A 56,873-nucleotide genomic window follows, 5' to 3' on the forward strand; every position below is an offset into this window, starting at 1 on the left:
GCTGGCGCGCATCCTGCCCGAGCCGTGCCTGATCGACGGCGAGATCGTGATCGCCGCGGGCGAGCCGGGTTCGCAGCGCCTGTCGTGGGACACGCTGTCGCAGCGCATCCATCCGGCCGCGTCGCGCATCGCCAAGCTGTCGGCCGAGACCCCGGCCATGCTGATCGCGTTCGACCTGCTGGCCGTGGGAGACGAGTCGCTCGTCGACCGTCCGTTCCGCGAGCGTCGCGCGCGACTCGAGCGGCTGCTGCAGGATGCGCCGCATCCGCTGCACCTGACGCGCACGACCGAGGACCACGAGCTGGCCGCGCAATGGCTGGAGGAGTTCGAGGGCGCGGGCCTCGACGGCGTCGTCGCCAAGCCCGCCGATCAGCCGTATGCCCCGGGCAAGCGCACGATGCTGAAGATCAAGCACGCCCGCACGGCGGATGTCGTGGCACTCGGCTACCGGGTGCACAAGAGCGGGCAGGGGGTCGGCTCGATCCTGGTCGGGCTCTACGACGATGCGGGCGAGCTGCACCAGGTGGGTGGCGTCTCTGCCTTCAGCGACAGGCGCCGGCTCGAGCTGATCGACGAGCTCGCGCCGCTCGTGACCGGCACCGGCCAGGGCGAGCGCAGCAGGTTCTCGTCGGGCAAGGACGTGTCGTACGTCACGCTGCGTCCGGAGCGCGTGCTCGAGGTGCGCTACGACCAGCTCGAGGGCGATCCGGCGTTCCGCGTGCGCTTCCGCCACACGGTGCAGTTCGAGCGCTGGCGGCCCGACCGGGAGGCGACATCCTGCCGCTTCGATCAGCTCGACGTCCCCGCGAAGTACGACCTCGGCGACGTGCTGGACTGAACGCCGCCTCAGTTCTCGTCTGGGATCGGGTTCTTCGGCAGCCTCTTCACGCGCGGACGCCGCTTGGGGCGCTCGGGGATCATCGAGCGCATCTCCTCGAGCTTGCCCCAGCACAGCAGCCGGTCCTCGGCTTCGAGCACGTGGCTGCCGTTCGGGTTCGGGATGACCCCTGTGCCGCGATGCAGCGTGAGCACGGTGATGTCGCGCTCGCGCAGGCCCGAGTCGGCGAGCCGCTTGCCGACGAGCTCCGCGTCGCCGTGGACGACCAGCTCCGCCACGCCGTATCCCGTCGAGACCGCGAGGCGCTCGCGCACGTCGATCTGCGGGAACGCCACCTGGTTGGCGATGTAGTCGACGATCGCGCCGGCGACATCCAGCTTGGTGGCCTCCTCGATGCCCTGCAGACCCGGCGACGAGTTGACCTCCATCACGAGCGGCCCCTCGTCGGACTCGAGCATGTCGACACCCGCCACCTTGAGTCCCATGATCTGGGCAGCCCGCACGGCGGTGCGCTCGTACTCCTCGTCGAGGTCGACCCGCTCGACCGATCCGCCGCGGTGCACGTTCGAGCGGAACTCGTCGCCCTTCGCCGACCGGCGCATCGCCGCGACGACCCGGTCGCCGACCACGAGAGCGCGGATGTCGCGCCCCTTCGACTCCTTCACGAACCGCTGGATCAGCACGTTCTGCCGCGCCGACTGCAGCGTCTCGACGATCGCCTCGGCCACCTTGATCTCGGGAGCGAGGATCACCCCGATGCCCTGCGTGCCCTCGAGCAGCTTGATCACCACGGGCGCGCCGCCGACGCGCTCGATCGCCGGGATCACGTCGGCCTGGTTGCGCACGAACGCGGTCGCGGGCATCGCGATGCCGTGCCGCGAGAGGATCTGGTTCGCGCGCAGCTTGTCGCGCGAGTTCGCGATGCCGTTGGCGGTGTTGGGCGTGTAGACGTCCATCTGCTCGAACTGGCGCACCACGGCCGTGCCGTAGTAGGTGATCGAGTTGCCGATGCGCGGGATGATCGCGTCGTAGTCCGAGAGCCGGCGCCCCCGGAACTGCAGATCCGGATCCTCGCCCGAGAGATCGATCGCGAATCGCAGGGTGTTCAGCACCTTGACCTCGTGGCCGCGGTCGAGCGCGGCGGCCCGGAGGCGCTGGGTGCTGTAGGCGCGCGGCGCGCGCGACAGGATGGCGATCTTCACAGTGTGATCCCGGGGTTGCTGGTTTGATGGGGGGCGTGTCCACCCATCTTCTCCCGCCCGAGGACGTGCCGAGTCACGTTCTGGTCGGCTGGCGCGAATGGGTGGGGCTTCCGGGAACCGGCATCGAGTGGCTCAAGGCGAAGGTCGACACGGGCGCGCAGACGTCGTCGCTGCACGCGTTCGGGCTGAAGGAGTTCACGCGGGACGACGAGCCGTGGGTACGCTTCGAGATCCACCCGTGGCAGCGCAGCGCCGACGACGCCGTGCAGGTCGAGCTGCCCGTGCACGACCGGCGGCGCGTGCGCAGCTCGTCGGGCCATTCCGAGAAGCGCGTCGTGGTGCTGATGGCTGTGCGCCTGCACGACCACGTCATCCGGGCCGAGGTCACTCTCACGCGTCGCGACTCGATGGGGTTCCGGATGCTCGTGGGCCGCGAGCTGCTCAGCAAGGGGTTTCTGGTCGACTCCGCGGCGTCGTACCTGGGAGGCAAGCCGCCGCGCTCGGTGCGGCGCGCCAACCGCCGCCCGAGCGAGGAGCCGTCGCACCCGCGCCGGGCCCATCGCCGCCTCGGGGAGCGCTGACCGCGGTCCCGCCGGCCGGGCGTTCAGTCGGCGACCCGGTTTCCCTGGGCGTCCCAATGCTCGGAGACCTTCTTGCTCGGCTGCACGCGCGGCGGCTCGCCGGGCATCTTGGGGAACTCCGGCGGGAACGGCATCTCGCCGAGCCCGTTCTCGAGGTCGCGCTGCCACCATTCGAGCAGGGTGTCGATGCGGCCTGGCTCATCCTGGATCCCGGCCCACGGATCGCCCTGCGCGAGGCGCTCGGGGATCGTGCGCACCGTGAACCGCTTGGGGTCGAGCCCGTCGAGCTCGTCCCAGTGCAGCGGCGTCGACACGGATGCATGCCGCAGCGCGCGGGGGCTGTAGGCCCCCGCCATCGTGCGATCGCGGTTGGCCTGGTTGAAGTCGACGAAGACGCGCTGGCCGCGCTCCTCCTTCCACCACGCCGTCGTGACCCTGTCGGGCATCCGGCGCTCGAGCTCTCGGCCCGCGGCGATCACGGCGTGACGCACGTCGAGGAACTCCCACTCGGGCACGATCGGCGCGAACACGTGCAGGCCGCGGTTGCCGCTGGTCTTGATCCACGGCTCGAGGCCGGCCTCGCGCAGCACCTCGCGCAGCGCGTGTGCGGCGGGCACCGCGTCGTCGATGTCGGTGCCCGGCTGCGGGTCGAGGTCGATGCGCAGCTCGACCGGATTGTCGGTCACGGGCACGCGCGACGCCCAGGGGTGGAACACCACGGTGTTCATCTGCACGGCCCAGACGATCGCCGCCGGCTCCGTGAGCACGAGCTGCGGATGCCGCCGCCCGCTGTTGTACGTGACGGTCTCGCTCTCCACGAATCCGGGCGCGCCCTTGGGCGGGTTCTTCGAGAAGAACATCTCGCCGCCGACCGCGTCGGGGTAGCGCTCGAGCGACACGGGCCGGTGGCCGTTGTGCGCGAGGAACGCCTCGGCGACCGCGATCGCGTACTCCGCGAGCTCGTGCTTGGTGATGCCCACGTCGGGGAACACCACGCGGTTGGGGTTGGACAGCCCGACCTCGCGTTCGCCATGCGGTCCAGGCACGTTCAGGATGATGCGCTCCGACGCCATGCCGCCACCCTACGGACGGGCGGCGACCTGCGAAACGGGCTTGCGCATCCTGCGACGACACGTGTCGTGAACGACGACACGCGTTCTGCGCGCGCGGATGACGTGTCCTCGGTGAGGACACGTGTCGCCGGCGCGGGGCCGCGCGTCAGTCGTCGGCGTCGGGGGCGCCCGGCAGGTCGCCCACACCGGGAGTCTCGGGCACGACCGTGCTCGCCGTGGCGCTGGCGGCATCGGCCTCCCCGGCGAGCGCGATCACGGGTGCGAGCTCCTCGCGCGTGAGAGTGATGAGCGGCCCGGCGGGATCGATGATGACGCCTCCGACCGCCTCGTGGTCGCGCAGCACCTGGCCGATCTTGGCGGCCGTGAGCGGCAGCGCCCGCTCGTCACGGCCGTGGGCCGCGACCTCCAGCGGATGCGAGAACACCTGCAGCAGTCGCGTGCCGTCGGCCAGGCGCGCCTCGGCGATGCCGAGCTGCGTGCTGTCGGCGGCCGTCTTGCCGAGCGCGACCCACAGCGGCGCGCCCTCGGCCAGCAGCTGGGCGATGCGGTGCGGGGTGTCGGCCTCGCGCGGCGCCGCGAGCGCCGCCTTGAGGCGCATCGCGGGATCGGCCTGGCTCAGCGCGCGCTCGAGTACCGCGCGCGGCAGCACGGCGCGGTGCGGTGCGGAGTTGTTGTCGACGATCACGCCGGCGAAGTCCTGGTCGATCAGGTGCTTCAGGATGGCGCCGACCGGCTGCCCGACGGCCGACGTGCTGGCATCGCCGTCGGCGCGCACGGCGTCGTGCAGCGCCTTGCCCGAGCTGAAGACGAGCATGTAGGTGTTGTCGCCGTCGCGCGCGATGCCGAACGACAGTCGTCCGTTGCCCTCGGCGAGCTGCTCGCGGGCGTTGCCCTGCACCCGAAGGAACACGTGTCCCTGCATCAGCTGCCGCACCACGCCGACCAGCTGCGCGCCCGTGGGCTTCTCGGGCAGCGCGGCGAGCGCGTCGCGCAGGAGCGCGTTGTCGCGCAGGCCCGGCACGGTCTCGAGCTGCTCGGGCGGGGCGGCCGGTGCGAGCGGCAGCTCGCGGGGCGCGGGCTGAGCGGGCTGAGTCGCAGCCGGGGCGCCGAGGCCGGGGGCCGGCTCGCTCGCGGGCGATGCCGTCGCGTCGGGGCCACCGCCCAGCCCCCGGAACGACGAGACCGAGATGTTGACCTGCGGCGCCGGCTCGTCGGGGTCCGCCGCCGTCGACTCCTCCGCTGTGGGCGCCGGTGACGCGTTCTCCGGGGCCGGGGCCACGGGCTCGCCGGCTGTGACCGCGGCCTCCTCCGTCGCCTCTGCGGGCGCTGCGGGGGCATCGGCCGGCGCGTCCGCGGCGGGCGTCTGTGCGGCCGCCTGCTCGGCGGAAGCCTCGGCGCCCTGCTGGTCGTCGTCCTTCTTCTTCCGCGAGAACAGTCCCATGCGCCCAGCCTACGGGCCGGGGTCAACCCCGGCCCTCCCCCGTGAGAAGGAGGGCGCGCAGCGCTACCGTTGATCGGATGAGCTCCTACCCGTCGACCATCGCGGGACCGGTCGAGCACGAGCTCGTCATCAAGAAGTCGCGCTTCCTGACCCACGCCGCGCCGGTCGGATCGGTGGCCGAGGCCGAGGCCTTCATCGCGGGCATCCGCCGGACGTACTGGGATGCCCGCCATAACTGCACCGCGATGGTCACGGGACTGCGGGGCGAGCAAGCACGCTCGAACGACGACGGCGAACCCTCCGGCACCGCGGGCATCCCGATGCTCGAGGTGCTGCGGCAGCGCCGACTGACCGACCTGGCGATCGTGGTGACCCGCTATTTCGGCGGCATCAAGCTCGGCGCGGGCGGCCTCGTGCGCGCATACTCGTCGGCCGTGTCGGAGTGCCTGGATGCCGCGCGGCCGGTCGAGCGCCGGGAGCTCACCGAGGTGCTGCTCGCGGTCGATCACGCCGATGCGGGCCGGGTCGACAACCTGCTGCGCGACTGGATCGCCGCCGGCGACGGGACCATGGGCGATCCCGACTATGCGGCGCGGGCGACGCTGCGCGCCTGGATCCCCGCCGATGCGCTGCCGGCCCTGACCGACGCCGCGGCCTCATGGTCTGCGGGATCCCTCGTCCCCGCGGCAGGCGAGACGCGCGTGGTCGACGTCCCCGCCGTCCCGTAGGCCCCGTGGGTCCGGCCGCGCCGTCGGGGAGCTCCCTCCGCGGCGGAGCGCCCGGCGGCATCGGGCCCTACGGAAGGGGCTCCTCGGACACCGTGGTGAGAGACTGCGCGCCGGTTTCCGTGTCCCGCAGGGTGATGCGCCACGCGGGGCCGTCGTCCTCCACGATCGACTCCATCGCGACGATCCGCGGGCTCGGGTAACGCTCGCCGGAGAGGCGTGCAGCGGTCAGTGCGGCGATCCGCCCCGGGGTCAGCTCCGCCTCGGTCAGCTCGACGTGCCGTTGCGCCACGACCTCGTGGGTGGCCGCATCGACCAGCGCCTCGCGCCCGCGATCCGGCTCGGTGATGGACTCGCCGAAGAGGTCGTACCCGGGATCACGACTTCGGAGCCGCCACATCCACGTGTCGTCCACGAACTCGAGACGCAGCCCCACGATCTGGCCCCCGACCGCCTCGGACTCGCCGGCGAGGCCCTCGAGCCAGTCGGATGGCCAGGCCACGGCGGTGTGGATGGCGCCGTCGGGGAAGTCCTCTCCGACGGCCTCGGGCAGCTCGGGGAATCTGGCGCCGCACGCGGTCACGGCCAGTGACCCGGCGAGCACGGCGATCCCGAGCAGAAGTCGCGTCGCTCGACGCATGGCCCACCCCCTCGTCCCGGGACAGCCTAGAAGAACCGCCGAAGGCACCTCTGCACCGTGACCGCCCATCCTGCCGGATGCGCGGTCGCCGGACGCGTGTGACGTCGCCGGATGAACGAGGCCGCGGGCGGCCGGGCGCTGCCGGTCCCGCTCAGAGCTTCTCGATCGGTGCGATCTTGATCAGCAGCTTCTTCGGGCCGGCGCTGTCGAAGCGCACGTGCGCGATGCGCTTGGCGCCTTCGCCCGTGACCGCGTCGACGCGGCCCTCGCCGAAGTCGTCGTGCCGGATGCGGTCGCCCGCCGCCAGCTCGAGGTCGCCGTTGTCGCGCACCTTGTTCGTGACCATGCCGGGGAAGCGGTCCATGGCGGTCGACTTGGGCTTGAGACCGGATCCGGGCGCGAGCGGCTTCACGCCCCAGCGCTCGGAGCCGCCGCCGGGGCGCCGCGCGTTGAGCGCGCGCGACTGCGTGCCGCCCCGCGAGTTGACGTCGCCGGGCGACTGGCGCCAGTGGATCAGATCACCCGGGATCTCCTGCAGGAACCGACTCGGCACCGCCGCCGACACCTCGCCGAACTGCGCGCGCGTCATGGCGAGCGACAGGTACAGGCGCTTGCGGGCGCGCGTGATGCCCACGTAGAAGAGCCGTCGCTCCTCCTGCGGGCCGCCGGGCTCGCCGGCCGAGATGCGGTGCGGGATGAGGTCCTCCTCGACGCCCGTGAGGAACACCGTGTCGAACTCCAGCCCCTTGGCGGTGTGCAGCGTCATGAGCGAGACCGAGCCGGACGCGTCGTCGAGGTCGTCGCTGTCGGCCACCAGGGCCACCTCGGTGAGCCAGTCGAGCACCGTGCCGTCGGGGTTGTTGCGCGCGAACTCACGCGTCACGGCGACGAGCTCGTCGAGGTTCTCGATGCGCGCCTCGTCCTGCGGGTCGCGGCTGGCGCGCAGCGCATCCATGTAGCCGCTCTTGTTGAGCAGCACCTGCAGTCCCTCGGTCAGGGCCGTGGCGGGAGGCACCTCGCCGTCGTCGGGCAGCAGGATCTGCTGCGCCTCGACGAGCACTTTGTGCAGCTGCGCGATCGCGCCCTGGATCTTCGGTCCGAAGCCGAGCTCGGTGTAGCGGCCGAGCGCGTCGCGGAACGTGATGCCCTCGCGCTCGGCGAAGGAGGAGATCCCCTCGACCGTGACGTCGCCGATGCCGCGCCGCGGCTTGTTGATGATGCGGCGCAGCGCCATCTCGTCGGCAGGGTTCGCGACCGACACGAGGTACGCGAGCGCGTCCTTGATCTCCTGCCGCTCGTAGAACTTGGTGCCGCCCATGATCTTGTACGGCACCGCCGAGCGGATGAAGATCTCCTCCAGCGCGCGCGACTGCGAGTTGGTGCGGTAGAACACCGCCATCTCGCCGTAGTCCACGCCGGTGCGGCGCAGCGCCTCGATCTCGTCGGCGACGAACTGGGCCTCGTCGTGCTGCGAGTAGCCCGTGAAGCCGACGACCTTCTCGCCGTCGCCCTGGTCGCTCCAGAGCCGCTTGTCCTTGCGGTCGAAGTTGTTGCGGATGACCGAGTTGGCGGCGGTCAGGATGTTCTGCGTCGACCGGTAGTTCTGCTCGAGCAGCACCACCTTGGCGCCAGGGAAGTCGCGCTCGAACTCGCTGATGTTGCGGATGTCGGCCCCGCGGAACGCGTAGATCGACTGATCCGAGTCGCCCACCACGGTGAGCGAGGCGCCCTCGGCCTCGTCCATCAGCGCGAGCATGCCGCCGCCGACCTCGTCGGCCGACTGCACGGGCCGCGTGAGCTCGTGGATCAGCGCGTACTGCGCGTGGTTCGTGTCCTGGTACTCGTCGACAAGGATGTGCCGGAACCGCTTGCGGTACACGTCCGCGACCTGCGGGAACGCCCGGAACAGGTACACGGTCTGGGCGATCAGGTCGTCGAAGTCGAAGGCGTTGGCCCGCTGCAGCTGCCGCTGGTAGTCGCGGAACAGCGTGGTGAACATCCGCTCGACCGGGTCGTTCATGTTCGCGTCGCGCGCATACGAGTCGGCGTCGGCGAGCTCGTTCTTGAGCTTCGAGATCTTCGACTGCACCGAGGCAGGAGTGAGCCCCAGCGCGTCGGCCTCGTGCTCCTTGACCAGGCGCTTGATCAGCGCACGCGAGTCGCCCGAGTCGTAGATCGTGAACGCCTTCGTGAACCCGAACTGATCGGCCTCGCGCCGCAGGATGCGCACGCATGCCGAATGGAACGTCGAGATCCACATGCCGCGAGCGCTGTCGCCCACGAGCTGCTCGACGCGCTCCCGCATCTCGCCCGCGGCCTTGTTGGTGAACGTGATGGCCAGGATCTGGCTGGGCCATGCCTCGCGCGAGCGGAGCAGCGACGCGATGCGGTGCGTCAGAACGCGGGTCTTGCCCGACCCGGCGCCGGCGACGATGAGCAGCGCGGGCCCACGGTATTCGACCGCCTCGCGCTGCTGCGGGTTGAGCCCGTCGAGCAGCTCGTCGGCGGAGCCCGCGTACGGCCCTCGGGGGCCCGATCCGGCGGGGACGATGATGGGAGTGGAGGCGTCGCTCATTGCGCCTCCGAGTCTAGGCCGGGGGTCTGACACGGGCCTGAGGGCGGACGTCCGTACGCGCGAAGGCGCCGTCAGCCCCGGAAGAACGCGACGCCGAGATCCGGGTGGTCGACGAACACGCCGTCCACGCCCGAGCGGCGGATGAGGTCCCACTCCGCCTCATAATCGCCGAATTCCCGCTTTCCGGCCCTGGTGCGGAACTCCGGGAGCAGGAACGCGTTCTCGGGCCGGCACGTCCACGTGTAGACCTGCAGGCCGCGCTCCTGCGCGTCGGCGACCACAGGGGCGGGACCGGTCGCGCGACCCAGGCGGTCGGGCGCCAGGATCATCCGCTTGTCGACGCTGATGCCGTCGACCGCACCGACCAGGCGGTCGAGCCCCCGCGGCTTGGCCGTGGCCGGGTACGACGGCGCGGCATCCCCCAGCGACGCCACCAGGTCGAACGGCTTGCCCTTCGCCTCGAGCAGGTAGATGTACGTCGCCGGGACGCCGCGCTCGCGCAGCCGGCGCAGCACGGTCGACTCGAACGACTCGATCACCAGGGGCAGGCCGCCCGACGCCCATCCGGTGGACCGCAGCTCGGCGTCGATCATGGGCACCAGGTCGAGGCCGATCGACGCGAAGTACGTGGCGTGCTTCACCTCCAGCACCACGCCGATCTCGCGGCCCTGGGCGAGCGACGCGGCCCGCACCAGGTCGAGCACATCCGTGAGCCGAAGCATCGGCTGGGCGTCGTCGAACGTCGCGCTGCGGGGCCGGATGCCCGGGATGCGCTCGCGCGTGGTGAGCGTCGCGAGCTCGTCCCACGTGAAGTCCTCGGTGAACCAGCCCGTGTGGGTGACCCCGTCGACCGTCTTGGTCGTGCGCCGGTCGGCGAACTCCGCGCGCTCGGCGACGTTCGTGGTGCCGGAGATCTCGTTCTCGTGCCGCACCACCAGCACTCCGTCGCGCGTGGCGACGATGTCCGGCTCGACCGCGTCGACGCCGAGCTCAAGGGCGAGGTCATACGACGAACGCGAGTGCTCGGGGCGGTATCCGGGCGCTCCGCGGTGAGCGATCACGAGGGGGCGGCGGCGAGGCATGCGACCACCCTACGTAGCCCGCCCGGGGCCCCGCCGCGTTCGCGCCGGGCGTACCACAGATGCCTGCCAATCCCAGCAGAGGCATAAGAAATCGTGGGTAGTGTGGTTCAACAGCGTCCGACACCGCTGTCCCGCAACCTTTTGGAGCTGACCATCATGGCCAAGTTCGGATTCACAGACCCCGCCTTCCAGACGTCCACGCGTCCGCCGCAGGCGCAGTCGTACGCGGCGCAGACGTACCCGGGCGGCCCGCGTGCCGGCCAGCACCCCGCCGGCGGACTCGTGCCGCCTCCCGCGGAGCACCTCGAGGGCATGTACTCCGCTCCTGCCGCGGGCGCCACCGACACCGGCCGGATGACGGTCGAGGACACCATCCACAAGACCGTGGCGTCGTTCGCGGTGCTGCTGGTCGGCGGCGCGGTCGGCTGGTTCGCCATGGCCTCCAACCCGGGCCTCGGCCTCGGCCTGATGGTCCTGGGCGTGCTCGGCGGACTGGTGCTGGGCCTCGTCAACGCGTTCAAGCGCATGCCGGGCGCCGGCCTCGTGCTGGCCTACGCGGCGCTCGAGGGCCTCTTCATCGGCGCGTTCTCGCTCTTCATGGAGATGCAGTTCCCCGGCGTGGTGATGCAGGCGACGCTCGCGACCGTCGCCGTCGTGGGAGTCACGCTCGCGCTGTTCTCGAGCGGCAAGGTGCGCACGTCGCCCCGGATGAACAAGATCTTCATGATCGCCCTGCTCGGCTACGGCGTCTTCAGCCTGCTGAACCTCGGGCTGATGTGGTTCGGTGGCAGCATCCCGTTCGGCAACGGCACGTTCGGCGACCTGGCATGGGGCATCCGGTCCATGGAGTTCATGGGCATGCCGCTCGGCGTCATCATCGGCGCACTCGCCGTGCTGATGGGCGCGTACTCGCTTGTCATGGACTTCGAGTTCGTGCAGAACGGCGCCCGCAACGGCGCCCCGCGCAAGCTCGGCTGGAAGGCCTCGTTCGGCATCGTCTCGACCGTCGTCTGGATCTACGTCGAGATCCTGCGCATCCTGGCGATCCTGCGCGGCAACGACTGATCAGCTCACCCGAAGAGGGCCGTCCCGAAGGGGCGGCCCTCTTTCGTGCGCGTGCCTCGGAGATCCCGGCTTCTGCGGACCGGATGACGAGGATCGATCCTCAGAAGGCGGGATCTCCGGCCGCGGCCTCCACGGCCCTCAGCCGAGCGGCCCGCCTTCGGCCACCACCCGGTCGATCAGCGCGCGCACCACGCGGGTGTCCTGGCGCAGGCCGTCGTGCTCGTACTCGTTCGTGACCCACAGGTGCGTGTGGGGCACCTCGCGGGCGGTCTGCTGCGCGTAGCCGAAGTCGACGTACATGTCGTCGAAGTACATCGCCGCGGCGATCGGCACCTCGTTGCGGCGCAGCTGCGCGGCGTCGTAGAGGGCCGGATGGTCCTCCCGCTCGGCCAGGGCGTGCGCCGCGTCGCGGAAGGGGCGCAGTGACGCGATCTCGTCGTACATCCACGGGAAGAACATCTCGCCCGTGAACGGCAGGGGCGACGCATCCGGCTCGAACCCGCCGAGCTCCGCGCGCACGCGCTCGGCCGCCCACGCGGTGGCCCCGGCGCCGTCGGCGTAGATCTCCTCCTGCAGCAGCGCGTACAGCGGGCCCGACCACTGCTGGGTGCGGGCGTCGACCTCGGCGAGGAAGTGGTCGCTCAGCCGCCCCGGCGCCGCGAACGCCTCGTCGAACAGCCAGTGCATGCGCTCGAACCCCGGCTGCATGCCGAAGTCGATGCCGAGGGTCTGCAGGCGGCGAGCGCTGAGCCGGTCGCCGCTGGGCAGGCGCACGTCGGAGTTCTCGACCACGTCGACGACGCGCGCGATCACGTCGGCGTCCTGCGGGTAGCGGCGGTAGAACTCGGCGGTCTTGGCGGCCACCCGGGGCAGCGTGCGCCGGTAGACGTCGGTCGCATCCGGCTCGAACGAGGTCAGCCCACCCGTGACGTACGACGCCGCCACGGCCTCGGGATGGAACGACAGGTACGTGAGGGTGAGGAACCCGCCGTAGCTCTGGCCGAGCGTCTGCCAGCGGATGCCGCCGAACACCTCGCGCCGGATGTGCTCGAGGTCGGCAATGATCTGCTCGGCCCGGAACATCCGGACGTACGTGGCGGCCTCATCGGCCGTGAGTCCGGCGATCGACGCCGCCTCGACACGCGTAGACCGCCCCGTGCCGCGCTGGTCGAGCAGCAGCAGGCGATGGGTCTTCAGCGCCTCGTCGATCCAGTCGCCGCCCGGCATCGGCCGCGGCCCCTTGCCTCCCGGGCCACCCTGCAGGAACACCAGGATGGGCGCATCCTGCCGGTCGACGTGGGCCACCTCGCGCGCGAACACCTCGATCGTGCCCGCCACCCCCGGAAGCGGCTGCCGGTCCGGCCCGCTCCAGTCGAGCGGCACCGTGACGGTGTGGTCCCGGATGATGCGATCGCGCATGCGATACGAGGTGGCGGTCATGCCTCCATCCTGCCCGGCGCATCCGGTTCGCACGCCCCCGGCGCGACCTGTCCGCGTCAGTCGGCGGGCGTGAGCTGCACGCGGCCGGCCGACACGTCGACCGTCACCTGCCGAGGCGCCGACGACGACGTGTCGAGGCGGTTGTCGAACGAGCCCGCGGCCACGTCGGAGCGCACGTCGTAGGTGGCGCGCGGCATGCCGAGCTCGACGGATCCGGCACTGACGTCGATGGCGACGGTGTCGGGCGCGTCGCCCGTGAGGTCGCCGACGATACGGCCGGCCGACGCGGTGAGCTCGGCCGCGGCGACGTCGGCGAGATCGAGCTCGATCTGTCCGGCGCTGACCTCGGCGTCGAGGCTGCGGGCAGTGCCGGTGACGTCCATGGCGCCGCTTCCCAGGTCGAGCGTGAGCTCGCCGAACACGGCATCGGCGCGCAGCTCGCCCGCCGCCAGGTGCAGGTCGGCGTCCAGCGCCGCCCCGCGCAGCCGCTCGGGCAGAGTCAGCACGACGGTCTCGCCCTCGCGCCCGAAGCCCCAGTCGCCGAACAGCTGATCGGCCTTCCGCACGACCAGCTCGCTCCCGTCGCGCTCGATGCGCCAGTCGCCATCGCGGGCGTTGTCGACCTCGAGCACCGCCTCGTCGACGTCGCCGAACTCGAGCGCGAAGCGCGACCCGGCCGCCTCGACGTCGAGAGACGTGACGCCGCGTGCATCCGCGGTCCAGCTGCCGCTCACGCGCATGGCGTCGCGCACCGTGCCGACAGCGGCGTGGGTGACGGTGCCCAGCAGGACGAGCCCCCCGGCGACGGTCGCGATGATCGCGACCGCCTTCCCGGGGCGCCGGCCGCCGGCCGCCGTCTGGTCGGGCGCCGAGGGGGTGGCGCCCGGTGCGGGCGCGGCGGGCGGGGGCGTGAGCGTGTCGTTCATCGTGCCGATCCTGTCTGCGGCGAACCGCCGTTGCGTTCGATGTGGGCGAGCACCGCGAGCACGCGGCGGTTGCCGGATTCGTCGGGCTCGAGCCCCAGCTTCTGGAAGATCGAGGTGATGTGCTTCTCGATGCTGCCCTCCGACAGGAACAGCAGCGCGGCGATGGCCTGATTCGACTTGCCCTCCGCGATCAGCGAGAGCACGGTGCGTTCGCGCTCGGTGAGGCGCGCCATCCTGTCGTCCTGCGTGCGGCGGGTGAGCAGCTGCGCCACGACCTCGGGGTCGAGCACCGTGGCGCCGCCGGCGATGCGCTGCACCGACTCGAGGAACTCGGTCACATCGGCCACCCGGTCCTTGAGCAGGTAGCCGAGTGCGCCGCCGTGGCCGGTGATGAGCTCGCTGGCGTACCGCTCCTCGACGTACTGCGACAGCACCAGCACAGGCAGCTCGGGGCGGCGGGCGCGCAGCTCGGCCGCGGCGCGGATGCCCTCGTCGGTGAAGGTCGGGGGCAGGCGTACGTCGAGGATGCACAGCTCGGGACGGTGCTGGTCGACTGCATCCGGTAGCCCCGACGTGTCGGGCAGCGCCGCGACCACCTCGTGGCCCCCGTCTTCGAGCAGGCGCACGAGCCCCTCGCGCAGGAGCACGGAGTCCTCGCAGATCAGGATGCGCACGGCACGCTCACCTCCAGCGCAGTCGGCCCGCCCTGCGGGCTGTCGAGGCGCACGGTGCCGCCGGCCCCGAGCACCCGGTTCGAGATGCCGTCCAGCCCGCCGCCCGGCAGCACGCGTGCGCCGCCGATGCCGTCGTCCTCGACGCGGGCCCAGACGGTGCCGTCGTCGCGGCGCCGCACGGTCACGCGCGTCTCGCTCGCGCGCGAGTGCTTGGCGGCGTTGGTGAGCGACTCGGCGATCGCGAAGTACACGGCGGCCTCCGCGTCGCGGCTGCAGCGACCGTCGAGGCGCACGTCGAGCCGCACGGGGATGTGCGAGCGGCCCGCGAGCGCCGACAGCGCGGCGTCGAGCCCGCGGTCGTCCAGCACCGACGCGTGGATGCCGCGCGCCAGCTGCCGCAGCTCGGTGATCGCGGCCTTGGTGGAGGTATGCGCCTCCTCGATCAGGGCACGGGCCGCCGACGGGTCGGAGTCGATCTTCTGCTGGGCCAGGCCCAGGGTCATCCCGACCGACACCAGGCGCGGCTGCACCCCGTCGTGGAGGTCGCGCTCGATGCGCGTGCGCTCGACCTCGGATGCCCGCATCGCGCCGGCGCGCTGGGCGTCCGACACCCGCGCCTGCTCGGCCAGCTGCGCTTCACGCGTCGGCACGATGATCGCCCGGGCCAGCACGCCGTGCAGCAGGGCGAGACCCAGGACCGCCGCCGCCGCGGCCACCGCGATCAGGATGCCCGCGAGCGGAGCCCATGCGGCCGGCACCTGCAGGTCGACGAGATCGAAGACGGCCAGGCGTGCGACGCCCTCGGCCGCGTACAGCGGCGCGAACGCGAGCGCGACGCCGGATGCCAGGGCCGCGGCCGACGGGATCAGCAGCAGACCGAGCATGGTGGACACCGCGGCGTTCGCCAGCGCACGCCACATGATCGGGTCGGTGAACTGGCTCCACAGCATCCGCAGGAAGCCGCCGAACCCCGAGCGGGGCGCACGGCGAGCCCGGAGGGCGGGCAGGCCGGCATCGTAGAGGCCGTCGATCCGGGCCGTTTCCAGCCATGCGACGGCGAAGAGCACATAGACCAGCGCGACGAGGAAGAGCAGTCCGAGCCCGAGCACCGGAAGCAACCCGATGCCGAGGCCGATCAGGGTCGCGACGGCGGCGACGACGCCCGGCCCGACGACGCCGAGCGCCGCGAGGTGGGCGGTGGCCCCGGCCAGGCGAGCCGGCGACGAGTGCGCGGGCAGCCGGCGGGCCGGGGCGGAGGTGGGCTGTGAGGTCATGCCTCAACGCTAGGACGCGGGGCGCCGCCCGCACCGCCGAGGGATCCCCCGCTTCGGTTCGGGATAACCCGAAGGCCGCGGCGGGGGTTCTGCTCTGAGCAGAACCGGATGCATGCGAACGGCACGCGCGCCTAGCGTGGGCGGCATGGCCGAGCTGCTCCCTCTCCGCACCCCGTCCGAGCGCGCTGCCGAGCAGACCGAGGGACCCGATCCGCTGTGGCGGCACCTGGTTGGCGATCGGCTGCGGAGGCTGCGACGCCAGCGCGGTGAGAGGCTCGTCGACGTGGCGCGGCGAGCGGGCATCTCGGTGCAGTACCTGTCGGAGATCGAGCGCGGCCGCAAGGAGCCGTCGAGCGAGATGGTCGCGGCCGTGCTGGGTGCGCTCGGGGAGAGCCTGCTCGACCTGACCGCCGGCATCGCCGACGATCTGCGCGCCGCGGGCCCGGCTGCCCCTGTCAGCGCATCAGCTCCGCACGGTGGCGTCCAGGCGCTCGCGCTCGCCGCCTGACGCGCTCTGCCGTGGGCCGATCCGCCGGCGGCAGATCCTCCCCCGCGCGCTGTCCGCGAGGCGCACGCTGGGCACATGGCTGAAGAAGGCAAGATCCCCCAGTTCACCGCCGACGCGCGGCGAGAGCTGCTGCATCGCCGCGTGCTCGTGCTCGACGGGGCGCTCGACGACGACAACGGCACTCTGCTGGCCACTCAGTTGCTGTCGCTGGCCGCCGAGGATCCGTCGTCCGACATCGCCCTGTGGATCCACTCGCCCGGTGGCTCCGTGTCGTCCATGCTCGCCATCCGCGACATCATGCGGCTCGTCCCGTGCGACGTGTCGACGCTCGCGATCGGCATGGCGGCGAGCGCGGGCCAGTTCCTGCTGACCGCGGGAACGCCGGGCAAGCGGCGCGCTCTGCCCCACGCCCGCATCCTGCTCCACCAGGGATCGGCGGGCATCGGCGGCACCGCGGTGGACGTCGCGCTGCAGGCCGATGACCTGCGCTACATGCGCGACACGGTGCTCGGCATCACGGCCCAGGACACAGGACAGCGCATCGACCGAGTGTTCGAGGACTCGCTGCACGACCACTGGTACACGGCACAGGAGGCCATCGACTACGGGTTCATCGACCGCATCGTGCGCGGCTTCGACGAGGTCATGCCACAGCATCGCAGCCGCATCGGACTGAGTGCGGAGGCGGCGGCATGAGCAGCTACACGATCCCGAACGTGATCACGCGCGATGCGCGGGGCGAGCGGATCATGGACGTCTACTCACAGCTGCTCGCGGACCGCGTGGTCTATCTCGGCACCGCGATCGATGCGGGCGTCGCGAACGCGCTCATCGCGCAGCTGCTGCACCTCGAGGCCGTGAGCGCGGATCGCGAGATCCAGCTCTACATCAACTGCGAGGGCGGCGACCCGTCGGCCATGCTGGCGATCTACGACACCATGCGCTTCATCCGGCCGGCCGTGGCGACCACCTGCGTGGGCCAGGCCGTCGGCGCCGGCGCCGTGCTGCTCGCCGCGGGCGCCTCAGGCCGTCGCGCGGCGCTGCCGCACGCACGGATCGTGCTGCATCAGCCCGGCGCGCAGAGTCGCGGAGCGGTGCCCGACCTCATCCTGCACGCCGACGAGCTCGTGCGAGTCCGCGGCGACATGGAGCAGATCCTGTCTGCCCATACGGGACGCACGGGCGAGCAGCTGCGGCACGACACCGACCGCGACCGCGTGTTCACGGGCGAGGCCGCCGTCGAGTACGGCCTGGTCGACCGCGTGCTCGTCGAGCGGGGCTGAGCCGCGTCCGCCGACGCGACGTGCTCTCACGAGAACACGCCTTCCGCACGTAGAGAGCACGTGTCCTCGCTGAGGACACGTGCTCTCACGACGACACACCCTCCGCGCGCGGCGTGGAGCCCGGTCGGCGAGCAACCGCCGCGTTCGGGTCGTCCTCAAGGCGCCTCAGATGAGGCCCACGAGCCCTTTGTCCGCCCGGACCATTCCTGCTCTCTCCCCCGCCCACATCTCCCGGCCCGGCGCTTCGACACCCACGAGCTGGAGCAGGCGCGACGCGGTGTGGGACACGATGTCGTCGATGGTCGCCGGGGCCGCATAGAAAGCAGGGACGGGGGGCGCGATGATCGCGCCCGCCTCCGTCGCCTGCGTCATCGCACGCAGGTGCCCCAGGTGGAACGGCGTCTCGCGCACACAGAGAACCAGCCGACGACGCTCTTTCAGGGTCACGTCGGCCGCTCGGCAGATCAGATTCTCGCCGATGCCGTACGCGATCTGCGACAGGGTCTTGACGCTGCACGGAACGACGATCATGCCGTCGGTCGTGAAGCTCCCCGACGCGATCGACGCCCCGATGTCCTTCCAAGCATGGACCTGCTCGGAGAGCGACTCCAGGTTGAGGTCGGGGACCTCTGACAGCGCCGTGCGCTTCGCGGACGGACTGATGATGACGTGCCGCTCGACCCCGGCCTGCCCCAGCATCTCCAAGAGCTTCGTGGCGATCGGGATGCCGCTGGCACCCGAGATCCCGACGATGATGCGCTTCATCAGATCTCCTGTCGCTCTCAGGCGGGCAGGTAGCCGACGAGGTCCTCGAGCGCGGGGATCTCCTCCTGCCCCGCCTCGGCGATCTCCTGCCAGATACTGGCTCGCAACTCCGCGAACCCGGGCTCGATCTTCGTCTCGATCTGCGACCGCGGCTTCGAGAGCGGCACATCCACGACGCGCCCGAGGCTGTGCGGTGGGCGATGCAGGATGACGATCTTGTCGGAGAGATACACCGCTTCGTCGATGTCGTGCGTCACGAAGACGACGGTGACACCGAGCTTGCTCTGCAGCGACAGCATGAGGTCCTCGAGCTCCGCTCGCGTCTGCGCGTCGACCGCTGCGAAGGGCTCATCCATGAGGAGCACTTCGGGTTGGTACGCGACGGCGCGTGCGATCGCCACACGCTGCTGCATCCCGCCCGACATCTGCCAGGGGTACCTGTGTGCGGCATGGCCGAGGCCGACCGCTTCGAGCGCCTCCATCGCGACGCGCTCTCGCTCCTCCTTGGGCATGTTCGTGTACCGAAGCGGGAAGACCACGTTCTTCAGCGCGGTCATCCACGGCAGCAGGGAACGTGCGTAGTCCTGGAACACGAAGGCCACCTTGCGCGGCGGACCCGTGACGGGTTCGCCGTCGAGACGGATCTCACCCGCCGTCGCAGGCATGAGACCCGCGATGGTCCGAAGCAGCGTCGTCTTGCCGCAGCCCGACGGACCCACCACGCACACGAAATCGCCCTGCTCGATCGTCAGATTCACATCGAGAAAGCCCACGGCGACGTCACGACCTCGATCGTCGCGATAGATCTTCGACAGATTCTCGATCTCCAGCAGAGGAGCTTCCTGCGCGTTCATTTTCCACTTCCCTGTGAATTGAGGTCGTACCAGAAGAGGATCCGCTTCTCGACGACGACGAACAGGACATTCGCCAGGAAGCCGATGAGGCCGATCAGGATGACACCGCCCCACATACCGGGGATCTTGAACGCCTTCTCCTGCTCGAGGATGAAGTAGCCGATGCCGTTGCCGCCCCCGAACATCTCGGTGACGACCATGACGACGATCGCGAGCGCGAGGCTGATTCGCATGCCCGCAAGGATCCGCGGAAGGGTGGCGGGAAGGATCACGTGCAGCAGCCGCCCGAACGCCGGCACCCCGTAGGACCGCGACATCTCCGCGGTGGTCTTGTCCACGCCGAGGACGCCGTCCACGGTGTTCAGCAGCACGGGGAAGAACGCCGCGAAGGCGATCACCGAGATCTTCATCTCGTCCCCCAGCCCGAACACGATCATCGCGATCGGGATGAGGATCGCGGGTGGGATCGCTCGGAAGAACTCGACGATCGGGCGGGTCGCGTGCGCCAGCCACGGCACCAGTCCGAGAACGAGGCCCACCAGGATCGCAAGCACGCACCCCACGAGGTACCCGGTGAACATGCGGTACAGGCTCGGCAGGAGATCGGTCGGCACGCGAGCGAAGAGCCATTCCTCACGGAACGCCTCCCAGACCCTCCCCGCAGGCGGGAAGTAGAACGACCCGCTCACGTAGCTGAGGCCGATTATGACGGCCAGGACGATGACGGGCACCAGCCACACCAGCTGCCTGATGAACACATCACGTCCGTGCGTCGAACGACGCGGCATCACCTGCGTCATCCCTGCCTCCTGTTCGACACATGCCAGCTCGTCAAGCGGCGCTCCACCGTCATGAAGGCGATGTTGAGAAGCCAGCCGATGATGCCGGTCATGATGATCAGCGCGTACATCGCGGGCATGTTGCCGGCGGTCTTCGCGAGCGCCGCCTCGGCGCCGATTCCGTCCATGCCGACGATCAGCTCCGCGACAACGGCGAGCACGAGCGCGACAGCCGAGGCGATGCGCATACCCGTCGCGATGTATGGGGTCGAATACGGGATCACCACGCGGAAGAAGAACGCGAGCTTCGGAATCTGGTAGGACCGCCCGGTGTCGAGCACGACGGGGTCGAGGCCACGGACGCCGTACATGCACTGGAACCATATGGGCCAGAACGCCGAGAAGACGACGAGGAACACCTTCGTCTCCATCTCGATGCCGAGCAGCAGCACCGCGACGGGGAGCAATGCGATGCTGGGCACCGGTCGGAGGAACTCCGCGACGCCGATGGTCGCCTGCTGGGCGATCCTGGAGCGTCCCACCAGGATGCCGGTGGGGATCGCGAGCAGCGCTGCGAGGGAGAGGCCGATGGCCCAGCCCGCGAGCGTCATGCCGATCGCGGGCAACGCGGTCCCGTTCGCGAAGAGCTTCACCCCCGCCGCCAGGATGTCGCCCAGCGACGAGAACGCGGTGGATGGGAGGGCACCCGAACGGACCAGGATCTCCCAGATGGCGAGCGCGCACGCGACGGCGAGGACCTGCCACATCAGACCACGCGCGGTCTTGACCCGCGCCGCGCGCTCAGCCTGGCGCTGAGCGGACGGACGGGCGGAGGTCGCGATCGCCCTCGTCGAGGACAGATCGCGCGCCTCCTTCCGCGTCGTGGAGTTCGTCATGGTGGAGGTCACGGCTTCCAGACCAGCGCGTCGAGGTCGGGGACCTCGTCGATCCACCCGAACTCGACCATCACGTCGGCCGCGGCCTGCACCGTCTCGAGGTCGACTTCGCCGCGGTAGCTGGTGAGGTTCAGACGGTCGGCGAGCTCAGCGGGGATCATCTCCGCCTCGACCTGGAACTCCCGGAAGCTCTCGGGGTCGTCGGCGATCGCCTTGGCCGTGCGGGACACCGCTTCCTTCATGGCGGTCACCACCTCCGGGTGCTCGGCAGCGAACTTCTCACTCGTCGAGACACCGCCGATGGCCATGCCCGGCTCGAAGTAGGAGCTGCCGATCGACACGAGGCCTGCGTCGAGGCCCTGAGTGAGGAAGGGCTCCTGCACGGTGGCGGCGTCGATCTCACCCTGCTGCAGGGTGGCGACCATGTCGGGGAAGCCGACTTCCACCATCTCGACGTCGTCCGGATCGACACCGGCGTCCGAGATGCCCTTGACCATCGACAGCTGCGAGATCGTGTTGAGCCCGTTGATCGCGAGGGTCTTGCCTTCGAGGTCGGCGAGCGATTCGATACCCGAAGCGGGGTCGACGAGCACCTGGCTGATGTCGGTCATGGGGTCTTCGCTCGCGCCCGTGCCGCCCGCCACGGCGAGAATCGGCAGGCCCTCGGCGCGAGCCTGGATGATCGAGGTCAGGGCGCTCGCGCCGAAGTCGATGTGGCCGCCCATCACGGCGGGCAGAGTCGCACCCCCGGACTGCTGCACTTCGACGGTGAGGTCGAGGCCCTCCTCCGCGAAGATGCCCTGATCGATCCCGTACAGGAAGATCGCCGAGGCGCCTCCTGCAGTGGAGCCGACCGATACTTCGACGGGGTTCTCGGCGGAGATCTCGCCGCCTGCGGCGCCTCCCGAGCACCCTGCGAGGGCGAGGGAGAGGGTGCCCGCGACGAGCACGGCCGATGTCAGCTTCATTGCCTTCATTGGTACTTCCTTGTGTGTGGCGCGACTCAGCCGCGCGGGGTGATGGGAAGGGACGCGAGCACGTCCTTGTACTTCTCAGCGATCTCGGCACGGTGCTCCGCGCTGGCCTCGGCGACATCCGGGAAGTGCTCGCCGAACGGTCGAACAGCCAGAATGATGGCGCGGGAGTTGTGCCGCTGGCCCCGGGGGATGCGTGGATCGAGCGGTCCACTCCAGGCGCGCTTGACGATCTCGATGTCCTGCGCCGGGTCGCAGCGTGTCGACATGGCCCAGGTGACGTCGAAGAGGTTCGACGGATCGATGTCTTCGTCCACCACGACCACGAAGCGGCCGAGATAGGACGCCGACTGTGTCGAGGCAGCCAGGAGCCCTGCCTGCTTGGCGTGTCCGTCGTAGGCCTGCTTGATGGAGATGACGTTGAACATGCGAGCGGCGCCGGCCTCGTGCACCCACACGCCCTGCACGCCCGACAGACCGGCGCGTTCCACCTCGTCCCAGATCATCCCCGCCTTCATGACGCACTTGCTGTACGAGAAGTTGGACGGCGGCCGGATGGGGCTCGCGACGGTCTGAATCGGATTGGTGCGGTGGTATACGCGCTGCACCCGGATGACCGGCTGCTCGGAGCTTCCCCCGGCGTAGTAGCCGGTGAACTCCCCGAACGGGCCCTCCAGGGCGTTGTCGTCGGGGTACATGACGCCTTCGAAGACGAGCTCCGCGTGAGCCGGCATGGGGAGCCCGTGCAGCTCGGACTCATGCACCTCGTACGGCTCGCCGCGGTGGCCGCCGACGTAGTCGTACTCGCTCTGTCCCCATCCGAGCTCGTTGCCCGAGGCGAGGAAGAGGAGCGGGTCGTGGCCGACGGAGACGAGCACGGGACAGGGCTGGCCCTTGGCGAAGTACTTGTCGCGGATCTGGCGTCCCTGCTTGCCGGGCGAGATCCACACGCTGAGCCTGTCGCTGCCCTGAACCTGCACCCGGTACGTGCCGATGTTCACCCATCCCTCGTCGGGGTCCTTCATGATGACGAGGTCGTCTGTCCCGATGTATCGCCCGCCGTCCTTCTCATGAAGCAGCGGCGTGACGAAGTCGTTGATGTCGAACTCACCCTCGCGGAGCACGTTCTCGGTGACCGTCGGGTTGTCGGAGAGCACGGGCGGAATCGGCTTGTGCGTCTTCATGCGCTCTCGGTAGGCCTTCACGACGTCGAGCGGGTTGTCCGACTCGGGCAGTCCCATGGTGATCGCGAGGCGCCTGGCCGAGTTCGTCGCGCCGGACAGCACGCGGTTCCCCCGGCTGCCGCCCTTGACGTCCTCGAACAGGACCGCTGGCCCTCCTTCGCCCGCCTGATGCGCGATCAGCTCGATGAGCGTGCCGAGCTCGAGGGTCTCATCCACGCCGGCGACACGAGTGACCTGACCTGCCTTGTCGAAACGGTCGATCAACTCGCGGATATCGCGGTGGGGGGCATCGAAGGTGCCGTAGCTCATGTCTCTCCTCATCGAGAAGTACGGGGGTGCGGAGACGCGGGTGTGACGATACGGCGTTTTTCCATGTTGTGCAACACTCCCGCGTTTGTTGCGTACAGCGCAACATTCGCAAGACTGAGCGAGGGGTCCGTTGCGGCACAAGACAAAGAAGACCCCCCTGTTCCGCTATGCGAAACAGGGGGGTGTGCGCGCGGGGTCAGCCCAGATCGTGGGTGATGTCCCGCGACGCCTGGAGCAGAGCGCTGGCGAAGTCAGCCACGCGCGAATCGTGGAAACGGGCAGCGGGCACGAGGATCGCCAGAGCAGCGATGACACGGCCCGCATGGTCCCGTACTGGGACCGCCACCGCGCGCAGCCCGACCTGGCTCTCCTCGTAATTGAGCGCGTAGCCGAGCCGTCGCACCTGGACCAGGTCGGCATAGAGCTCGTCGATATCGGTCCGCGTCATATGGGTCAGCGGCCGAAGCGACCCATCGAAGAGGCCGCCCAGCTCGGCGCGATCGAGCTCCGCCAGCAGAACCTTGCCTCCCGCCGACGCGTGCGCTGCGACGAGCGCACCGGTGCGGAGGCTGACGCGCACCATCTGGTCACTCTCGACGCCGTCGATGATGCGGCACGCGTTTCCCTCGAGAACGACGAGGTTCACCGTCTCTCGCAATTCATCCGCCAACCGCGCCATATGCCGGTGCGCCTTGCGCCGGATGTCGAACTGGCCGATGGAGCCGAGACCCATCTCCATGAGAGCGCGCCCAGTCCGGTAGACCTTCGAACCAGGATCCTGCGTGACGAAACCCCGACCCGCAAGGGTGGCGAGGATGCGATGTGCTGTGGAGCGCGCCACCCCGAGCTCCGCCGCCGCGTCGCTGACTCGGACCTCCGACCGCTCCTGGAACATCTGAAGGACCTGCAGCCCCTTGTCGAGCGACTCGATGACCGGGAGGTTGCGGCTGGGGTCCGCGATGTTGCGCATAACGGAATCATGGCATGCGCGTACCGCAGGGAGGAACATCCTTATCGGATGCTCCTCCCGATGGTCGCTCCCTCAGGAGCCGATGGCGAGTGACAGCACTGAAGAGGCGTCCGACGCGGCTTCACCGGCCCAGGCCACGTACTCGTCAGGACGCACGAGCACAAGCGCCGCCTGATAGCGCGCCGCGGTGTCGGCATCGACGCCGACGACGGTCAAGGGCACGCCCAGGCGATCAGCCACCTCACGGAACGGCGTCGTCTCAGCGCCCGACGCCGCGAGCAGTGTCAGACCATCCCTCGCGAGGGCGTCGAAGACCTCTACGCCATCGGATGTGGTGCCGGGCGCGAGGTGATGGCCGGCACGTGCCTCCATGGTGTGTCCTCCCAGAGCGCTGGGAGACCCGACGCCGCCGACGATCGGTGACCCTTCGTAGTGCGGCTCGAAGGCGTCGACCTCGCGCTGCGCGCCGTCGTCGCGGTGCGCCCACTCCGCTTCGAAGGCGGCGCGGTCGCGCTCCGGGTCGAACACGGCGAGGAAGTCGCGGTCGTCACGGATGGCGCGATCGATGAAGTCATCGCGCGTCGACGCGAAGACCGGGCGGCGCTCAGCGTCGTACGAGTCGAGCAGCGCCGGTCCGGCCCAGCCGCGGATCTCCGCCGCGAGCTTCCAAGCGAGGTTCGTCGCGTCTTCGAAACCCGAGTTGATGCCGTATCCGCCATAGGGCGGGTGGCTGTGGCAGGCGTCACCGGCGATGAACGCGCGCCCCGAACGGTACGAGTCCGCCAACGCGAAACGCAGATCCCACTGGCCCAGGTACTCCACCTCGAACGCGAACCGCTGGCCCACAGCTCGCTCCAGGAGGGCCGAGAGATCGACGCCGTCTACACGCTCGGCCTCCACCGGCGCATGGAAGAACCACGTCTCGGACGCGTCGACGCGGCCGAAGAACTGCCAATACCCCTCGAGCTCGGCGTTCATCACATTAACGAACGCGACCCCGGGGAAGCGTTCCATGATGGTGTCGAACTCCGGTGAGCGGAACACGAGCAGCACCATCACCCGGTCGTGGTCGGCGAGCGTCTGCGTGATGCCCACCGCCTCACGGACCCGGGAGCGACTGCCGTCGGCTCCGACCACGTATCGCGCCCTGATCGCGTCGCGCTCGCCTCCGCTCGCGGTTAGGCCGATCGTGACACCGTCGGCGTCGTGCTCGATCTGCTCAGCGGTCCACCCCGCCCGATAATCGATCTCCGGAGTGGCGAGCGCGCTCGATCGGAGGACCGCCTCGGTCGCGTACTGGGGAAGTCGTTCATTGCGCGCCGCATAGAAGCCGTCGAGGCGTGCGCGCTGCAACCAGGGGTACTGATACTCCCCGCTGAGCGTTCCGAAGGCGGTCATGCCGGCCGAGGGCTGCCCCGGCGCCAGCGTCCGCGCGCCTCGCAGATCACCCTCGAGCCCCCAGCGCCGAAAATGCTCCATCGTGCGCTGAGTGAGGTTCTGCCCCTTCGGCACGGGCTGCGGCGTGGGATGCCGCTCGATGACGATGCTGCCGATGCCCTGTTGCGCAAGGGCGATCGCGAGCGCCGTGCCTACGGGCCCCCCGCCCACGATCGCGACATCGGTGTCGTACGTTCCAGTCAAGGCTTCTCCTTCGATTGCAGGGAGGTCTGAGAGTCCGCCCATCCCGAACGTTCGGCGAACGCGGCAGACGCCTCACAGCCTGGAACCCCGGCCCCTTGTCCTTCCACTCGCCGTCCGCTGAATGGACTACGCGATCCCGTCGCGAACCGGAACACCCGGACGCCATCCCAGCGCGCGGGAGATGCCGAGCCCGGTCGCGACGACCGATGGCAGGGCAGCATCGAGGCTCACTGACCCCGCGCGCACCACGACGGCCAGTGAGGCGATCACCCGCCCGCGCCGGTCCAGGATCCGAGTCCCCACCGAGTCGGCATCCACCGCCAGCTCTCCACGCACGATGGATGTTCCGGTCTGGCGACAGGCCGCGATCTCGCGGCGCAGGACGGTGGGGTCCGTGATGGTGGATGTGCTGTACGCCTTCAGCGGAGACGACACGATCGTCTCCAGCAGTTCGGGTCCCGCATGCGCGAGCAGCACCTTGCCCACGCCGGAGCAATGCAGGGGAAGCCGTCCGCCCACTCTCGTCCCGAGTTCGACAGCGCGAGGAGCCGAGGTTCGGTCGACGAGCACGGCCTCCTCGCCCTCCAGAACGGCCAGCTGCACGTGCTGATGAAGCGCCGAGTAGAGATCCTCGACGAATGGATGCGCGACCTTCCGCAACGACTCGGTATGCGGCGCCAGCGTGGCCAGCTGCCACAGCTTGAGCCCCACGGTGAACCGGCCGTCCTCACGACGATCGACGGCCCCCGCCTCCACGAGCTCGAGGACGAGGCGACGCACGGTGGTCCGCGACATCCCGGTGATCCGGACGAGGTCCGCGATACCCAGCGACTCGTTCCGCGCGTCGAACGAGAACAGTATCTGCATCAGGCGCGAGCTCACGCTGCGACCCGGATCGCCCGTTCGCGACATCCTGCCACTCCTCACGTCCATTGAGTGGACAACCCTACTCGGAACGCCGCCACGCGCCTCCCCGCGAGCGGCGTCATCGTCCCGTTCGCCTGCGAGTCAGAACGCCGAAGGCCGCCGACTGCGTCTGCAGCGGCGGCCTTCGTCAGGACGGGATCACTCCCACTCGATCGTTCCCGGGGGCTTGGACGTGACATCCAGCACGACGCGGTTGATCTCGCGCACCTCGTTGGTGATCCGGTTCGAGATCTTCGAGAGCACGTCGTAGGGCAGGCGCGTCCAGTCGGCGGTCATGGCGTCCTCGCTCGAGACGGGACGCAGCACGACCGGATGTCCGTAGGTGCGGCCGTCGCCCTGCACGCCCACCGAGCGCACATCCGCGAGCAGCACCACGGGGCACTGCCAGATCTCGCCGTCGAGGCCCGCCTTGGTCAGCTCCTCGCGGGCGATCGCGTCGGCCTCGCGCAGGATGTCCAGGCGCTCCCGGGTGACCTCGCCGATGATGCGGATGCCGAGGCCCGGACCGGGGAACGGCTGACGTCCCACGATGGCCTCCGGGATGCCGAGCTCACGGCCGATCGCGCGCACCTCGTCCTTGAACAGCGTGCGCAGCGGCTCGACCAGCTCGAAGTCCAGGTCCTCCGGAAGGCCGCCCACGTTGTGGTGGCTCTTGATGTTCGCGGTGCCGGCGCCGCCGCCCGACTCGACGACATCCGGGTACAGGGTGCCCTGCACCAGGAACTTGATGGGCTCGCCCTCGGCCTTCGCCTCGGCGATCAGGTCGCGCTGCACCTTCTCGAACGCGCGGATGAACTCGCGGCCGATGATCTTGCGCTTCTGCTCGGGGTCGGTCACGCCCTCGAGGTGCCCGAGGAACGTGTCCTCGGCGTCCACCGTGATCAGACGCACGCCCGTCGACTCGACGTAGTCCTTCTCGACCTGCTCGCGCTCGCCCTTGCGCAGCAGACCGTGATCCACGAACACGGCGGTGAGCTGGTCACCCACGGCCTTGTGCACGAGCGCGGTGGACACGGCCGAGTCGACTCCGCCCGAGAGGGCCGAGATGACGCGCGCGTTGCCGATCTGCGCGCGGATGCGCTCGACCTGCTCGGCGATGACGTTCCCCGCGTTCCAGTCGGCCGGCAGACCGGCGGCCTTGTGCAGGAAGTTCTCGATCACCTTCTGGCCGAAGTCGCTGTGCTTGACCTCGGGGTGCCACTGCACGCCGTAGAAGCACTTCTCGGCGTTGCCGAACGCCGCGACCGGCGTGGCGGCGGTCGAGGCGAGCACCTGGAAGCCCTCGGGAGCCTTCGCCACCTGGTCGCCGTGGCTCATCCAGACGTTCTGCTCGGCTGGCTGGCCGCCCAGCAGCACGCCGCCGTCGCCCACCAGCGCGGCGTCGGTGGCGCCGTACTCGCGCAGGCCGGTGTTGGCGACCTCGCCGCCGAGGGCCTGCGCCATCACCTGGAAGCCGTAGCAGATGCCCAGCGTCGGCACGCCCAGCTCGAACACCCTGGGGTCGAGCTGCGGGGCCCCGGGCTCGTACACCGACGAGGGACCGCCCGACAGGATGATCGCGACGGGGTCGTGCGCGGCGATCTCCTCGGCGCTGGCGGTGTGCGGCACGAGCTCGCTGAACACGCCGGCCTCGCGCACGCGGCGCGCGATCAGCTGCGCGTACTGCGCGCCGAAGTCGACGACCAGCACGGGGCGCTGGGCGGTGTCGTGGGAGACGTCGGCCCCCGAAGGGATCGAGTCGGCTCCCGCCGCTCCGGACTGATTCACTGGGCGACCTCCTGTGTGGACGCGGCCTTGGATGCGGCCTTCTCAGCGGCCGCGGCCTCGCGCTCGGCCAGATAGCGCTTCACGTCGCGCGCGACGTAGAACTCCATGAAGAAGGAGAGGAAAGGCACCACGCCGCCGCCGGCGAGCAGGATGAGCCGCCAGAACGGCCAGCGCATCAGGCTCCACACGCGGAAGCAGGCGGCGAGGTAGACGACGTAGAACCAGCCGTGCACGATCAGGATGCCCAGCGACAGGTTGATCCCGTCGCCGGTGGAGATCAGCTCGCCTTCGGGCGAGGGCACGACCGGCGCGAACCAGAGGAAGCCGCCCGAGCCGCCGAGGAAGAGCTCCACGGCGAGCGGCGTGTACTTCAGCACCATCTCGGCGCACAGCAGCAGCAGGCCGACACCGGTGATGACCGAGCAGATCTGGTAGAACCGCAGCGCGCCTCGGATCTGAGGGAACGTGGCGAGCTTCGGCTGCGGCATGAACCCCAGTCTATCGGCGGCGGCTGTGCGTCCGATCCGCGCCCGCAGCCCCCATCCGGCTCGCCCCGACCGCTGACGAGCGTCCGGTACCGGCGCCTCAACCGACCGTTGACTAGCGCCCGGCGCGCTCACGACCCTCGGCGACGCTAGCGAGCCCGCCCGGCGCTAGTCGCCCGGTGGGGCCTGCACAGGGCAACGGCGACTCAACCCCGACCGTTGACTAGCGCCCGGCGCGCTCACGACCGTCGGCGACGCTAGCGAGCCCGCCCGGCGCTAGTCGAGCCCTCGGGAGCCCGACAGCGCACACGGTGGCGCGAGTCAGTCGTCGTCGGGGTCGACGTCTTCGAGCTCCTCGACCTCGCGCAGCCAGGCGTCCTTGGCGAGGCGGTACCAGAGGTAGAAGGCGAAGCCCGCGAAGATCGCCCACTCGGCCGCGTAGAAGATGTTGAGCCAGTTGACGGGGCTCGCCAGCTCGGGCGCCGGCGACGAGATCTCGTCGAGTCCGGCGTCGGCGAGGCCACCGGTCGGGTCGGTCGACGTCAGGTAAGGGCGGTACACGTCGATCGCCGCCACGGGCGATCCGTCCATCTCATGCCAGCGGCTCAGCAGCGCGGCGGGCGACATGCGCGTCTGCTCGAGCGGATCGTCGCCGCGCGGCAGCGCCGGGCCCTCGTCCGAGATGATGCGGCCCGTCAGCTCGACCGGCACCGAGAGCGCGACGTCGGATGACGCCATGGCCGCGGCGTCGTTCAGCGCGTCCACCGCGGCATCGGCCCGTTCGCGGCTGGGCGTCCATCCCACGGCGACCGCGATGGATGTCGGCTGCTCGCGGTCGAGCCGGAACTGGCCGGTGACCCAGAACCCCTCGATGTCATCGTTGAAGCGCGACGACACCACGATGAAGTCGCCCGGCACCCAGCGCCCCGTCACCTCGACGCGCTGCCCGACGAGCGGTTCCTCGAGGTACTGCCCGGGCTGCACGATCTCGTCGATCGGACGCACCTGCTCGGTCGCGTCGACGGGCAGCGGATCGGTGTCGATCGCACTCGACAGCTGCCACTGCCCCAGCCAGGCGAAGACGCCCGCGACGGCGAGGCACAGACCCAGCAGCGCGATCCAGCGCGGCCGCAGCATGACCTCCCGCAGCGTGGGCGGGAAGAGCGGGGCCTCGACGGGACCCGACGGATCAGTGGTGCTCATACGGGGCGACGACGACCTCGACCCGCTGGAACTCCTTGAGGTCGGAGTACCCGGTCGTGGCCATCGACTTGCGCAGCGCACCGATCAGGTTCGCCGTGCCGTCGGCGACGGGAGCCGGGCCGTACAGCACCTCTTCCAGCCTGCCCACCTGGGGCACCATGACGCGGCGGCCGCGGGGCAGCTTCGGGTGGTGCGCCTCGGGGCCCCAGTGGAAGCCCCGGCCCGGCGCATCGGTGGCGCGCGCGAGCGCGACGCCCAGCATCACGGCGTCGGCGCCCATGGCGAGCGCCTTGACCAGATCGCCGGATGTGCCCACGCCGCCGTCGGCGATGACGTGCACGTAGCGTCCGCCCGACTCGTCGAGGTAGTCGCGACGCGCGCCGGCGACGTCCGCCACCGCGGTCGCCATGGGTGCGTGCACGCCGAGCGTCGCACGCGTGGTCGAGGCGGCGCCGCCGCCGAAGCCGACCAGCACGCCCGCCGCGCCGGTACGCATGAGGTGCAGCGCCGCCGTGTACGTCGCAGCGCCGCCCACGATCACCGGCACGTCGAGGTCGTAGATGAACTTCTTGAGATTGAGCGGCTCGGCCGCGCTCGAGACGTGCTCGGCCGAGACCGTCGTGCCGCGGATGACGAACAGGTCGACGCCCGCCGCGACGACCGTCTCGTAGAGCTCCTGCGTGCGCTGCGGCGTGAGCGCGCCGGCGACCGTGACGCCCGCCGCGCGGATCTCGTTGATGCGCTGGGTCACCAGCTCGGGCTTGATGGGCTCGGAGTAGAGCTGCTTCATGCGGCTGGTCGCGACCTCGTCGGGCAGCGACGCGATCTCGTCGAGCAGCGGCTCGGGATCCTCGTACCGGGTCCACAGACCTTCGAGGTCGAGCACGCCCAGGCCGCCGAGCTGGCCGAGCATGATCGCGGTCTTCGGGCTGACGACCGAGTCCATCGGCGCGCCCAGCACGGGCACGTCGAAGTGGAACGCGTCGATCGACCAGGAGGTGTCGACGTCCTCGGGGTTGCGCGTGCGCCGCGAGGGCACCACCGCGATGTCGTCGAACGCGTACGCGCGTCGTGCCCGCTTGCCTCGGCCCAGCTCGATCTCCGTCACCGTCTCAGCCTACCCGGGGCGGGCCGACGGTCATCCGTCCTGCACCAGACGCGGAGATCTGCGCGGGTGCGGATCGAACGGCGCGGATCCGCGCACTGTCGGTCTCCGCCACTCGCGCAGGCGCGGCGGCCGCAGTGCGCGCGGCGGACGCAGGAGACCCCGGCTGGAGGCACGCTCCGGCCGGGGTCCGCTGCGTTTCGAGAGGGAAGAAGCTCAGCGCTTGTAGTTCGGCGCCTCGACCACGATCTGCACGTCGTGGGGGTGCGACTCCTTGAGGCCGGCCGACGTGATGCGCACGAACTTGCCGCGCGCCTTGAGCTCGTCGATCGTGCGCGCGCCGACGTAGAACATCGACTGACGCAGGCCGCCGATGAGCTGGTGGAACACCGCCGACAGCGGGCCACGGTAGGGCACCTGGCCCTCGATGCCCTCGGGGATCAGCTTGTCGTCGCTGGGCACATCCGCCTGGAAGTAGCGGTCCTTCGAGTACGAGGTCTGCTTGCCGCGCGTCTGCATCGCGCCGAGCGAGCCCATGCCGCGATACAGCTTGAACTGCTTGCCACCCTGGAACACGACGTCGCCCGGGGCCTCCTCGGTGCCGGCCAGCAGCGATCCGAGCATCACCGTGTCGGCGCCCGCGACGAGGGCCTTGGCGATGTCGCCCGAGTACTGCAGGCCACCGTCGGCGATGACCGGCACGCCGGCCGGGCGCGCGGCGAGCGACGCCTCGTAGATGGCCGTCACCTGCGGCACGCCGACGCCCGCGACCACGCGCGTGGTGCAGATCGAGCCCGGGCCCACGCCGACCTTGACCGCGTCGACGCCCGCGTCGACCAGCGCCTGGGCGCCCTCGCGCGTGGCGACGTTGCCGCCGATGATGTCGATGTGCGCGAAGGTCGGGTCGGCCTTGAGGCGCTTGACGATGTCGATCACGCCCTGCGACTGCCCGTTGGCGGTGTCGACGACCAGCACGTCGACGCCCTTGTCGCGCAGCGCCTCGGCGCGCTCCCACGCATCGCCGAAGAAGCCGATCGCGGCGCCCACGCGCAGGCGGCCCTGTGCGTCCTTGGTGGCGTTGGGATACTTCTCGCTCTTGTCGAAGTCCTTGATGGTGATGAGGCCCGCGAGCTTGCCGCCGTCGTCGATCAGCGGCAGCTTCTCGACGCGGTGCTTCGCGAACAGCGCCACGACCTCCTCGGGCGAGATGCCCACGTGGCCCGTGACGAGCCCCTCGGCGGTCATGACGTCCTTGGCGAGAGTGGTGGTGCGCTCGAACTCGCTCACGAAGCGCATGTCGCGGTTCGTCACGATGCCGACGAGGCGGTTCTCCTCGTCCACCACCGGCAGGCCCGAGATGCGGTACTTGCGGCACAGCGCGTCGACCTCGTCGATCGTCGCGTCGGGCGTGGTGGTGATCGGGTCGGTGATCATGCCCGACTCGCTGCGCTTGACGCGGTCGACGGCGGCGGCCTGGTCGTGGATCGACAGGTTGCGATGCAGGATGCCGATGCCGCCGTGGCGCGCCATCGCGATCGCCATGCGCGCCTCCGTGACGGTGTCCATGGCACTCGAGAGCAGCGGCGCGGCGACCCGGATGTTGCGCGTCAGCCGCGAGCCCGTGTCGGCCTCGCTGGGGATGACGTCCGTATGGCCGGGCAGCAGGAGCACGTCGTCGTAGGTGAGTCCGACGAAGCCGAACGGATCGTAGTCAGTCATTGCCGCTTCTCCTGTGCCGATGCGAGATGGGGTGCGCTCGTATCGCGGGAGGACTCGGGTGTGCCATCCTCCCCCGTATACGGATTCTAAGGCGAGGGAGCCTGCAGATATTCCGGAAGCAGATCGCTCGGAGGGCAGACCGTCCGGATGCGCAGATTGCCTTCGTGGGTACCTCGAACGCACAGGAAACGTTCAGGACACATTAGGGTCTTACCTTTGAACGACCCGTTCATACCACCCCGGTGCGGCGCAACCCCACCCGCCGCCCGTGGACCGGAGGATCAATGAACCCCAGAACCGCCTCCCCGAGGCGTACCCGATCTGGCGCGATCGTCGCTCTCGCGGCCTTCATCGCCGCCCTCTTCACGGCCCTGCTGCTGCCGACCGCAGCGCACGCCGCCGAGGGAGACCCCTACACCGTCACGGTCAACATCAAGAACGAGGGCGAGCCCGTACCGGGCGTGACCGTCACGATCGACGGCCCCGGCGGCGCCCAGGAGGGCGAGACCGACGAGAACGGCAGGTTCTCGGTCAAGGTCCCCGAGAGGGGCGTCGAATACACCGTCACGGTCGACGAGGAGTCGCTGCCCGAGGGCATCGCCGTGGTCGACGAGACCGGCGAGGACGACACCCCCAACGAGGTCGAGGCCGAGATGGGACAGGGCGGTCGCCTCACGGTCAACTTCTTCATCGGCGAGGGCGAGCGCAACGTCACGAGCTTCTTCGACCAGCTCGTGCAGCGCCTCTTCCTGGGCCTCAACTTCGGCCTGATGCTGGGGCTCGCGGCCGTCGGCCTCTCGCTGGTGTTCGGCACGACCGGCATCTCCAACTTCGCGCACGCCGAGATGGTGACGTTCGGCGCGATCGCCGCCCTGTTCCTCATCGGGCCCGCCTCCCTGGCCCTTCCGGTGTGGGTCGGCATCCCGGTGGCGATCATCCTGAGCGCCCTGCTCGGCCTCGCGCTCGATGCCGCGATCTGGCGCCCGCTGCGGCGCAAGGGCGTCGGCGCGGTGCAGCTGATGATCCTGTCGATCGGCCTGTCGCTGGCGCTGCGGTACATCTTCCAGTACTTCATCGGCGGCGGCACGCAGCAGCTGCCGGCCATGGTGCCCTCGGTGTCGATCCCGCTCTTCGGCGCGGTGACCACAACGCTCAACGACCTGGTCTCCATGGGCATCTCGATCGTGGTCATCGTGGCCTTCGCGATCTGGCTCACCAAGAGCCGGCTCGGCAAGGCCACCCGCGCGATCTCCGACAACCCGTCGCTCGCCTCGGCCAGCGGCATCGACGTCGACCACGTCGTGCGGGTGGTGTGGATCATCTCCGGCGCGCTCGCGGGCCTGGCGGGCATCCTGTACGCCTACTACCGCCCCGGCATCCGCTGGGACATGGGCGCCCAGGTGCTGCTGCTGGTCTTCGCGGCCGTCACGCTCGGCGGTCTCGGCACCGCGTTCGGAGCGCTCGTCGGCTCGATCATCATCGGCATGCTCGTCGAGGTGTCGAGCCTCTGGATCCCGGCCGACCTGCGGTACGCGGGCGCGCTGGTGGTCCTGATCATCATCCTTCTGGTCCGGCCGCAGGGCATCCTCGGCCGCCGCGAGCGAATCGGATAGGCGCCGCTCATGAACTGGTCTCAGATCTTCGACAACACCCTGTCCTCGGTCCTCAGCCCCGCGACGATGGGCTACGCCCTCGCCGCGCTCGGCCTGGCCGTGCACTTCGGCTACGGCGGCCTGATCAACATGGGCGTCGCGGGCTTCATGGCCCTCGGCGCGTACGGCTACGCGATCTCGATCCTCACGTTCGGCCTCCCCTGGTGGGCCGGCGCGCTGATCGGCCTCGCGGCCGCCGCGGTGTTCGCGCTCATCCTGGGCATCCCGACGCTGCGCCTGCGCGGCGACTACCTCGCCATCGCCACCATCGCGGCCGCCGAGGTGCTGCGCCTGCTGTTCCTCACGACCCAGTTCGAGGAGGTGACCGGATCGGCCGACGGCCTCGCCGGGTACCACGCGAGCTTCCGCGAGGCGAACCCCATCCCGCCGGGCACCTACGGCTTCGGCCCGTGGACGTACAACGAGACGCAGTGGTGGGTGCGGCTGATGGGCATCCTGACGCTCGCCTTCGCGGCGCTCGTCGTGTGGATGCTCACCCGCAGCCCGTGGGGCCGCGTGATGAAGGGCATCCGCGAGGACGAGGACGCCATCCGGTCGCTCGGCAAGAACGTGTTCTCGTACAAGATGCAGTCGCTCGTGCTGGGCGGCGTCATCATGGCGGCGGGCGGCGTCGTGTACGCCCTGCCCTCGGCCGTGAGCCCGGGCGTCTACGTGACGTCGCTGACGTTCTTCGTGTGGACCGCCCTGCTGCTCGGCGGCGCGGCGACCGTGTTCGGGCCGCTGCTCGGGTCGCTGATCTTCTGGGTCATCCAGACGTTCCTCTCGAACGTCCTCCCCGCGCTGGTGGATGCGGGCCTGCTGCCCTTCATGACCAGCGTCCAGGCCGGCACGCTGCGCTTCATCCTCGTCGGTGTCGCGCTCATGCTGCTGGTCGTCTTCATGCCGCAGGGAATCCTCGGTGACAAGAAGGAGCTGACCTTTGTCCGTTGACAACACCCCCGAGAACATGGGTGCCGAGCCGGCGCCCATGACGGCCCCGGTGCCGCGGCCGAAGACCACGGGTCTGCACGTGGGCGAGGCCACGCCCGGCGTCAAGAAGGTCGACCCGATCATCGTCGCCGACGGCGTGACGCGCACGTTCGGCGGCCTGACGGCGGTCGACGTCGAGCACCTCGAGATCCCGCGCGGCGCCATCACCGCGCTGATCGGCCCGAACGGTGCGGGCAAGACCACGCTGTTCAACCTGCTGACCGGCTTCGACAAGCCGGGCAGCGGCACGTGGTCGTACGACGGCAAAAACCTCGCCAACATGCCCGCGCACAAGGTGGCCCGCCTGGGCCTCGTGCGCACGTTCCAGCTGACCAAGGCGCTGGGTCGCCTGAGCGTCATGGACAACATGAAGCTCGGCCAGCCCGGCCAGGTGGGCGAGCGCTTCTGGCACAGCCTGATCCCCGCCCTGTGGCGCAAGCAGGACCAGGAGATCGAGCAGCGCGCCGCCGAGCTGCTGGTGAAGTTCAAGCTCGACGCCAAGAAGGACGACCTCGCGGCCGGCCTCTCGGGCGGCCAGAAGAAGCTGCTCGAGATGGCGCGCGCTCTGATGTCGAACCCGACGCTCGTCATGCTCGACGAGCCGATGGCCGGCGTGAACCCCGCGCTCACGCAGTCGCTGCTCGACCACATCCTCGACCTGAAGGACGAGGGCATGACCGTGCTCTTCGTCGAGCACGACATGCACATGGTGCGCCACATCGCCGACTGGGTGATCGTGATGGCCGAGGGCAAGGTCGTGGCCGAGGGCGCGCCCGACGAGGTCATGAAGAACCCCGCGGTGATCGACGCTTACCTCGGCGCACACCAGGAGCTCGACCTGGGCGTGGTGACCGGTCGCATCCCGGTGATCGAGGCCGACCCCACCACCGACGCGGCGGCATCCGCTTCGGTCGACGCCGCCGCCATCGAGGCCGAGGCGTCCGCCGAGCTCGACAAGGAGGACACCAAGTGAGCGAGCAGACGCCCCCCGCGGCCCAGGCGACCGCCGCGCAGGACACGCCGGTGGTGCTCGTCGACGACGTCCACGCCGGCTACCTGCCCGGCGTGAACATCCTCAACGGCGCCACCCTGACCGCCCACCAGGGCGAGCTGATCGGCATCATCGGCCCCAACGGCGCCGGCAAGTCGACGCTGCTGAAGGCCATCTTCGGCCAGGTGAAGATCCGCGGCGGCAGGATCTCGCTCGCCGGCGAGGACATCACGGGGCTCAAGGCCGACAAGCTGGTCGCCAAGGGCGTGGGCTTCATCCCGCAGACCAACAACGTGTTCCCCTCGCTGACGATCGAGGAGAACCTGCAGATGGGCGCGTACCAGAAGCCGAAGATGTTCGCCGAGCGCGTCGACTTCGTCATGAGCCTGTTCCCCGACCTCGCCAAGGGCGCGGGCATCAAGAAGCGCGCCGGCGGCCTCTCCGGCGGCGAGCGCCAGATGGTCGCGATGGGCCGCGCGCTCATGATGGATCCGAAGGTCCTGCTCCTCGACGAGCCCTCGGCGGGTCTGTCTCCGGTGCGACAGGATGAGGCGTTCCTGCGGGTCTCCGAGATCAACAAGGCCGGCGTGACCTGCATCATGGTCGAGCAGAACGCCCGCCGCTGCCTGCAGATCTGCGACCGCGGCTACGTGCTCGACCAGGGCCGCGACGCCTACACGGGCACCGGCCGCGAGCTGCTCAAGGACCCGAAGGTCACCGAGCTCTACCTCGGCACCCTCGGCGCCTGAGCCCCACGACGAAGGCCCGGATCCTCGGATCCGGGCCTGCGTCGTCTCCCGGGGCCCCATCCGGCGCGCGGGTCGGGGTTCATGCGGGGCGGGCCGGGTTCATGCGGGGCGGGCCGGGTCGTCCGCGGCCCGGCGTCCGCGGGGGCGGGGTCATCCGCGGCCCGGCGTCGGCGGGGGCGGGGTCGGCGGGGGCGGGGTCGGGGTCATCCGGGGATCCCGGGTTCTCCGGAACCGGATGCCCCTTCCGCTCCGGAGAGGCCGAGATCTCCGGAATTGCCGCGCGCGCCGAGCGGGCTCACCCGGGCATCCGGCGTCCACGGGCACGGGCTCACCCGGGGATCCCGCGTACTCCGGATCCGGATGCCCCTACCTCTCCTGAGGAGCCGGGATCTCCGGAATTGCGGGGGCGCCGAGCAGGCTCACCCGGGCACCCGCCGCCCACGGGCGCGGGCTCGCCCGGGGACCCCGCGTACTCCGGAGCCGGATGCCCCTTCCGCTCCGGAGAGGCCGAGATCTCCGGAATTGCCGCACGCACCGAGCGGGCTCACCCGGGCACCCGCCGCCCACGGGCGCGGGCTCACCCGGGGACCCCGCGTACTCCGGAGCCGGATGCCTCTTCCGCTCCGGAGAGGGCGGGATCTCCGGAATTGCCGCACGCACCGAGCGGGCTCACCCGGGCACCCGCCGCCCACGGGCGCGGGCTCACCCGGCGATCCCGCGTACTCCGGAGCCGGATACCCCTACCCCTCCGGAAGGGCCGAGGTCTCCGGAATTGCCGCAACGCACCGCGCGGCGCCGCACGCGGGCTGCCGCCCACAGCCGCCACGTGGAGCGCCCGCCATCCACACGCGGCCGAAACGCCCGGCGCGGCGGCGCCGGCAGGGCACCGTTGTGCCCATGGACCTCTCCGCAGCCCTCACGCAAGCCGACGGCGTCGCCCGCGTCCGCGCGCTGTACGAGCTCGGGATCGGCGACCACGCCATCCGGAAGGCGGTCGCTGCAGGCGAAGTCGTGCGTGTGCGCCGCGGATGGATCGCGCGGCGTGACGCCGATCCGCTGCTGGTGACGGCCGCCGCGGTGGGTGTGGTGCTCACCTGCGTCACGCAGGCTCAGCGCCTGGGTTTGTGGACGGTCACCCACGACGTCCACGTCGCCGCGCCGCCGCACGGCAACCTCGCCCGCCCGACAGCGGCACACGTCCACTGGAACACGCCGCTGATCCCTCGCGGTCCCGACGCCCTGGTCGATCCGATCGAGAACGTGCTCGCCCTCGTAGCGCAGTGCCGGCCGCACGAGGAGGCTCTGGCGGTCTGGGAGTCGGCGCTGCGGCTCGGCATGCTCGACCGCGATGTGATGCGCCGGCTCCCCCTCGGACCGGATGCCCGCGGTCTGCTCGCCGAGGCCCAGCCGTTCGCCGACCAGGGCACCGAGACGGTGATCATGTCGCGCCTGCGGTGGCTGAAGCTGCCGATGCAGCGTCAGGTGGTGCTGGCCGGGCGTCCCGTCGACCTGCTCATCGGCGAGCGCCTGGTGATCCAGGTCGACGGCGGGCACCACGTCGACGCCCAGCGCCTGGCCGACAACGAGCACGACGCGAGGTTGAGGCTGATGGGCTACCACGTCATCCGCGTCGGATACTGGCAGCTGTTCGACGACTGGGCGACCGTGCAGGGTCTGATCACCCGGGCGATCGCGCAGCGTCTGCACCTGGCGTGACGCGCTTCATCCGGAGATCCCGCGTTCTCCGGAGCAGAATGGCCCTTCGAATCCGGATGAGCCGGGATCTCCGGAATTGGCGTCCGCCGGCCCGCACGCGCCCCGCCCGCGCGGCGCCCCGCCCAGGCCACCCGCGGGCCGCGTCAGTCGACGTGGCCCGCGCGGAAGGCCTCGGGAACGGCGTGGCGGTGCAGCCGGCCGAGGATCTCGGCGTGCCGCTGCGACCGTTCCGCCAGCGTCGTGAACTGGTCTGGCGGCAGGCCCAGGTCGGGCGCGAGCTCGGCCAGCGTCTCCCAGCCGCTCAGTTTGCCCACCACGGCCGCGCGCATCAGCTCGATCTCGAGGATGGGCGTCATGGGCGACCCGAGGGGGCGGCCGTTGGTCTTGAGCCGGCCCAGGCGCTCACCGACCCAGGCGGCGGCCTGGCGGTAGGGCCGGCGGCGCAGCTCGAGGGCGTCGATCAGCGTCGCGAGGAACTCGCGCTCCTCGGCCACCTCGCGCGCCACGAGCGCCAGGTCGGGTCCGAGGTCGGTGTCGGCGTACGCCTTGGCCATCCGCTTCAGGCGCTCCACGCCCGCCGTCGAACCGGTGAGGTGGTCCGACAGGTAGAGGCCCAGGATGTCCCTCTCGAGCTCGGCGGGCACGCGGTGGCCCGAGGAGTCGGCGGGAGGCTGCGCGATGCCGTCGGGCATGGCTTCGCCCGGGGCCTGCTGATCCTGCGGCCACGTCGCGCGCGGCCGCATGGGCGCGCTCGCGGTGCCGACGCCGTCGGCCATGGCCTGCAGCAGCTCGCGCAGGGCCTGCGTGGCGTCGTGGCGGGGCTCCCATCCGAGCTCTCGGCGCGCCCGCGACGTGTCCATGATCGGCACGGTCATCGCCATGTCGAGCCACCCCGGATCGGCGGCGACAGCGTGCGCGCGCCATGCGGCGTGCAGCATGGGCCGCAGCACTCCGGGCGGGATCGAGATGTGCCGACCGCCCGAGATCACCGCGGCGATCTCGGCCTCGTGGAGCACCGGCTCGGCCGCGAAGTTGAAGGGTCCGGTGGCACGCTGCAGGATGATGCGGCGGTAGCCATCCGCGAGGTCTTCGCCGTGCACCGCCTGCGCGCGCAGGCCGGCCGGCAGCGGCACGACGGGCAGCGCGCCAGGGCGCAGCAAGGCGGGCGGCAGCAGGGGGCCCACGAACAGACGCATGATCTCAGCGCCGGCGTCGGCGTCGAACAGCAGGGCCGGCCGCACGCGGGCGACGGCCAGGCCGCGCGCCTCGGCCTCGTCGAGCACGTCCTCCTGCGCGGCCTTGTCGACCGCGTAGTGCGACGACGGGATGCCCTCGGTGCCCCACGACTCGTCACGCGGCGCCTCGTCCTCCACGCCCGTGTAAGCGCCGACCGAGGACGCGCACACCAGGTGCCCCACGCCCGCTCGCAGGCACGCCTCCACCACGCGGCGCGTGCCGTCGACGTTGGCGCGCCGCATGAGCTCGCGGTCGTGGTTGGGCTGGATGAGCCACGCCAGGTGCACCACGGTGTCGACGCCCTGCAGCACAGACGCCAGGCGATCGACGACCTGCTGCTCGCCCTCGTCGCCGATCGCGGGCGCCGCGATGTCGACACGCTCCCACCGCGCCGCATCGTAGGGAGCCGCCGACACATCCGGCGTGCGCCGCGCGACGCCGATGATCTCGGAGACCTCGTCCTGCCCGCGCAGCGCGTGCAGCAGGGCCGTGCCGGCGTTGCCGCTCGCCCCGATGATCGCGACCTTCATCCGGTCCCCCTCGCTCGCCGATCCTGTACGTCCTGGTGCGCGTGCGCGCGGCGCCCCGACCGGCGACCGCGCCGATCCTGTCGCGCCGTGGCGGCCACGCTAGCGTTCGGCAGGTCGGGGGCACAGGGGCTTGCGAACCGCGCGCGCGAGCGTCAGCGCCGCCGGTGGGCGACGGCGAAGGGCCCCGCCTCGCGAGCCGAAGCTCGCGAGACGGGGCCCTCTTGCGTGGGGTGAGGGGATCAGCCCTCGTACGGTGCGTACGTGTTGTCGGCGCCGTACTCGTAGATGTTGATGAAGCCCTCGGTCGGGTCGCCGACCTCGTCGAAGGTCACCGGGCTCGAGACGCCGTCGTAGTCGGCGACGCCGCCGCCGAGGATGATGTCGGCGCACTCCGCGAACGTGGTGCACTTCTCACCGTCGCCCGAACCACCCGAGACCTCCTGCAGCTTCTCGGCGATTGCGGCGGGGTCGGTCGACTGCGCGGCCAGCGCGGCGAGCGCGATCAGGTTGGTGGCGTCGAACGACTCGGGAGCGTACGTGTAGTCGCTCAGCGCCTCCTCGCCGGCCTCCTCGACGTAGGCGTCGAGGCCGTCGATGAACTCCTGCACCTGGTCGGGCGTCGGGCCGGGGTACGTGCCCTTCGCGCCCTCGAGCAGCCCCTCGGGGAAGTCGGGGTACGCGGCCATGTTGCCGTCGACGAGGAAGAGGTTCTCGGGGTCGAAGCCCTTCTCGATGAGGCTCGGCAGGATGGTCTTCGCCTCGTCGAACGAGATCACGGTGATGGCGTCGGGGTCCTCGGCCAGCACCTCGCTGATCTGCGAGTCGAACGACGTGTCACCGGGGTTGAAGGTCGGGGCCGCGACGACCTCGCCGCCCGCGGCCTCGAACGACTCGGTGATGTAGTTGGCCAGGCCGGTGCCGTAGGCGTCGTTCAGCACGATCAGGCCGAGGGTCTGGTGGCCCAGCTCGGCCACGAAGTTGCCGTGCACCTCGCCCTGCAGCACGTCGGACGGCGCGGTGCGGAAGTAGAGGCCGTTGTCCTCGTACGTCGTGAACTGGTCGGACGTGTTGGCCGGCGAGAACTGGATGACGCCCGCGCCGACGACCTGGTCGATGAACTGCAGCGAGACGCCCGACGACGCGGCGCCGATGATGGCCGCGGGGTCCTCGCTGAGCAGACGCGGGATCTCGGTCTCGTAGGCCTTGTTGTCGAGGTCGCCCGAGTCGCCGTGCACGACGTCGAGCTCGAGGCCCGTGGTCTCGGCGTACTCGTTGATCAGCGACTGCGCGTAGTTGACGCCCTGGATCTCGGGCGGGCCGAGGAACGCGAGCGAACCGGTCACGGGCAGGGCCGTGCCGATCTTCAGCGCGAGGTCGCCGGCCGGAGCGGCCGGGGCCGACGAGCTGGGCTCGCCCGAGGCCGTGCCGCCGCCGGCGGCACAACCCGCGAGGGTGAGAGCTGCGGCGCCGGTGAGGGCGACGGCGCCGAGCAGCTTTCGGGATCGAACCATGAGGTTCCGTCCTTTCATCAGGACCCGCGGATCGGGGACTGGTGGTGCCCGTGCTCCCAGGGAGTGCACAGGCGGCCGCGGGTAGTGGACGGAAATCTACCCGCGATTTGTTTCGCGTGTGTTTTCGGATCGCCATCTGAGCAGACGGCGCGCGGTTTCGGGATCGAATCGTTACCGGGCTGGGCATCCTGCGGCGCAATGTGACCGCCGCGGACATCCGGCAGGGGGCTTCGCCCTCCGCGCGTCAGGCGACGGGCGCGACCACGGAGGGCCGCACGCGGCGCGCGTGCCGCAGCTGGTCGGTCACCAGCAGGACGCACGCGATCCACACGATGCCGAAGCCGATCCAGCGCACGGCGGGCATCTCCTCGTGCAGCACGGCCGCGCCGATGATGAACTGCAGGATGGGCCCCGCAAACTGCAGCATCCCCATCGTCGCGAGCGGCACGCGGCTCGATCCGGCCGCGAACAGCAGCAGCGGCACCGCCGTCACCACACCCGCGCACAGCAGCAGCACGGCGTGCAGCGGGCCTGCGGTGCCGAGCGTGATGCCGGTCGTGGCGGCGACGATGCCGAGCTGCACGACGGCGATGGGCGTGATCCAGAGCGTCTCGAGAGCGAGGCCGCTGACCGCGTCGACCGAGCCGCCCACCTGCTTCTTGACGAGCCCGTAAACGCCGAAGCTGGCGGTCAGCAGCAGCGCGTACCAGGGCACGGCACCGTACCCCACCACGATCACGATGACCGCCAGCGCGGCGACCGCGATGGCGATCCACTGCAGGATGCGCAGCCGCTCGCGCAGCACGAGCACCGCCAGCAGCACGGTGGTGATGGGGTTGATGAAGTAGCCGAGGCTCGCCTCGAGCACGTGGTCGGTCTGCGTCGCCAGCACGAAGACCTGCCAGTTGACGTAGATCAGCACGCCCGCCAGCGCCATGAGCGCCGCGAGGCGCGGGGTGCGCAGCACGGTGACGAACCGGCGCCAGCCGCGCGTGACGGTGAGCAGCAGCGCGCAGAACACGAGCGAGAGCAGCACGCGCCAGGCGACGACCTCCCAGGCGCCGGCGGGCGCCAGGGCCACGAAGTAGAGGGGCAGCACGCCCCACAGCACGTAGGCGCCCAGGCCGTAGAGCGTGCCGGCCGCCTCGGTCCCGATCCGGTTGCTGCGGGCGGTCGGTGCGGGAGAGGCCTGGGTCACCGATTCAGCCTACGCCCGGGCAGGGCCCGGGCAGCCCGGACGTTCTGCCATCCTGCGCGGGATTCCTGCCACCGCCTCCGGGCATGCGAGAGGCCCGGATGGCGGGCATCCGGGCCTCTCGAGAAGCGGGTGTCGCCGGATCAGCGGACGACGACCGCCAGCACGTCGCGGGCCGAGAGCACGAGGAACTCGTCGGCGCCGAACTTGACCTCGGTGCCGCCGTACTTGCTGTACAGCACGCGGTCGCCGACAGCGACGTCGAGCGGAACGCGGTTGCCGTTGTCGTCGATGCGGCCGGGGCCCACCGCGACGACCTCGCCCTCCTGGGGCTTCTCCTTCGCGGTGTCGGGGATGACCAGACCGCTCGCGGTGGTCTGCTCGGCCTCGACCTGCTTGATGACGATGCGGTCCTCGAGCGGCTTGATGGAAACCGACACGGTGTACCTCTTCTTTCGTGTGCTTCGTACGGGAAGACTCTTTCGCACTCTCGCGGGGAGAGTGCTAACAGGCAGTTTAGGAGGGTTGCTGGCACTCGCGCAACGCGAGTGCCAATGGGATTGCCTCTCCGGCGCGACCTAGGCTTGAGGGATGGATTCGGCCGAGCTCGACGCCCTGCTCACCCGCGAGGGGCTGGCGCTCCTGGAGTCGCTCGGCCCGGTCGAGTCGACCGACGACGTGGCACGCACCGTGTCGCGGCTGCGGGCGGCCGGCCACTCCCCCGAGCTCGTGTCGGCCGCGGTCGGTCAGTCGCGGCTGCGGGCCCGGGGCGAGGCGAAGTTCGGCCCCTTCGCGTCGCGCATGCTCTTCACCCGCGCGGGCCTCGAGCAGGCCACCCGGATGAGCGTGTCGGCCCACCACGCGCACCGCATGCGCGCGGCCGGGATCTCCCACGTGGCCGATCTGGGCTGCGGCATCGGCGGCGACTCGCTGGCGTTCGCGTCGGTGGGGCTGGGCGTGCTGGCCGTCGACGCCGACGCCGTGACTGCCGCGCTGGCCGCGTACAACCTGGCGCCGTTCCGCCAGGGCGAGGGTCCGGCGGTCGAGGTGCGCTCGGCGCTCGCGGAGGACGTCGATCTCGCGCACGTGGACGCCGTGTGGCTCGATCCCGCCCGACGCACGGCCGGACACGGCGAGACGTCGCGCGTGGCGGCATCCGACTACTCGCCGTCGCTCGACTGGGTGTTCGACCTCGCCGCGCGCGTGCCCGCGGGCGTGAAGCTCGGCCCCGGACACGACCGCAACGCGCTGCCCGAGACCGATGCGGCCCGCGGATGGAACGTTGAGACCCAGTGGATCAGCGTCGACGGCTCGACGGTCGAGCTGGTCGTGTGGACCGGATCGCTGGCGCGGCCGGGCGTCGGGCGGTCGGCCCTGGTGCTGCGCGGCGACGCCGCGCACGAGCTCGCCGCGGCGGCGGATACCCCCGACGAGCCCGTGCGTGAGCTCGGCGCATTCGTCCACGAGCCGGAGGGCGCGGTCATCCGGGCGCGACTGGTGGGCGACGTCGCCCGAGCCCTGGAGGCGGGGCCGATCGCTCCCGGCATCGCCTACCTGACGGGCGATGTGGCGACCACGAGCCCCTTCGTGTCGTCATTCCGGGTGCGCGAGACGCTGCCCGCCGACCCCAAGCCCCTCGCGAAGGCGCTGCGCGCCCGCGGCATCGGCACGCTGGAGATCAAGAAGCGAGGGGTCGACGTCGACCCCGCCGCCCTGCGCAGGCGCCTCTCGCTCAAGGGCGACGAGGCCGCGACGCTGCTGCTCACGCGCGTGGGCGGCAAGCGCCTGGCGATCCTCGCCGACCGCGTGCCGCGCGGCTGACCCGCGCCGTCGGGGGTCGCGGGCCGTCGGGGGTCGGGCGAGGCGGGCCGTCGGGCGAGGCGGGCCGTCGGGCGTCGCGGGCCGTCGCGGGCCGTCCGGCGTCGCGGGCCGTCCGGCCTCGCGGCACGCCATCTCAGGGGATCTCCCCTTCTCCGGATCGCGGTGGCCATCCGGCTCCTGAGAAGACGGGATCCCCGCCCCAAGCCCGCCGGCCGCCGGGCCAGGGCCGCCCGCTTGCGCCCAACGGCCCGACCCCTGACCTGCGGCTCGCTCGACCGTCGAGGTCAACACGCGCGCGCCAACTCAGGAGATCTCCCCTTGCCAGGACCAGGATCGCCATCCGGATCCTGAGAAGACGGGATCCCCGCCCCAAGCCCGCCGGCCGTCCGGCCAGGGCGAGGCACGCGAACGGCTCGGACCGGGCCCGCGAAACGGCGACCGAACGCGTGCGAGACGCGCGCGCCAACTCAGGAGATCTCCCCTCCTCAGGATCAGGATCGCCATCCGGCTCCTGAGAAGACGGGATCCCCGCCCCAGCCCGCCGGCCGTCGGGCCAGGGCCGCCCGCTTGCGCCGCCAACACCCCGACCCCGACCCGCGGCTCGGCCGACCGTCGAGGTCAACACGCGCGCGCCAACTCAGGAGATCTCCCCTCCTCAGGATCAGGATCGCCATCCGGCTCCTGAGAAGACGGGATCCCCGCCCCAAGCCCGCCGGCCGCCGGGCCAGGGCCGCCCGCTTGCGCCCAACGGCCCGACCCCGACCCGCGGCTCGGCCGACCGTCGAGGTCAACACGCGCGCGCCAACTCAGGAGACCTCCCCTCCTCAGGATCAGGATCGCCATCCGGCTCCTGAGAAGACGGGATCCCCGGGCCAAGCACGCCGGCCGTCGGGCCAGGGCGCGGCACACCAACGGCCCGACCGATCCCGCGAAGCGGCGACCGAACGCGTGCGAGACGCGCGCAGCGCACTATGAACCGGTGGCCTCCGCGGCCTGCCGGGCGGCCCAGACGATCCAGAACAGGCTGCACACCACCGCGCCGAGGCTGAGGCCGAGACCCCACCACGCGAGCTCGCGTCGCGCACGGCGCGCGAACAGGGCCACCAGCGCCAGCACGATGCCCACGACCGCGAGCGGCAGCGCCCAGGCGCCGAACCACGACGCGCTGAGCGCGATCATCGCCACGCTCAGCGCCCACGTCGCAAGGCGACCCCGCGACCGGCGCGACGCCCGCGCCGACACGGCACCGGACGGCACAGCACCGGACGACACAGCACCGGACGGCACAGCACCGGACGCCGCGGCGACGCCGCCGTCGCGAGCCTGCGTCGGCGGCACCCGCCGCACCGACTCATCCGGGGACGGAGCCTCGGTCTGATGCAGCACGGCGCGCTCGGTCATGCGTGCCCCGAAACCACCGTGTCGCGCGCCGCCACCTGGATCTGCGTGACGGGCAGGGTCGAGTCGGCACCGAACTCGAGGGTCGAGGGGGCGCGTCCCTCCGCGATCAGCTCTGCGGCGAGCGCGGCGATCATCGCGCCGTTGTCGGTGCAGAGGCTCAGCGGAGGGATGCGCACGGTGACTCCGGCGGCCTCGGCCCGCTCCAGCGCGACGTCGCGCAGACGCTTGTTGGCGATCACCCCGCCGCCGAGCAGCAGCCGCGGCACGCCGTGCTGCGCGCACGCGTCGAGCGCCTTGGTGACGAGCACGTCGACCACGGCCTCGCGGAAGCTCGCGGCGACATCCGCGATCGGCACGGGCTCGCCCGCCGCCTCGCGCTGCTCGATCCAGCGAGCGACGGCGGTCTTGAGGCCCGAGAACGAGAAGTCGTAGCGGTGCTTCGCCATGTCGCTCGCGCGCGACAGTCCGCGCGGGAACCGGATGGCCTTCGGGTCGCCGTCCACGGCGGCGCGATCGATCTCGGGGCCGCCGGGATAGGGCAGGCCCAGGATGCGCGCGACCTTGTCGAACGCCTCGCCGGCCGCGTCGTCCACCGTCTCGCCCAGCAGCTCCACGTCGCCGGTCAGGTCGCGCACGAGCAGCAGCGACGTGTGCCCACCCGAGACGAGCAGCGCGACCGTGGGGTACTCGAGGGGCGGGGCGGAGGCATCCAGGATGTCCGCCGCGATGTGGCCGACCAGGTGGTTGACCGCGTACAGCGGCTTGCCGAGCGACACGGCCAGCGCCTTCGCGGCACCGATGCCCACCATGAGGGCGCCGGCCAGCCCGGGCCCGCTCGTCACGGCGATCGCGTCGACATCCTGCAGCGTGACACCGGCCTCGGCGACCGCGCGCTCGATCGCCGGCTGCAGCGCCTCGAGGTGCGCGCGCGCGGCGACCTCGGGCACGACGCCGCCGTAGCGCGCGTGCTCGTCCATGCTGCTGGCGATCGTGTTGCTGAGCAGGATGTGCCGCTCGCCGGGAGCGGTGCGCCCGCGCACGATGCCGATGCCGGTCTCGTCGCAGCTGGTCTCGATCCCGAGGATCAGGGGTCCGGAACTCATGTGCACGCTCCTGCGTCGGCGACATCCGGCACGCGCGCGGCGCTCCACGCCTCGAGGTCGAGCCGCATCACCACGGCGTCGACATCATCGGGCTGGTAGTAGCGGGGGCGGCGACCGAGCTCGGTGAAGCCCTCCGACGCGTACAGCTTCTGGGCAACGGGGTTGTCGGCGCGCACCTCAAGGAACACCTCGCGCACGCGGCGCGTGGTGGCCTCGTCGAGCAGGGCGTGCAGCAGCGCGCGGCCGCGTCCGTGCCCGCGGGAGGCCTCGGCGATCGCGATGGTCTGCACGTCGGCGTCGCGCGATCCGGGCAGGGCGCGCAGGCCGGCGTAGCCGATCACGCGGCCCGCGAGCTCGTCGACCACGTAGTGGTTGTGCGGCGCGGCGAGCTCCTCGCGCATCATCGCGTCCGACCACGCATCGGTCGGGAACGAGGCGCGCTCAAGCGCCATGATCGCGTCGAGGTCGTCGGGGGTGGCGGTGCGGATGCTCACGCGCTCACCTTCTTCGGGGCGTGACCGACCGTGACATCGGGCGAGCGCAGGTACAGCGGCTCGGTCTCGGCGAGCGCGCCCGTGGGCTGCCATCCCGCGGCGAGCGCGAGGGCGGCGACGCGGCCGACGTCGCCGGCATCGATGGCCGCGGTCTCGACGATCTCGGCGCCGGATGTCAGGTCGTCCGCGGCGAGGTCTGCGGTGCGCGGGCGCAGCTCGGGCCCGCCGACGCGGCGCGGCAGCCCGCGCTCGTCGGCGCCGTCGAACACCGTGATGGCGTTCTCGCGGCGACGCGCATCGGTCACGATCGCGAACCGGCCCGGCGGCCCGGTGCCGAGGTGACGCAGCGCGGCGGCGTCGTGGCTCGCGACCGGAATCACAGGGATGCCGCGGCCGAGGGCGAACGCGCGACCGGCGGCGATGCCGATGCGCAGGCCGGTGAATGCGCCGGGCCCCATGCCCGCCGCGACATGCGTGATGTCGCCGGGCGAGACGCCTGCGTCGGTCAGCACCCGGTCGAGCAGCGTGCCGATGATCTCGGCGTGCCCGAGCGTGTTCTCGCTCGCGGCCACCGCGCGCACGACGCCGTCGGGCTCGACGACCGCGACGGTCGAACCGATCGAGGTATCGAGGGCGAGGATCACTCCCCCAGGGTATCCGCGCCCGCTGAGCGGACGCCGGTGTCCGCCTCGCGTGCCGCCACGCTGGAGGATCCCGCGTACTCAGGAGACAACCGCGCCGGATCATCCGGAGCAGCCGAGATCGCCTGACCAAGCGACCCACCCGACTCCAGCAGTCAAGGGGCCAGCCGGCCCGGCCCATCCTGTGAAGCGGAGATCCCCTGACCAAGCGACCCACCCCGACTGCGGCAACCCCTCCACACACGGAGATCCCGCGTACTCCGGGTCGAACCGCGCCGGATCATCCGGAGCAGCCGAGATCGCCTGACCAAGCGACCCACCCGACTCCAGCAGCCAAGGGGCCAACCGGCCCGGCCCATCCTGTGAAGCGGAGATCCCCTGACCAAGCGACCCACCCCGACTGCGGCAACCCCGCCACACGCGGGGATCCCGCGTACTCAGGAGGCGAGCGGGCCGGATCACCCGGAGCTGCCGAGATCCCCTGACCAAGCGACCCAGGCCGACTGCAGCAGCCAGGGACCAGCCGGCCCGGCCCATCCTGTGAAGCGGAGATCCCCTGACCGAGCACCCCAGGCCGGACTGCGGCGACCCCGCCACACGCGGAGATCCCGCGTACTCCGGGTCGAACCGCGCCGGATCATCCGGAGCAGCCGAGATCTCCGGGGAAGGCGGGCCGCTCAGGCGGGGCGTGCACGCAGGATCGCCGTGAGCAGGGCCGCCAGAAGACCGCGGTTGCGTGCTCCGCATCGCGCCCGCGTCGAAGGGGTCCCTGCGGGAGATCACGACCCGCAGCTGACCGCGCTCACCGGGTCGATCCCCTTCCACCGCGCCGTGTCCGCCGGCAGCCCACGGCAGCTCAGGCCAGTCGAACGCGACCGACAAGCCCGCGTGGTGGCAGGCCGCACAGCCGCGTGGAGCTCGAAGCCCCACACGGCATCCGGCCGTCGGCGAGCCGGCCGCCGCCACCCCACGCGCCGAAGGGTCCCGACCCGGCGCGGCCGTCGCGCGCCTGGGCCATCCCGTGCCACCGTCCGGGGCTCATCGCGGCCAGCCTGCGGCCGACCTCGGGTCCACGTGGCCGACCTCGGCGATCAGCCGTCGCTCGTCTCCCGGCGGATGGTGACCACGCGCGGGGCGTCGAGGTCGAGGTCTGCGGCGTCGGCCTCGTCGGACACGGCGCCCACGGGACGCTCGATCTCGATGTCGATCCACTCCTCGCGCAGGCCATCGACCTTGCCTCGGCCCCACTCCACGATGGTGACCGAGCCGTCGACGTCGACGTCGAGGTCGTCGAGCTCCATGGCCGAGTCGAGGCGGTAGGCGTCGGCGTGCACGAGCGGCGCGCCGCCCACGAGTGACGGATGCGTCCGGGCGATCACGAACGTGGGGCTCTGCACCGGCCCGCGCACCCCGAGCCCGTCGGCGATGCCGCGCGTGAGGGTGGTCTTGCCCGCGCCGAGCGGACCGGTCAGCACGATGAGGTCGCCCGCGACCAGGCCCGAGCCGATGCGCGCGCCGAGGCGCTCCATGTCGGCCGACGTCGCGACCTCGTGGCGACCGAGAAGGGCGTCGTCGATCATCCGCGCTCCGCGGCGGCTGTCGGTGCGGCGGCCGCGACCGCGGTCACCACGGTGCGCGGCACGCGGGCGCCGATGCGCGTGACGATCTCGTAGTTGATGGTGCCGGCGGCGTCGGCCCACTCGGTCGCCGAGGGCGCCCCGGCCGCGGGGTCGCCGAACAGGATGACCTCGTCGCCCACCGACACCGGATGATCCCCGACGTCGACGACGAACTGGTCCATGGCGATCCGGCCGGCCACGTGGAACCGGCGCCCGCCGATCACGACCGGACCTGTGCCCGACGCCTGCCGCGGCACGCCGTCGGCGTAGCCGAGCGGCACGAGCGCGAGAGTGCTGTCGCCGTCGGTGCGGTGCATGTAGCCGTACGACACGCCCTGCCCCGCCGGCACGCGGCGCACCGCGGCGACGCGGGCCCGCAGCGTCATGGCGGGGCGCAGGCCGAGGTCGGCCCAGACGGCCGCGGCCGAGTCGCCTTCGGAGAAGGGCGACAGGCCGTACAGCCCGATGCCGATGCGCACGGCGTCGAAGCGCGACTCGGGCAGCGCGACCGCCGCGGCGGTCGCGGCGATGTGGCGCACCGTCGGGCGCAGGCCCGCGCCCTCGGCGGCGGCCACGCCGACCTCGAAGCGGCGCACCTGCACGCGGTCCTCGTCGGGCGACGTGTTCGACAGGTGGCTGAACAGGCCGTCGACCCGCACGAGTCCGTCGCGCTCGAGGCGCGCGGCCTCGGCGAACACGGCCGACCAGTCCTGCGGCGCGATGCCGTTGCGGCTCAGGCCCGTCTCGAGCTTGAGGTGCACCACGGCAGGACCGGCGGTCGCCGTGGCCGCGACGGCGTGCAGCTGCTCGAGGCTCGAGACGCCCAGCTGGATGTCGTGGGCCATCGCCTCGGCGAACGTCTCGCCGGGACCGTGCAGCCACGCGATCACGGGCGCGTCGACACCGGCGGCGCGCAGGGCGAGCGCCTCGGGGATGTCGGCGACACCGAGGCGGGTCGCTCCCCCGGCGAGCGCCGCGCGCGCCACGTCGGTGGCGCCGTGCCCGTAGGCGTTGGCCTTGACCACCGCGATGAACTCGCGGGCGGCCGTGAGCTCGCGCAGCGTGCGGGTGTTGTGCTCGATCGCGGCCAGGTCGATCAGCGCCTCGCGCATGTCGGTCACCGCGGCTCCTCGGGGTCTTCGGGTTCGGGCACCTCGATGTCGTCATCAAGGATGTCGTCGTCGAGGAAGTCGTCGTCAAGGATGTCGTCCCCGGCTGCGTCGTCGGCGAGGCGCGCCTGGTCATCCGGGTCCGGCACGAACGCCGTGCCGGGCGTGACCGCACCGGCGCCCACCCCCGCACCGGCGCCCACCCCCGCACCCGCGCCCGCGCCCACACCGGCGCCCGCACCGGCGACCGCGCCCTCGCCCGCACCCTCCGCGATCACATACGCGATCGCGAGGCCGGCGTCGTGCGACAGCGACAGGTGCAGGTGCGCAATGCCGCGGCGGGCGACCACGTCGGCGGTCGAGCCCGAGAGCGCGAAGCGCGGGGGCACGCTCTCGCCGGTGCGCTCGATCTCGATCTCGTTCCAGTGCACGCCATCCGAGCCGCCGAGCGCCTTGATCAGCGCCTCCTTGGCGGCGTACCGCGCCGCGAGCGAGTGCAGCGGCAGGGCGCGCTCGTGCGCGGTGAACAGCCGCTCGAGCAGACGCGGCGTGCGCTCGACGGTGCGCTCGAAGCGCGGGATGTCGACCAGGTCGACGCCGATGCCGACGATCATGCACCTGCTCCCTTCCGGATCACCCGGGGTCAGAACATATCGCGAGTGGCCGAGATCACATCCGATCTCGATGTGCACTGGCCCACTCGATACCGAGTGGGCCGGGTGAACCCGCCGGGGGTCTACTCGACCGTGACCGACTTGGCGAGGTTGCGCGGCTGGTCGACGTCGAGTCCCTTGGCGTTCGCCAGCCCCATCGCGAAGATGTGCAGCGGCACGACCGCGAGCAGCGGCTCGAACAGCGGCGCGGCCAGCGGGATGCGCAGCACCTCATCGGCGAAGGGCAGCACGGCGGCGTCGCCCTCCTCCGCGATCGCGATGACGCGCGCGCCGCGGGCGCGGATCTCCTGGATGTTCGACACGACCTTCGCGTGCAGCACCGCGGCACCGCGCGGCGACGGCACGACCACGAACACCGGCTGCCCGGGCTCGATCAGGGCGATCGGTCCGTGCTTGAGCTCGCCCGCGGCGAAGCCCTCGGCGTGGATGTACGAGATCTCCTTGAGCTTGAGCGCGCCCTCGAGCGCGATCGGGTAGCCCACGTGGCGGCCGAGGAACAGCACCGAGCGGGTGTCGGCCATCCAGTGCGCGAGCTGCTCGGTGCGATCCTGCTCGTTGTCGAGGATCCACTGGATCTTCTCGGGCAGCGCGTGCAGCTCGTCGATCGCGGCGGCCTGCGCCTCCGCGGTCATCGTGCCCCGGATGCGTGCGACGTGCAGCGCGAACAGGTACAGGCCAGTGATCTGCGCCACGAACGCCTTGGTCGAGGCCACGGCGACCTCGGGTCCGGCATGCGTGTAGACGATCGCGTCGGACTCGCGGGGGATGGTGGCGCCCTGCGTGTTGCAGATCGAGAGCGTCTTGGCACCGAGCCGCGCGGCCTCCTTGACGGCCATTAGCGTGTCCATGGTCTCGCCCGACTGGCTGATCGAGATGACCAGCACGTCCGGGCCGACCAGCGGGTCGCGGTAGCGGAACTCGTGCGCCAGCTCGACCTCGACCGGGATGCGCGCCCACTGCTCGATCGCGTACTTGCCCACGAGGGCCGAGTACGCGGCGGTGCCCGCACCGACGATGACGATGCGCGAGATGCCGGCGAACAGCTCGTCCATGCCGTCGAGCTCGGGGATGACCACCTGCCCGTCGTGCACGCGGCCGCGCAGCGTGTTGGCGATGGCCTCGGGCTCCTCGGAGACCTCCTTGGCCATGAAGCTCGACCAGCCGCCCTTCTCCGCGGCCGACGCGTCCCACATCACCTCGAACGGCGAGGTCTCGACCTCGTTGCCGTCGAAGTCGATCACCGTCACGCCGTCGGGTGTGATGGCCACGATCTGGTCCTGGCCGATCGCGAGCGCCTTGCGGGTGTGCTCGACGAAGGCGGCGACATCCGATCCGAGGAAGTTCTCGCCCTCGCCCAGGCCGATCACGAGCGGCGAGTTGCGGCGGGCGCCCACCACGAGGCCGGGGTGGTCCTTGTGCATCGCGAGCAGCGTGAAAGCGCCCTCGAGGCGACGCGCGACCGTGCGGAACGCGGCGACCAGGTCGTCGCCCTGCGCCCGGTACTCGCGGCCCAGCAGCACGGCGGCGACCTCGGTGTCGGTCTCGCTGCGGAACGTGTAGCCCTCGGCGAGCAGCTCGGCCTTCAGCTCGGAGAAGTTCTCGATGATGCCGTTGTGGATGACCGCGAGCCGGTCGTCGTCGGCGAGGTGCGGGTGCGCGTTGACGTCGGTGGGACCGCCGTGCGTCGCCCAGCGCGTGTGGCCGATGCCGGTGGTGCCGGCGGCGATGGGGCGCTCCGCGAGCTCGTCGCGCAGCATCGCGAGCTTGCCCGCCTTCTTGGCGGCGTGCAGATCGCCCTCGGCGTCGATGACCGCGATGCCGGCCGAGTCGTAGCCGCGGTACTCCAGGCGCGCGAGCCCGGCGATCAGGATGTCCTGGCTGTCACGAGGGCCGACGTATCCGACGATTCCACACATGGGGTCGATCCTACGGCCGACGCCTGGGAGCGAGCCGCCGCGGCACGGAGCGTTCCGGGGCGCTAGTGCCGGCCATCCGGGCGGTCAACCCCCTGCCTCCGCCCGGATGGTGAGGGTTAGAACGGGGACATGTCCGATGCAGACGACACCCGCGAGACCCTCGGCGCGCCCGCGCCCGACGCCGATCCTGCTGCCAAGGATCCGTCGGAGTGGGTCACCGGGGACGAGCCCATGACCGCCCCACAGCGCAGCTACCTCGACACGCTCGCCCGCGAGGCGGGCGAGGAGATCCCGGCCGACATCACGAAGGCCGAGGCGTCGGAGCACATCGAGCGCCTGCAGCAGAAGACGGGCCGCTCGGCGGACTGACCCGCGCCAGGGCGATCCCGCCGCATGGAGCGATCCGGCCGGCCGGGGCGATCCGGCCGCATGGGGCGATCCGGCCCGGCCGGGCGATCCGGCCGCAAGGGGCGCCCCGGCCGCCAGGGGCGTGTCCCAGTTGTGGCCCCTACACGGGCGGCCGTGTCCCAGTTGTGGCCCTTATGGACAGCCCATAACGGCACAAAGTGGGACATGAACCTGCAGCAAGACCCGGCTCACCCGAAGCCAGCCACTCCCCGGTTCATCCCCCCGGCCGCGGCGCCTACAGCTTGCGCAGCTGCACCGACTCGACCGAGTGGTCGGGGCCCTTGCGCAGCACGAGCGACGCGCGGTGCTTGGTGGGCAGCACGTTCTCGATGAGGTTCGGCAGGTTGATGTCGTTCCAGTAGCCGCGGGCCGTCTCGATGGCCTCGTCGTCCGACAGGTGCGCGAACACGTTGAAGTGCGAGGCAGGGTTCGAGAACGCGCCCTCGCGCAGCGCGAGGAATCGGTCGATGTACCACTGCTCGATGTGGGCGGCATCCGCGTCGACGTAGATCGTGAAGTCGAACAGGTCGCTCACCGCCACGTCGTTCGGCGCGGGCGGCGGCTGCAGCACGTTGAGGCCCTCGACGATCAGCACATCCGGTCGGCGCACGACGACGTGCGCGTCGGGCATGATGTCGTACTTCATGTGCGAGTAGAACGGCGCGCGCACCTCTTCGGCGCCGCTCTTCACCTTCGTGACGAACTCGACCAGCGCGCGGCGGTCGTACGACTCGGGGAAGCCCTTGCGGTCCATCAGCCCCCGCCGTTCGAGCTCGGCGTTCGGGTGGAGGAAGCCGTCGGTGGTGACCAGCTCGACGCGGGGGGTGTCGGTCCAGCGGCTCATCAGCTCGCGCAGCAGGCGGGCGATGGTCGACTTGCCGACGGCGACCGATCCGGCCACGCCCACGACGAACGGGGTGGTCTGATCCTGCGTGCCGAGGAACCCGCTGATGTCGTCGCCCAGGCGGCGGATGGTCTTGGCGTAGATGCTGAGAAGGCGGCTGATCGGCAGGTACACCTCGCGCACCTCGGTGAGGTCGAGGCGGTCGCCGATGCCGCGCAGCTGCACGACCTCGGCCTCGGTGAGCGGCTGGTCCATGCCGGCCGCCAGGCGCGACCAATCGGCGCGTGCGATCTCGCCGTACAGCGAGAGCGGGGCGGGGGCGGGGACTGCGGCGCTCATCCGCACCATGGTATCGGCCGGGATGTGCGGCATCCGTCCGCAGGATGGCGCAGGTCGGCCGGATGAGCGGGGTCGATATTCTGAGCCGGTGCGCCTCGGAGTTCTCGACATCGGATCCAACACCGTGCACCTGCTGGTGGCCGACGCGCACCCGGGCGGGCGACCGCTCGCGGCGCAGAGCCACCGCACCGTGCTGCGCCTGATGCGCTATCTCACGCCCGACGGTGCGATCTCGGACGAGGGCGTTGCGGCCCTGGTCGACGCGGTCACCCGGGCGCGCGAGCTGGCGGCGGCTGAGAAGGTGGAGGAGCTGCTTCCCACGGCCACGTCGGCCGTGCGCGAGGCGGCGAACGGCCCCGAGGTGATCGCGCGCATCGAGCAGGCGCTCGGGATGCCGCTGCAGGTGCTGGGCGGCGAGGCCGAGGCCCGCTTCACGTTCCTCGCGGTGCGGCGGTGGTTCGGGTGGTCGGCGGGGCGCATCCTGCTGTTCGACATCGGCGGCGGATCGCTCGAGATCGCGGCGGGCGACGAGGAGTTGCCGGAGTTCGCCGAATCGGTGCCCCTCGGGGCGGGCCGGATGACCATCGCTCACCTTCCCGACGATCCGCCCGGCGAGAAGGCCGTGGCCGCCCTGCGCGAGCACGCTGCCGCGACGCTGGCCCCCATCGCCGCGGCGCTGAAGGGCGCGCCGAAGCCGGATCACGTGGTGGGGTCGTCGAAGACGATCCGCTCGCTCGCGAAGCTCGCGGGCTTTCCCCGGCCAGGGTGGTCGGGCATCGAGCGGATGGTGCTGCCGCGGCAGTCGCTGGGCCAGTGGATTCCGCGCCTGGCGCGCATCCCCGCGGGCGTCCGCAAGGAGCTGCCGGGCATCACGCCCGACCGCACGGTGCAGATCACGGCCGGCGCGGTCGTCCTGCACGAGACGATGCGCGCCTTCGGCGTGAGCGAGCTCGAGGTGTCGCCCTGGGCGCTTCGCGAGGGCGTGATGCTGCGCTACATCGAGGAGATGGGCTGGGGGTGACCTGCGCC

51 protein-coding genes and 1 pseudogene (1 of these 52 running past the window's edge) are annotated in these 56,873 nt (G+C 71.0%); 15 read left to right on the top strand and 37 right to left on the bottom strand.

The features are described 5' to 3' along the window. Window positions 1–838, top strand: the 3' portion of a protein-coding gene (locus ABTW64_RS03560; RefSeq protein WP_350619266.1) for an ATP-dependent DNA ligase. 200 nt of this gene lie to the left of the window's left edge; 838 of the gene's 1,038 nt are visible here — the last part of the coding sequence; the start codon falls outside the window, past its left edge; its stop codon occupies window positions 836–838. A gap of 8 nt (window positions 839–846) precedes the next feature. Here ABTW64_RS03560 and ABTW64_RS03565 read toward each other — a convergent pair whose 3' ends face one another. Next, the gene (locus tag ABTW64_RS03565; RefSeq protein WP_350619268.1) at window positions 847–2,040 is read right to left on the bottom strand and encodes a RimK family alpha-L-glutamate ligase; all 1,194 of its coding nucleotides are present in this window, start codon (window positions 2,038–2,040) and stop codon (window positions 847–849) included. 35 nt (window positions 2,041–2,075) lie between these two features. On the opposite strand from ABTW64_RS03565, the gene ABTW64_RS03570 reads away from it, so the two are divergent. Beyond that, the gene (locus ABTW64_RS03570; protein ID WP_350619269.1) at window positions 2,076–2,621 is read left to right on the top strand and encodes an ATP-dependent zinc protease family protein; all 546 of its coding nucleotides are present in this window, start codon (window positions 2,076–2,078) and stop codon (window positions 2,619–2,621) included. Window positions 2,622–2,644: 23 nt separating this feature from the next. On the opposite strand, the gene ligD is transcribed toward ABTW64_RS03570, so the two are convergent. Then, window positions 2,645–3,694 (bottom strand): non-homologous end-joining DNA ligase, encoded by a 1,050-nt coding sequence (gene ligD, locus ABTW64_RS03575; RefSeq protein ID WP_350619271.1) that lies wholly within the window; start codon window positions 3,692–3,694, stop codon window positions 2,645–2,647. Window positions 3,695–3,839: 145 nt separating this feature from the next. Then, window positions 3,840–5,135, bottom strand: a complete 1,296-nt coding sequence (locus ABTW64_RS03580) for an SseB family protein (protein ID WP_350619273.1) — start codon at window positions 5,133–5,135, stop codon at window positions 3,840–3,842. A gap of 77 nt (window positions 5,136–5,212) precedes the next feature. On the opposite strand from ABTW64_RS03580, the gene ABTW64_RS03585 reads away from it, so the two are divergent. Then, window positions 5,213–5,863 carry an IMPACT family protein gene (locus ABTW64_RS03585; protein WP_350619275.1) on the top strand — a complete coding sequence of 217 codons (651 nt, stop codon included), beginning with the start codon at window positions 5,213–5,215 and terminating at the stop codon, window positions 5,861–5,863. Window positions 5,864–5,930: 67 nt separating this feature from the next. Here the strand turns inward: ABTW64_RS03585 and ABTW64_RS03590 are convergent, their stop codons facing one another. The 3 genes from ABTW64_RS03590 to ABTW64_RS03600 all read right to left on the bottom strand — a co-directional run bounded on the left by ABTW64_RS03590 (window position 5,931) and on the right by ABTW64_RS03600 (window position 10,157). Continuing rightward, entirely contained in the window at window positions 5,931–6,500 is a 570-nt protein-coding gene (locus ABTW64_RS03590) for a hypothetical protein (RefSeq protein ID WP_350619277.1), read from the bottom strand. A gap of 151 nt (window positions 6,501–6,651) precedes the next feature. Next, complete coding sequence (locus ABTW64_RS03595) at window positions 6,652–9,075, bottom strand: ATP-dependent helicase (RefSeq protein WP_350619279.1); 2,424 nt, start codon at window positions 9,073–9,075, stop codon at window positions 6,652–6,654. A gap of 71 nt (window positions 9,076–9,146) precedes the next feature. After that, on the bottom strand, window positions 9,147–10,157 hold the full coding sequence (locus tag ABTW64_RS03600) for a glycerophosphodiester phosphodiesterase family protein (RefSeq protein WP_350619281.1): 1,011 nt from the start codon (window positions 10,155–10,157) through the stop codon (window positions 9,147–9,149). 156 nt (window positions 10,158–10,313) lie between these two features. On the opposite strand from ABTW64_RS03600, the gene ABTW64_RS03605 reads away from it, so the two are divergent. Next, the gene (locus ABTW64_RS03605) at window positions 10,314–11,222 is read left to right on the top strand and encodes a Bax inhibitor-1/YccA family protein (protein WP_350619283.1); all 909 of its coding nucleotides are present in this window, start codon (window positions 10,314–10,316) and stop codon (window positions 11,220–11,222) included. Between the two features lie 138 nt (window positions 11,223–11,360). On the opposite strand, the gene ABTW64_RS03610 is transcribed toward ABTW64_RS03605, so the two are convergent. From ABTW64_RS03610 to ABTW64_RS03625, 4 genes are read right to left on the bottom strand one after another with little or no spacing between them, the layout of a single operon-like run. Then, window positions 11,361–12,662, bottom strand: coding sequence for an alpha/beta fold hydrolase (locus tag ABTW64_RS03610; protein ID WP_350619285.1), 1,302 nt, complete (start codon window positions 12,660–12,662; stop codon window positions 11,361–11,363). A gap of 56 nt (window positions 12,663–12,718) precedes the next feature. After that, window positions 12,719–13,588 carry a DUF4097 family beta strand repeat-containing protein gene (locus ABTW64_RS03615; RefSeq protein ID WP_350619287.1) on the bottom strand — a complete coding sequence of 290 codons (870 nt, stop codon included), beginning with the start codon at window positions 13,586–13,588 and terminating at the stop codon, window positions 12,719–12,721. Next, window positions 13,585–14,262, bottom strand: a complete 678-nt coding sequence (locus tag ABTW64_RS03620) for a response regulator (protein ID WP_350619289.1) — start codon at window positions 14,260–14,262, stop codon at window positions 13,585–13,587. The genes ABTW64_RS03615 and ABTW64_RS03620 overlap by 4 nt, the downstream gene beginning before the upstream one ends. After that, a complete protein-coding gene (locus tag ABTW64_RS03625; RefSeq protein ID WP_350619291.1) occupies window positions 14,250–15,536 on the bottom strand; it encodes a sensor histidine kinase in 1,287 nt (428 codons plus the stop codon). Before ABTW64_RS03625 ends, ABTW64_RS03620 begins: the two co-directional genes overlap by 13 nt. A 145-nt stretch (window positions 15,537–15,681) precedes the next feature. Between ABTW64_RS03625 and ABTW64_RS03630 the strand changes: the two genes are divergently transcribed. The 3 genes from ABTW64_RS03630 (at window position 15,682) to ABTW64_RS03640 (ending at window position 17,327) form a co-directional block, all read left to right on the top strand. After that, entirely contained in the window at window positions 15,682–16,044 is a 363-nt protein-coding gene (locus ABTW64_RS03630) for a helix-turn-helix domain-containing protein (protein WP_350619293.1), read from the top strand. 75 nt (window positions 16,045–16,119) lie between these two features. After that, window positions 16,120–16,740 carry a ClpP family protease gene (locus tag ABTW64_RS03635; protein ID WP_350619295.1) on the top strand — a complete coding sequence of 207 codons (621 nt, stop codon included), beginning with the start codon at window positions 16,120–16,122 and terminating at the stop codon, window positions 16,738–16,740. Further along, window positions 16,737–17,327, top strand: coding sequence for a ClpP family protease (locus ABTW64_RS03640; RefSeq protein WP_350619297.1), 591 nt, complete (start codon window positions 16,737–16,739; stop codon window positions 17,325–17,327). The genes ABTW64_RS03635 and ABTW64_RS03640 overlap by 4 nt, the downstream gene beginning before the upstream one ends. 165 nt (window positions 17,328–17,492) lie before the next feature. On the opposite strand, the gene ABTW64_RS03645 is transcribed toward ABTW64_RS03640, so the two are convergent. The 14 genes from ABTW64_RS03645 to guaB form a co-directional block, all read right to left on the bottom strand. After that, window positions 17,493–18,092 carry a UbiX family flavin prenyltransferase gene (locus ABTW64_RS03645; RefSeq protein ID WP_350619299.1) on the bottom strand — a complete coding sequence of 200 codons (600 nt, stop codon included), beginning with the start codon at window positions 18,090–18,092 and terminating at the stop codon, window positions 17,493–17,495. 17 nt (window positions 18,093–18,109) lie between these two features. Then, window positions 18,110–18,946: an ABC transporter ATP-binding protein gene (locus ABTW64_RS03650; RefSeq protein WP_350619301.1), complete on the bottom strand. Its 837-nt coding sequence runs from the start codon at window positions 18,944–18,946 to the stop codon at window positions 18,110–18,112. Further along, entirely contained in the window at window positions 18,943–19,746 is an 804-nt protein-coding gene (locus ABTW64_RS03655; protein WP_350619303.1) for an ABC transporter permease, read from the bottom strand. Before ABTW64_RS03655 ends, ABTW64_RS03650 begins: the two co-directional genes overlap by 4 nt. After that, window positions 19,743–20,621: an ABC transporter permease gene (locus tag ABTW64_RS03660; RefSeq protein ID WP_350619305.1), complete on the bottom strand. Its 879-nt coding sequence runs from the start codon at window positions 20,619–20,621 to the stop codon at window positions 19,743–19,745. Before ABTW64_RS03660 ends, ABTW64_RS03655 begins: the two co-directional genes overlap by 4 nt. An 8-nt stretch (window positions 20,622–20,629) precedes the next feature. Then, window positions 20,630–21,598 (bottom strand): ABC transporter substrate-binding protein, encoded by a 969-nt coding sequence (locus ABTW64_RS03665; protein WP_350619307.1) that lies wholly within the window; start codon window positions 21,596–21,598, stop codon window positions 20,630–20,632. A gap of 26 nt (window positions 21,599–21,624) precedes the next feature. After that, entirely contained in the window at window positions 21,625–23,088 is a 1,464-nt protein-coding gene (locus ABTW64_RS03670; protein WP_350619309.1) for a UbiD family decarboxylase, read from the bottom strand. 196 nt (window positions 23,089–23,284) lie between these two features. Beyond that, window positions 23,285–24,058, bottom strand: coding sequence for an IclR family transcriptional regulator (locus ABTW64_RS03675; protein ID WP_350619311.1), 774 nt, complete (start codon window positions 24,056–24,058; stop codon window positions 23,285–23,287). Window positions 24,059–24,130: 72 nt separating this feature from the next. Then, window positions 24,131–25,699 (bottom strand): FAD-dependent monooxygenase, encoded by a 1,569-nt coding sequence (locus ABTW64_RS03680; RefSeq protein ID WP_350619313.1) that lies wholly within the window; start codon window positions 25,697–25,699, stop codon window positions 24,131–24,133. A 126-nt stretch (window positions 25,700–25,825) separates the two neighbouring features. Next, window positions 25,826–26,581, bottom strand: coding sequence for an IclR family transcriptional regulator (locus ABTW64_RS03685; RefSeq protein ID WP_350619315.1), 756 nt, complete (start codon window positions 26,579–26,581; stop codon window positions 25,826–25,828). Window positions 26,582–26,764: 183 nt separating this feature from the next. After that, window positions 26,765–28,360, bottom strand: a complete 1,596-nt coding sequence (gene guaA, locus ABTW64_RS03690; protein WP_350619710.1) for a glutamine-hydrolyzing GMP synthase — start codon at window positions 28,358–28,360, stop codon at window positions 26,765–26,767. Window positions 28,361–28,389: 29 nt separating this feature from the next. After that, window positions 28,390–28,881, bottom strand: coding sequence for a DUF3817 domain-containing protein (locus ABTW64_RS03695; RefSeq protein ID WP_350619317.1), 492 nt, complete (start codon window positions 28,879–28,881; stop codon window positions 28,390–28,392). 318 nt (window positions 28,882–29,199) lie between these two features. Then, complete coding sequence (locus ABTW64_RS03700; RefSeq protein ID WP_502892295.1) at window positions 29,200–30,081, bottom strand: SURF1 family protein; 882 nt, start codon at window positions 30,079–30,081, stop codon at window positions 29,200–29,202. Further along, the gene (locus tag ABTW64_RS03705; protein ID WP_350619319.1) at window positions 30,068–31,189 is read right to left on the bottom strand and encodes a GuaB3 family IMP dehydrogenase-related protein; all 1,122 of its coding nucleotides are present in this window, start codon (window positions 31,187–31,189) and stop codon (window positions 30,068–30,070) included. The genes ABTW64_RS03700 and ABTW64_RS03705 overlap by 14 nt, the downstream gene beginning before the upstream one ends. A 213-nt stretch (window positions 31,190–31,402) precedes the next feature. Next, on the bottom strand, window positions 31,403–32,905 hold the full coding sequence (gene guaB, locus ABTW64_RS03710) for an IMP dehydrogenase (protein ID WP_350619321.1): 1,503 nt from the start codon (window positions 32,903–32,905) through the stop codon (window positions 31,403–31,405). Window positions 32,906–33,189: 284 nt separating this feature from the next. Between guaB and ABTW64_RS03715 the strand changes: the two genes are divergently transcribed. From ABTW64_RS03715 to ABTW64_RS03735, 5 genes are all read left to right on the top strand, one after another. Beyond that, window positions 33,190–34,518, top strand: coding sequence for an ABC transporter permease subunit (locus ABTW64_RS03715; RefSeq protein ID WP_350619323.1), 1,329 nt, complete (start codon window positions 33,190–33,192; stop codon window positions 34,516–34,518). Between the two features lie 9 nt (window positions 34,519–34,527). Beyond that, window positions 34,528–35,508 (top strand): branched-chain amino acid ABC transporter permease, encoded by a 981-nt coding sequence (locus ABTW64_RS03720; RefSeq protein ID WP_350619325.1) that lies wholly within the window; start codon window positions 34,528–34,530, stop codon window positions 35,506–35,508. Window positions 35,509–35,545: 37 nt separating this feature from the next. Further along, window positions 35,546–36,520: an ABC transporter ATP-binding protein gene (locus ABTW64_RS03725; protein WP_350619714.1), complete on the top strand. Its 975-nt coding sequence runs from the start codon at window positions 35,546–35,548 to the stop codon at window positions 36,518–36,520. Further along, window positions 36,517–37,287: an ABC transporter ATP-binding protein gene (locus ABTW64_RS03730; RefSeq protein WP_350619327.1), complete on the top strand. Its 771-nt coding sequence runs from the start codon at window positions 36,517–36,519 to the stop codon at window positions 37,285–37,287. Before ABTW64_RS03725 ends, ABTW64_RS03730 begins: the two co-directional genes overlap by 4 nt. A gap of 897 nt (window positions 37,288–38,184) precedes the next feature. Further along, a complete protein-coding gene (locus ABTW64_RS03735; RefSeq protein ID WP_350619329.1) occupies window positions 38,185–39,003 on the top strand; it encodes a DUF559 domain-containing protein in 819 nt (272 codons plus the stop codon). A 143-nt stretch (window positions 39,004–39,146) separates the two neighbouring features. On the opposite strand, the gene ABTW64_RS03740 is transcribed toward ABTW64_RS03735, so the two are convergent. From ABTW64_RS03740 to groES, 4 genes are all read right to left on the bottom strand, one after another. After that, window positions 39,147–40,769, bottom strand: a complete 1,623-nt coding sequence (locus ABTW64_RS03740; RefSeq protein WP_350619331.1) for an NAD-dependent epimerase/dehydratase family protein — start codon at window positions 40,767–40,769, stop codon at window positions 39,147–39,149. Between the two features lie 239 nt (window positions 40,770–41,008). After that, window positions 41,009–42,280 carry an ABC transporter substrate-binding protein gene (locus ABTW64_RS03745; RefSeq protein ID WP_350619333.1) on the bottom strand — a complete coding sequence of 424 codons (1,272 nt, stop codon included), beginning with the start codon at window positions 42,278–42,280 and terminating at the stop codon, window positions 41,009–41,011. 244 nt (window positions 42,281–42,524) lie between these two features. Beyond that, window positions 42,525–43,478, bottom strand: a complete 954-nt coding sequence (gene rarD / locus ABTW64_RS03750; RefSeq protein ID WP_502892296.1) for an EamA family transporter RarD — start codon at window positions 43,476–43,478, stop codon at window positions 42,525–42,527. Window positions 43,479–43,618: 140 nt separating this feature from the next. Beyond that, on the bottom strand, window positions 43,619–43,915 hold the full coding sequence (gene groES, locus ABTW64_RS03755) for a co-chaperone GroES (RefSeq protein ID WP_017203655.1): 297 nt from the start codon (window positions 43,913–43,915) through the stop codon (window positions 43,619–43,621). A 151-nt stretch (window positions 43,916–44,066) separates the two neighbouring features. On the opposite strand from groES, the gene ABTW64_RS03760 reads away from it, so the two are divergent. Continuing rightward, window positions 44,067–45,296 (top strand): THUMP-like domain-containing protein, encoded by a 1,230-nt coding sequence (locus ABTW64_RS03760; RefSeq protein WP_350619335.1) that lies wholly within the window; start codon window positions 44,067–44,069, stop codon window positions 45,294–45,296. Between the two features lie 969 nt (window positions 45,297–46,265). On the opposite strand, the gene ABTW64_RS03765 is transcribed toward ABTW64_RS03760, so the two are convergent. The 8 genes and pseudogenes from ABTW64_RS03765 to glmS form a co-directional block, all read right to left on the bottom strand. Continuing rightward, window positions 46,266–46,697, bottom strand: coding sequence for a hypothetical protein (locus tag ABTW64_RS03765; RefSeq protein ID WP_350619337.1), 432 nt, complete (start codon window positions 46,695–46,697; stop codon window positions 46,266–46,268). Further along, on the bottom strand, window positions 46,694–47,800 hold the full coding sequence (tsaD, locus tag ABTW64_RS03770; RefSeq protein WP_350619339.1) for a tRNA (adenosine(37)-N6)-threonylcarbamoyltransferase complex transferase subunit TsaD: 1,107 nt from the start codon (window positions 47,798–47,800) through the stop codon (window positions 46,694–46,696). The genes ABTW64_RS03765 and tsaD overlap by 4 nt, the downstream gene beginning before the upstream one ends. Then, the gene (gene rimI, locus ABTW64_RS03775; RefSeq protein WP_350619341.1) at window positions 47,797–48,294 is read right to left on the bottom strand and encodes a ribosomal protein S18-alanine N-acetyltransferase; all 498 of its coding nucleotides are present in this window, start codon (window positions 48,292–48,294) and stop codon (window positions 47,797–47,799) included. The genes tsaD and rimI overlap by 4 nt, the downstream gene beginning before the upstream one ends. Then, window positions 48,291–48,938, bottom strand: coding sequence for a tRNA (adenosine(37)-N6)-threonylcarbamoyltransferase complex dimerization subunit type 1 TsaB (tsaB, locus tag ABTW64_RS03780; protein WP_350619343.1), 648 nt, complete (start codon window positions 48,936–48,938; stop codon window positions 48,291–48,293). The genes rimI and tsaB overlap by 4 nt, the downstream gene beginning before the upstream one ends. 1,088 nt (window positions 48,939–50,026) lie before the next feature. Then, window positions 50,027–50,515, bottom strand: coding sequence for a tRNA (adenosine(37)-N6)-threonylcarbamoyltransferase complex ATPase subunit type 1 TsaE (gene tsaE, locus ABTW64_RS03785; protein WP_350619345.1), 489 nt, complete (start codon window positions 50,513–50,515; stop codon window positions 50,027–50,029). Then, window positions 50,512–51,666, bottom strand: a complete 1,155-nt coding sequence (gene alr / locus ABTW64_RS03790) for an alanine racemase (RefSeq protein ID WP_350619719.1) — start codon at window positions 51,664–51,666, stop codon at window positions 50,512–50,514. The genes tsaE and alr overlap by 4 nt, the downstream gene beginning before the upstream one ends. A gap of 263 nt (window positions 51,667–51,929) precedes the next feature. After that, window positions 51,930–52,277 (bottom strand): annotated as a pseudogene (locus tag ABTW64_RS03795) (holo-ACP synthase); the annotation flags it as partial. Window positions 52,278–52,399: 122 nt separating this feature from the next. Beyond that, window positions 52,400–54,253 carry a glutamine--fructose-6-phosphate transaminase (isomerizing) gene (gene glmS / locus ABTW64_RS03800; protein WP_350619347.1) on the bottom strand — a complete coding sequence of 618 codons (1,854 nt, stop codon included), beginning with the start codon at window positions 54,251–54,253 and terminating at the stop codon, window positions 52,400–52,402. Between the two features lie 129 nt (window positions 54,254–54,382). On the opposite strand from glmS, the gene ABTW64_RS03805 reads away from it, so the two are divergent. Further along, window positions 54,383–54,622 (top strand): DUF3072 domain-containing protein, encoded by a 240-nt coding sequence (locus ABTW64_RS03805; protein ID WP_350619349.1) that lies wholly within the window; start codon window positions 54,383–54,385, stop codon window positions 54,620–54,622. Window positions 54,623–54,896: 274 nt separating this feature from the next. On the opposite strand, the gene coaA is transcribed toward ABTW64_RS03805, so the two are convergent. Continuing rightward, window positions 54,897–55,844, bottom strand: coding sequence for a type I pantothenate kinase (gene coaA / locus ABTW64_RS03810; RefSeq protein ID WP_350619351.1), 948 nt, complete (start codon window positions 55,842–55,844; stop codon window positions 54,897–54,899). Window positions 55,845–55,932: 88 nt separating this feature from the next. On the opposite strand from coaA, the gene ABTW64_RS03815 reads away from it, so the two are divergent. Next, window positions 55,933–56,865: a Ppx/GppA phosphatase family protein gene (locus tag ABTW64_RS03815; RefSeq protein ID WP_350619353.1), complete on the top strand. Its 933-nt coding sequence runs from the start codon at window positions 55,933–55,935 to the stop codon at window positions 56,863–56,865. Window positions 56,866–56,873: the final 8 nt, after the last annotated feature.

Source organism: Microbacterium sp. NPDC096154, from assembly GCF_040302945.1.
Lineage (GTDB): Bacteria > Actinomycetota > Actinomycetes > Actinomycetales > Microbacteriaceae > Microbacterium.

Coding starts and splice junctions, on each gene's coding strand:
- ABTW64_RS03585 (WP_350619275.1), top strand. CDS start 5,213: ATGAGCTCCTACCCGTCGACCATCGCGGGACCGGTCGAGCACGAGCTC.
- ABTW64_RS03580 (WP_350619273.1), bottom strand. CDS start 5,135: ATGGGACTGTTCTCGCGGAAGAAGAAGGACGACGACCAGCAGGGCGCC.
- ABTW64_RS03610 (WP_350619285.1), bottom strand. CDS start 12,662: ATGACCGCCACCTCGTATCGCATGCGCGATCGCATCATCCGGGACCAC.
- ABTW64_RS03635 (WP_350619295.1), top strand. CDS start 16,120: ATGGCTGAAGAAGGCAAGATCCCCCAGTTCACCGCCGACGCGCGGCGA.
- ABTW64_RS03765 (WP_350619337.1), bottom strand. CDS start 46,697: ATGACCGAGCGCGCCGTGCTGCATCAGACCGAGGCTCCGTCCCCGGAT.
- guaB (WP_350619321.1), bottom strand. CDS start 32,905: ATGACTGACTACGATCCGTTCGGCTTCGTCGGACTCACCTACGACGAC.
- ABTW64_RS03660 (WP_350619305.1), bottom strand. CDS start 20,621: ATGACGAACTCCACGACGCGGAAGGAGGCGCGCGATCTGTCCTCGACG.
- ABTW64_RS03600 (WP_350619281.1), bottom strand. CDS start 10,157: ATGCCTCGCCGCCGCCCCCTCGTGATCGCTCACCGCGGAGCGCCCGGA.
- ABTW64_RS03735 (WP_350619329.1), top strand. CDS start 38,185: ATGGACCTCTCCGCAGCCCTCACGCAAGCCGACGGCGTCGCCCGCGTC.
- ABTW64_RS03670 (WP_350619309.1), bottom strand. CDS start 23,088: ATGAGCTACGGCACCTTCGATGCCCCCCACCGCGATATCCGCGAGTTG.
- ABTW64_RS03595 (WP_350619279.1), bottom strand. CDS start 9,075: ATGAGCGACGCCTCCACTCCCATCATCGTCCCCGCCGGATCGGGCCCC.
- ABTW64_RS03605 (WP_350619283.1), top strand. CDS start 10,314: ATGGCCAAGTTCGGATTCACAGACCCCGCCTTCCAGACGTCCACGCGT.
- ABTW64_RS03700 (WP_502892295.1), bottom strand. CDS start 30,081: ATGAGCACCACTGATCCGTCGGGTCCCGTCGAGGCCCCGCTCTTCCCG.
- ABTW64_RS03615 (WP_350619287.1), bottom strand. CDS start 13,588: ATGAACGACACGCTCACGCCCCCGCCCGCCGCGCCCGCACCGGGCGCC.
- glmS (WP_350619347.1), bottom strand. CDS start 54,253: ATGTGTGGAATCGTCGGATACGTCGGCCCTCGTGACAGCCAGGACATC.
- ligD (WP_350619271.1), bottom strand. CDS start 3,694: ATGGCGTCGGAGCGCATCATCCTGAACGTGCCTGGACCGCATGGCGAA.
- ABTW64_RS03675 (WP_350619311.1), bottom strand. CDS start 24,058: ATGCGCAACATCGCGGACCCCAGCCGCAACCTCCCGGTCATCGAGTCG.
- alr (WP_350619719.1), bottom strand. CDS start 51,666: ATGCGCGAGGCGCTGATCGACCTGGCCGCGATCGAGCACAACACCCGC.
- ABTW64_RS03745 (WP_350619333.1), bottom strand. CDS start 42,280: ATGGTTCGATCCCGAAAGCTGCTCGGCGCCGTCGCCCTCACCGGCGCC.
- ABTW64_RS03630 (WP_350619293.1), top strand. CDS start 15,682: ATGGCCGAGCTGCTCCCTCTCCGCACCCCGTCCGAGCGCGCTGCCGAG.
- ABTW64_RS03720 (WP_350619325.1), top strand. CDS start 34,528: ATGAACTGGTCTCAGATCTTCGACAACACCCTGTCCTCGGTCCTCAGC.
- ABTW64_RS03655 (WP_350619303.1), bottom strand. CDS start 19,746: ATGACGCAGGTGATGCCGCGTCGTTCGACGCACGGACGTGATGTGTTC.
- ABTW64_RS03625 (WP_350619291.1), bottom strand. CDS start 15,536: ATGACCTCACAGCCCACCTCCGCCCCGGCCCGCCGGCTGCCCGCGCAC.
- ABTW64_RS03665 (WP_350619307.1), bottom strand. CDS start 21,598: ATGAAGGCAATGAAGCTGACATCGGCCGTGCTCGTCGCGGGCACCCTC.
- ABTW64_RS03740 (WP_350619331.1), bottom strand. CDS start 40,769: ATGAAGGTCGCGATCATCGGGGCGAGCGGCAACGCCGGCACGGCCCTG.
- tsaD (WP_350619339.1), bottom strand. CDS start 47,800: ATGAGTTCCGGACCCCTGATCCTCGGGATCGAGACCAGCTGCGACGAG.
- coaA (WP_350619351.1), bottom strand. CDS start 55,844: ATGAGCGCCGCAGTCCCCGCCCCCGCCCCGCTCTCGCTGTACGGCGAG.
- ABTW64_RS03590 (WP_350619277.1), bottom strand. CDS start 6,500: ATGCGTCGAGCGACGCGACTTCTGCTCGGGATCGCCGTGCTCGCCGGG.
- ABTW64_RS03640 (WP_350619297.1), top strand. CDS start 16,737: ATGAGCAGCTACACGATCCCGAACGTGATCACGCGCGATGCGCGGGGC.
- ABTW64_RS03805 (WP_350619349.1), top strand. CDS start 54,383: ATGTCCGATGCAGACGACACCCGCGAGACCCTCGGCGCGCCCGCGCCC.
- ABTW64_RS03650 (WP_350619301.1), bottom strand. CDS start 18,946: ATGAACGCGCAGGAAGCTCCTCTGCTGGAGATCGAGAATCTGTCGAAG.
- ABTW64_RS03715 (WP_350619323.1), top strand. CDS start 33,190: ATGAACCCCAGAACCGCCTCCCCGAGGCGTACCCGATCTGGCGCGATC.
- ABTW64_RS03645 (WP_350619299.1), bottom strand. CDS start 18,092: ATGAAGCGCATCATCGTCGGGATCTCGGGTGCCAGCGGCATCCCGATC.
- ABTW64_RS03725 (WP_350619714.1), top strand. CDS start 35,546: ATGACGGCCCCGGTGCCGCGGCCGAAGACCACGGGTCTGCACGTGGGC.
- tsaE (WP_350619345.1), bottom strand. CDS start 50,515: ATGATCGACGACGCCCTTCTCGGTCGCCACGAGGTCGCGACGTCGGCC.
- ABTW64_RS03695 (WP_350619317.1), bottom strand. CDS start 28,881: ATGCCGCAGCCGAAGCTCGCCACGTTCCCTCAGATCCGAGGCGCGCTG.
- ABTW64_RS03760 (WP_350619335.1), top strand. CDS start 44,067: ATGGATTCGGCCGAGCTCGACGCCCTGCTCACCCGCGAGGGGCTGGCG.